48 protein-coding genes, 1 pseudogene, 1 riboswitch and 2 other annotated features (1 of these 52 only partly in view) are annotated in these 57,671 nt (G+C 37.1%); of the genes and pseudogenes, 6 read left to right on the top strand and 43 right to left on the bottom strand.

Annotated features, from left to right (window positions below; genetic code table 11):
* A protein-coding gene (locus APS80_RS05110; protein ID WP_059107200.1) for a DUF4930 family protein crosses the window boundary here: on the bottom strand, nt 1-438 show its 5' portion. 24 nt of this gene lie to the left of the window's left edge; only the first 438 of its 462 coding nucleotides appear in the window; its start codon is at nt 436-438; the stop codon falls past the left edge of the window.
* 146 nt (nt 439-584) lie between these two features.
* Between APS80_RS05110 and APS80_RS10840 the strand changes: the two genes are divergently transcribed.
* Nucleotides 585-773, top strand: coding sequence for a hypothetical protein (locus APS80_RS10840; RefSeq protein ID WP_059107199.1), 189 nt, complete (start codon nt 585-587; stop codon nt 771-773).
* Between the two features lie 202 nt (nt 774-975).
* Here APS80_RS10840 and APS80_RS05100 read toward each other — a convergent pair whose 3' ends face one another.
* The 5 genes and pseudogenes from APS80_RS05100 to APS80_RS05080 form a co-directional block, all read right to left on the bottom strand.
* Nucleotides 976-1,206 carry a hypothetical protein gene (locus tag APS80_RS05100; protein ID WP_170117174.1) on the bottom strand — a complete coding sequence of 77 codons (231 nt, stop codon included), beginning with the start codon at nt 1,204-1,206 and terminating at the stop codon, nt 976-978.
* A 171-nt stretch (nt 1,207-1,377) separates the two neighbouring features.
* A pseudogene (gene radC / locus APS80_RS05095) lies at nt 1,378-2,055 on the bottom strand (RadC family protein).
* A complete protein-coding gene (locus tag APS80_RS11165; RefSeq protein WP_083498170.1) occupies nt 2,052-2,762 on the bottom strand; it encodes a prepilin peptidase in 711 nt (236 codons plus the stop codon). The pseudogene radC and the gene APS80_RS11165 overlap by 4 nt, the downstream one beginning before the upstream one ends.
* Nucleotides 2,763-3,025: 263 nt before the next feature.
* Nucleotides 3,026-4,288, bottom strand: coding sequence for a bifunctional folylpolyglutamate synthase/dihydrofolate synthase (locus APS80_RS05085; RefSeq protein WP_059107196.1), 1,263 nt, complete (start codon nt 4,286-4,288; stop codon nt 3,026-3,028).
* A gap of 11 nt (nt 4,289-4,299) precedes the next feature.
* Nucleotides 4,300-6,930: a valine--tRNA ligase gene (locus tag APS80_RS05080; protein WP_059107195.1), complete on the bottom strand. Its 2,631-nt coding sequence runs from the start codon at nt 6,928-6,930 to the stop codon at nt 4,300-4,302.
* Nucleotides 6,931-6,975: 45 nt separating this feature from the next.
* Nucleotides 6,976-7,221, bottom strand: a binding site (T-box leader).
* Between the two features lie 61 nt (nt 7,222-7,282).
* On the opposite strand from APS80_RS05080, the gene APS80_RS05075 reads away from it, so the two are divergent.
* Entirely contained in the window at nt 7,283-7,873 is a 591-nt protein-coding gene (locus tag APS80_RS05075) for a DNA-3-methyladenine glycosylase I (protein ID WP_059107194.1), read from the top strand.
* Nucleotides 7,874-7,913: 40 nt separating this feature from the next.
* Here APS80_RS05075 and APS80_RS05070 read toward each other — a convergent pair whose 3' ends face one another.
* The 28 genes from APS80_RS05070 to APS80_RS04935 all read right to left on the bottom strand — a co-directional run bounded on the left by APS80_RS05070 (nt 7,914) and on the right by APS80_RS04935 (nt 40,423).
* Nucleotides 7,914-8,987 (bottom strand): AbrB family transcriptional regulator, encoded by a 1,074-nt coding sequence (locus APS80_RS05070; protein ID WP_059107193.1) that lies wholly within the window; start codon nt 8,985-8,987, stop codon nt 7,914-7,916.
* Between the two features lie 93 nt (nt 8,988-9,080).
* A complete protein-coding gene (gene hemL, locus APS80_RS05065) occupies nt 9,081-10,367 on the bottom strand; it encodes a glutamate-1-semialdehyde 2,1-aminomutase (RefSeq protein WP_059107192.1) in 1,287 nt (428 codons plus the stop codon).
* 18 nt (nt 10,368-10,385) lie between these two features.
* Entirely contained in the window at nt 10,386-11,363 is a 978-nt protein-coding gene (gene hemB, locus APS80_RS05060; protein ID WP_059107191.1) for a porphobilinogen synthase, read from the bottom strand.
* Nucleotides 11,353-12,045, bottom strand: coding sequence for a uroporphyrinogen-III synthase (locus tag APS80_RS05055; RefSeq protein ID WP_059107190.1), 693 nt, complete (start codon nt 12,043-12,045; stop codon nt 11,353-11,355). Before APS80_RS05055 ends, hemB begins: the two co-directional genes overlap by 11 nt.
* Nucleotides 12,046-12,060: 15 nt before the next feature.
* Entirely contained in the window at nt 12,061-12,990 is a 930-nt protein-coding gene (gene hemC, locus APS80_RS05050) for a hydroxymethylbilane synthase (protein ID WP_059107189.1), read from the bottom strand.
* 54 nt (nt 12,991-13,044) lie between these two features.
* On the bottom strand, nt 13,045-13,878 hold the full coding sequence (ccsA, locus tag APS80_RS05045; RefSeq protein ID WP_059107188.1) for a cytochrome c biogenesis protein: 834 nt from the start codon (nt 13,876-13,878) through the stop codon (nt 13,045-13,047).
* A gap of 21 nt (nt 13,879-13,899) precedes the next feature.
* Complete coding sequence (hemA, locus tag APS80_RS05040) at nt 13,900-15,255, bottom strand: glutamyl-tRNA reductase (RefSeq protein WP_059107187.1); 1,356 nt, start codon at nt 15,253-15,255, stop codon at nt 13,900-13,902.
* Between the two features lie 162 nt (nt 15,256-15,417).
* The gene (gene yihA / locus APS80_RS05035) at nt 15,418-16,005 is read right to left on the bottom strand and encodes a ribosome biogenesis GTP-binding protein YihA/YsxC (RefSeq protein ID WP_059107186.1); all 588 of its coding nucleotides are present in this window, start codon (nt 16,003-16,005) and stop codon (nt 15,418-15,420) included.
* A 182-nt stretch (nt 16,006-16,187) separates the two neighbouring features.
* The gene (gene clpX / locus APS80_RS05030; protein WP_059107185.1) at nt 16,188-17,453 is read right to left on the bottom strand and encodes an ATP-dependent Clp protease ATP-binding subunit ClpX; all 1,266 of its coding nucleotides are present in this window, start codon (nt 17,451-17,453) and stop codon (nt 16,188-16,190) included.
* A gap of 172 nt (nt 17,454-17,625) precedes the next feature.
* Nucleotides 17,626-18,939, bottom strand: coding sequence for a trigger factor (gene tig, locus APS80_RS05025; RefSeq protein ID WP_059107184.1), 1,314 nt, complete (start codon nt 18,937-18,939; stop codon nt 17,626-17,628).
* Nucleotides 18,940-19,065: 126 nt separating this feature from the next.
* Nucleotides 19,066-20,010 (bottom strand): hypothetical protein, encoded by a 945-nt coding sequence (locus APS80_RS05020; protein ID WP_059107183.1) that lies wholly within the window; start codon nt 20,008-20,010, stop codon nt 19,066-19,068.
* 10 nt (nt 20,011-20,020) lie between these two features.
* Nucleotides 20,021-20,632 (bottom strand): NUDIX domain-containing protein, encoded by a 612-nt coding sequence (locus APS80_RS05015; protein ID WP_059107182.1) that lies wholly within the window; start codon nt 20,630-20,632, stop codon nt 20,021-20,023.
* A gap of 190 nt (nt 20,633-20,822) precedes the next feature.
* Nucleotides 20,823-21,179: a 50S ribosomal protein L20 gene (gene rplT / locus APS80_RS05010; RefSeq protein WP_059107181.1), complete on the bottom strand. Its 357-nt coding sequence runs from the start codon at nt 21,177-21,179 to the stop codon at nt 20,823-20,825.
* An 83-nt stretch (nt 21,180-21,262) separates the two neighbouring features.
* Nucleotides 21,263-21,463, bottom strand: coding sequence for a 50S ribosomal protein L35 (gene rpmI, locus APS80_RS05005; RefSeq protein WP_059107180.1), 201 nt, complete (start codon nt 21,461-21,463; stop codon nt 21,263-21,265).
* Between the two features lie 26 nt (nt 21,464-21,489).
* Nucleotides 21,490-22,017, bottom strand: a complete 528-nt coding sequence (gene infC / locus APS80_RS05000) for a translation initiation factor IF-3 (protein WP_083498176.1) — start codon at nt 22,015-22,017, stop codon at nt 21,490-21,492.
* A gap of 22 nt (nt 22,018-22,039) precedes the next feature.
* Nucleotides 22,040-22,169 (bottom strand) — a sequence feature (ribosomal protein L20 leader region).
* Between the two features lie 61 nt (nt 22,170-22,230).
* Nucleotides 22,231-23,736: an amino acid permease gene (locus APS80_RS04995; protein WP_059107178.1), complete on the bottom strand. Its 1,506-nt coding sequence runs from the start codon at nt 23,734-23,736 to the stop codon at nt 22,231-22,233.
* Between the two features lie 192 nt (nt 23,737-23,928).
* Nucleotides 23,929-24,101: riboswitch (Lysine riboswitch) on the bottom strand.
* A gap of 66 nt (nt 24,102-24,167) precedes the next feature.
* Complete coding sequence (gene thrS, locus APS80_RS04990; RefSeq protein ID WP_059107177.1) at nt 24,168-26,108, bottom strand: threonine--tRNA ligase; 1,941 nt, start codon at nt 26,106-26,108, stop codon at nt 24,168-24,170.
* Between the two features lie 353 nt (nt 26,109-26,461).
* Nucleotides 26,462-27,385, bottom strand: a complete 924-nt coding sequence (dnaI, locus tag APS80_RS04985) for a primosomal protein DnaI (protein WP_059107176.1) — start codon at nt 27,383-27,385, stop codon at nt 26,462-26,464.
* 6 nt (nt 27,386-27,391) lie between these two features.
* Complete coding sequence (gene dnaB / locus APS80_RS04980; protein ID WP_059107175.1) at nt 27,392-28,801, bottom strand: replicative helicase loading/DNA remodeling protein DnaB; 1,410 nt, start codon at nt 28,799-28,801, stop codon at nt 27,392-27,394.
* A complete protein-coding gene (gene nrdR, locus APS80_RS04975; protein WP_059107174.1) occupies nt 28,802-29,272 on the bottom strand; it encodes a transcriptional regulator NrdR in 471 nt (156 codons plus the stop codon). It lies immediately after the preceding gene.
* Between the two features lie 522 nt (nt 29,273-29,794).
* On the bottom strand, nt 29,795-30,820 hold the full coding sequence (locus tag APS80_RS04970; RefSeq protein ID WP_059107173.1) for a glyceraldehyde-3-phosphate dehydrogenase: 1,026 nt from the start codon (nt 30,818-30,820) through the stop codon (nt 29,795-29,797).
* Nucleotides 30,821-30,986: 166 nt separating this feature from the next.
* The gene (gene coaE / locus APS80_RS04965) at nt 30,987-31,622 is read right to left on the bottom strand and encodes a dephospho-CoA kinase (protein WP_059107172.1); all 636 of its coding nucleotides are present in this window, start codon (nt 31,620-31,622) and stop codon (nt 30,987-30,989) included.
* Nucleotides 31,623-31,637: 15 nt separating this feature from the next.
* Nucleotides 31,638-32,510: a bifunctional DNA-formamidopyrimidine glycosylase/DNA-(apurinic or apyrimidinic site) lyase gene (mutM, locus tag APS80_RS04960; protein ID WP_059107171.1), complete on the bottom strand. Its 873-nt coding sequence runs from the start codon at nt 32,508-32,510 to the stop codon at nt 31,638-31,640.
* Nucleotides 32,511-32,525: 15 nt separating this feature from the next.
* The gene (gene polA, locus APS80_RS04955; RefSeq protein ID WP_059107170.1) at nt 32,526-35,156 is read right to left on the bottom strand and encodes a DNA polymerase I; all 2,631 of its coding nucleotides are present in this window, start codon (nt 35,154-35,156) and stop codon (nt 32,526-32,528) included.
* A gap of 158 nt (nt 35,157-35,314) precedes the next feature.
* Nucleotides 35,315-37,003 carry a two-component system histidine kinase PnpS gene (gene pnpS, locus APS80_RS04950; RefSeq protein ID WP_059107169.1) on the bottom strand — a complete coding sequence of 563 codons (1,689 nt, stop codon included), beginning with the start codon at nt 37,001-37,003 and terminating at the stop codon, nt 35,315-35,317.
* Nucleotides 37,003-37,713 (bottom strand): response regulator transcription factor, encoded by a 711-nt coding sequence (locus APS80_RS04945; protein ID WP_059107168.1) that lies wholly within the window; start codon nt 37,711-37,713, stop codon nt 37,003-37,005. The genes pnpS and APS80_RS04945 overlap by 1 nt, the downstream gene beginning before the upstream one ends.
* Nucleotides 37,714-37,982: 269 nt before the next feature.
* Nucleotides 37,983-39,254 carry an NADP-dependent isocitrate dehydrogenase gene (gene icd, locus APS80_RS04940; RefSeq protein ID WP_059107167.1) on the bottom strand — a complete coding sequence of 424 codons (1,272 nt, stop codon included), beginning with the start codon at nt 39,252-39,254 and terminating at the stop codon, nt 37,983-37,985.
* Nucleotides 39,255-39,304: 50 nt separating this feature from the next.
* Nucleotides 39,305-40,423, bottom strand: a complete 1,119-nt coding sequence (locus tag APS80_RS04935) for a citrate synthase (protein ID WP_059107166.1) — start codon at nt 40,421-40,423, stop codon at nt 39,305-39,307.
* A gap of 504 nt (nt 40,424-40,927) precedes the next feature.
* Here APS80_RS04935 and APS80_RS04930 point away from each other — a divergent pair.
* On the top strand, nt 40,928-42,292 hold the full coding sequence (locus APS80_RS04930; RefSeq protein WP_059107165.1) for an amino acid permease: 1,365 nt from the start codon (nt 40,928-40,930) through the stop codon (nt 42,290-42,292).
* A 72-nt stretch (nt 42,293-42,364) separates the two neighbouring features.
* Here the strand turns inward: APS80_RS04930 and pyk are convergent, their stop codons facing one another.
* The 7 genes from pyk to APS80_RS04895 form a co-directional block, all read right to left on the bottom strand.
* A complete protein-coding gene (gene pyk, locus APS80_RS04925; RefSeq protein ID WP_059107164.1) occupies nt 42,365-44,125 on the bottom strand; it encodes a pyruvate kinase in 1,761 nt (586 codons plus the stop codon).
* A gap of 20 nt (nt 44,126-44,145) precedes the next feature.
* Entirely contained in the window at nt 44,146-45,114 is a 969-nt protein-coding gene (gene pfkA, locus APS80_RS04920) for a 6-phosphofructokinase (RefSeq protein WP_059107163.1), read from the bottom strand.
* A gap of 388 nt (nt 45,115-45,502) precedes the next feature.
* Nucleotides 45,503-46,453: an acetyl-CoA carboxylase carboxyltransferase subunit alpha gene (locus APS80_RS04915; protein WP_059107162.1), complete on the bottom strand. Its 951-nt coding sequence runs from the start codon at nt 46,451-46,453 to the stop codon at nt 45,503-45,505.
* On the bottom strand, nt 46,446-47,312 hold the full coding sequence (gene accD, locus APS80_RS04910; protein WP_059107161.1) for an acetyl-CoA carboxylase, carboxyltransferase subunit beta: 867 nt from the start codon (nt 47,310-47,312) through the stop codon (nt 46,446-46,448). The genes APS80_RS04915 and accD overlap by 8 nt, the downstream gene beginning before the upstream one ends.
* A gap of 332 nt (nt 47,313-47,644) precedes the next feature.
* The gene (locus APS80_RS04905; protein ID WP_059107160.1) at nt 47,645-50,836 is read right to left on the bottom strand and encodes a DNA polymerase III subunit alpha; all 3,192 of its coding nucleotides are present in this window, start codon (nt 50,834-50,836) and stop codon (nt 47,645-47,647) included.
* A 24-nt stretch (nt 50,837-50,860) separates the two neighbouring features.
* Nucleotides 50,861-51,796: a DHH family phosphoesterase gene (locus APS80_RS04900; RefSeq protein ID WP_059107159.1), complete on the bottom strand. Its 936-nt coding sequence runs from the start codon at nt 51,794-51,796 to the stop codon at nt 50,861-50,863.
* Nucleotides 51,797-51,835: 39 nt separating this feature from the next.
* The gene (locus tag APS80_RS04895; RefSeq protein ID WP_059107158.1) at nt 51,836-53,128 is read right to left on the bottom strand and encodes a DRTGG domain-containing protein; all 1,293 of its coding nucleotides are present in this window, start codon (nt 53,126-53,128) and stop codon (nt 51,836-51,838) included.
* A 213-nt stretch (nt 53,129-53,341) separates the two neighbouring features.
* On the opposite strand from APS80_RS04895, the gene APS80_RS04890 reads away from it, so the two are divergent.
* Nucleotides 53,342-53,755: a universal stress protein gene (locus tag APS80_RS04890; protein ID WP_059107157.1), complete on the top strand. Its 414-nt coding sequence runs from the start codon at nt 53,342-53,344 to the stop codon at nt 53,753-53,755.
* Between the two features lie 116 nt (nt 53,756-53,871).
* On the opposite strand, the gene APS80_RS04885 is transcribed toward APS80_RS04890, so the two are convergent.
* Nucleotides 53,872-54,561 (bottom strand): metal-dependent hydrolase, encoded by a 690-nt coding sequence (locus APS80_RS04885; protein ID WP_059107156.1) that lies wholly within the window; start codon nt 54,559-54,561, stop codon nt 53,872-53,874.
* A gap of 175 nt (nt 54,562-54,736) precedes the next feature.
* Here APS80_RS04885 and APS80_RS04880 point away from each other — a divergent pair, with 175 nt between their 5' ends.
* Nucleotides 54,737-55,789, top strand: coding sequence for a M24 family metallopeptidase (locus APS80_RS04880; RefSeq protein ID WP_059107155.1), 1,053 nt, complete (start codon nt 54,737-54,739; stop codon nt 55,787-55,789).
* An 88-nt stretch (nt 55,790-55,877) separates the two neighbouring features.
* On the opposite strand, the gene ald is transcribed toward APS80_RS04880, so the two are convergent.
* The gene (ald, locus tag APS80_RS04875) at nt 55,878-56,993 is read right to left on the bottom strand and encodes an alanine dehydrogenase (protein WP_059107154.1); all 1,116 of its coding nucleotides are present in this window, start codon (nt 56,991-56,993) and stop codon (nt 55,878-55,880) included.
* 140 nt (nt 56,994-57,133) lie between these two features.
* Between ald and APS80_RS04870 the strand changes: the two genes are divergently transcribed.
* The gene (locus APS80_RS04870) at nt 57,134-57,637 is read left to right on the top strand and encodes a universal stress protein (protein ID WP_059107153.1); all 504 of its coding nucleotides are present in this window, start codon (nt 57,134-57,136) and stop codon (nt 57,635-57,637) included.
* Nucleotides 57,638-57,671 lie beyond the last annotated feature (34 nt).

Here is a 57,671-nt window from a genome sequence, read left to right as displayed (position 1 = left end):
TAACGGGATGTATTCATCTAATTCTTGTAGATCTTGCTGCATTTCAAGTTCGGTTGCATACACTCTAAGTGAATCTGAGCCAAATTTATAAATGATATATTCGTTCTCTCGTTGTCCTGCTAGATATTCATCATTATATCCCATTCGCTCTAAGCCAGTGACAGACATAAATTCAGATTTATCTAGCCATTCAAATACTTTTCTCACCTGGCTTAATGGGATATTATTGAGGATATCGTTATCTTTGACGATATAGCGTGTACCTCCATTTTCACCTTGAGCGGCTTCTTGTTCTTGAACAATAGGTCGTTCATGTTCATTAACAGGATTCCACGGTTGGTCCTTCAAAAATGGCGCATACCGCAATGCGAGATATACAATCAAGATCATCGCTACGATCGCTATAATATTTTTAATTAATCGTAATATAAATCGCATGATAGGCGCGCCTCCTCTTTTATCATAGTACATTTTACTCAAATCATTAAAATCACACATCAGACCACAGCATGACATGACTCATAACTATAGACCGATGTAAACAAACATGAACTTAAATATAATCTATATTAAGAGGTGAAAAAATGAATATACTAATTATAATCTTAATTGCACTTTTAGTTATCCTTCTTTTCAAAGTGGGTCTTTCTCTACTTAGAGTATTGATTTCTATAGCAGTTGCTGTCTTATGTATATATTTAGCTTATCAAGGTGTGATGTGGCTATTCGATCACTCCAATGAATATCTCAATACATCTAATTGGAATTTATAAAAGATCTTGTATATTTTCAAAGGATACATGATCTAACTATAAAACATAAAACTTCATAATGATTAAAACTGAATAAGCCTCTTGGGAGCATGATTTCGTTGGAATAAGCATGTGTTAGTGAATTTACTTATTAACTTTCACACGTTTCGATGTTACATATGCTCCCTTTTTATTTCCACGTCATTGATGGAACTCTGTGATGTTAATTTATTTTTTGGGAAAGTAATTGATATACATAGTAACAACCAGATAGTATCAAGCCCCATACAAGCCCAACAATTAAATTTGCGATAAAGAACATCAATTTTGATGCTTTTATATCAACCGCAATAATCATAATTACAGTGGTGAGCGTCATTCCAAGTAATGACAAACCGATCGCTATGCCAGTTCTTTTCCAATTGATAGATATACGTTTACGTACTAGTTGCATCAAGTATATCACTGGAAATATTAATCCAATCAACATGATTGCACTCAATCATTACACCTCATTTGTACTATTTTTCACTGACATTATACACGAAATAAATCACGAAGTGTTAACTAAGTTATAGATACATGTCAGTTCAAATACTTTCCCCACACAAAACCGTTATGCAATTTATTCAAATAGTCCCGCTTCAACTAAACTCAAATATTTCTGGTCACCAATAATAATGTGATCTAAGACATCAATTCCTAATACTTCACCACACTGTCTCAGTCGTGCTGTTGTAACCTTATCAGCTTCAGAAGGTGTAACATCGCCAGAAGGATGATTATGAACGACGATAATCGCGTGGCTCGAAGCTTTGATTGCTTCGTGAAAGACTTCTCGTGGATGCACAACAGAACTAGTTAGCGTACCGATAAAAATCACCTTTTGTTTAATGACAATATTTTTTGCATTTAAAAATAATACAACAAAATGTTCTTGTGTTAAGTCTTGTAATTTGCCCATCATAAATTGAGCCACATCATTTGGAGAAGTAATCTTTATTTTCTCATCAACGCTTCCAGAATGCATACGCTAACCTAATTCAAAAGCTGCTTTTAAAATGACAGCTTTATATAAACCGATACCTTTAAACTTTTTTAGTTCATCGATTGATAACTGCTTGATTTCTTTTAAATTTTCTACGCTGAGTAAGAGTTCATTTGCGATTTCTAAACTCGAAACACCCTTTCGCCCTGTATTAAGTAAAATCGCTAATAATTCAGCGTGGGAAAGGTAAGTTGCTCCGTAATTTAATAGGCGTTCTCGTGGCTTTTGTGACGTGGCAAGTTCGTTGATTCTCAAATAAAAAGACCTCCTTGATGTAAAGATGCATATTGTGAAATAACAAAACAAAAAGAGAGAAAGATAAAAGGAACAAGTGGCACATGGTGTGTTAAACGCTGTCGTTTATACAGCATAATACTAAGCATGACGATGCCTCCAATAATAAAAGTGAATAAAAAGACGTAAATGAAAACGATGATAGGTAAGAAGCATGCGAGCATACTAAAAACGAGTATATCGCCATATCCCATGGCCCGCCTACTACAAAAATAAAATAGGTGTAGGCCTATGATCATAAAAAACGCATGAGTAAGATGTATATCACTATAAAAATAACAACAACATGAAAAGATAATCATCATATGTAATGGGATGGATAGCGTAGCCATATCAAAGATACTCAATGTGAGTAACAAGAAGAATAACAAGAGGAATAATTCCGAAGTGATTGGTAGACTCATATTCAATAAAGGAATAGCACTAAGTGAGATGATTTCACCCAATGGATATAGCATGCTTAACTTTTGATGGCAACATCGGGAACGCCCTTTTTGAATGAGATAACTGATGATGGGGATCAGTTCTAAAGTGGATAAAGAACGATGGCAATAATCACAACGTGATCTCGAATATAAATATTTTATGGAGAGTTGTTCAACACCACACAACTGATATAGAAAACTGACGATAACAGGAAACAACAGTAGTTGGACAATCAAGCACATCACCTCGATCACATTATAACACAACTAATATATATTATAACGATTTTATCAAATATCAATAATTTGTATGTACTCCCCCTCCACATTTTTACTGCAAGTTATGATCATCTCATTTTTTACAACCGCCTTCCTTCTAAAATGCATTTTTCTTAATCAACTACACCCATTATCAAAGACATTTTCAACAAAAAATCGGGCTAACTCGTATGTAACATACTCAGTTAGTCCGATTTTCTGTGCTATATTATTTTAATCATTCATACTTAAAAATTTAATTTCGCTTTGACTTCACTAATGAAATACAAACTGCCTGTAATCAACAATCCATCACCATCGTAATTTTCAATAAAGGAAACGTAATCATCTATCATTTCTTTATTATCACTTGGGACATCTTGATAGATATCTTCTTTCGTTAATGATTTTGGAAACTCAAAGTCTGTAATGTAGAAGCGATCAGCAATTTCAGTTAAGTTCTCTGCCATTTTGCGGACTGATTTACCTTTGATGGCTGAAAACAGAATATCCATTTTATCTCTGTGATAATATTTTTTGATTGTGTCTGTAAGTGCAGAAACACTTTCTGTGTTATGTGCACCATCTAAAATCATCAAAGGTTGTTCTTTAACTTGTTCGATGCGACCTGTCCAATGTACTGACTCAATACCGTCAATCATTTTGTTAAAGTCAAGTTCTATGTAGTTTCGTTCATTTAACTCGATTAAAGCTGTAATAGCAAGCGCAGCATTTTCTTTTTGATGTTCACCAATCATTTCAAGGACGATGGTTTCTAATTCATAATCTTTGTAGCGATAAGTAAACTCGTCATCCTCTGAAACAATATTAATATCTCGATCAAATTCAATCGGCGTTGCGTGACGTTCTTCTGCATAACTGCGAATCACTTTTAATGCATCATCGTTTTTTACAGCATAAATGACAGGTATATGAGGCTTAACGATATCACCTTTATCTCTCGCAATATCGATGTAGGTATCACCTAAAATATCTGTATGGTCTAAACCGATGCTTGTGAGTATAGACATTATAGGATTAAATACATTCGTTGAATCATTTTTAATACCTAAACCAGCTTCGATAATTACAAAATCTACTGGGTGAAGTTTGCCAAAATAAACAAACATCATGGCAGTAATAATTTCGAATTCGGTAGCTACACCTAAATCTGTTTGTTCATCCATGTCTTCACTGACTGTTTTCACAATTTGTACGAGTTCAACGACTTCATCATCTGAAATAGGTACACCATTTAAACTAATACGTTCATTAAATGTCTCTATAAACGGTGAAGTGAACGTGCCGACCTCATAACCATTATCTACTAAAGCAGCTCTGAGGTAAGCAACGGTTGATCCTTTGCCATTCGTACCGCCAACGTGAATACCTCTGATGTTGTGTTGTGGATTGTTTAATCTCTCAAGCATCCATTCCATACGCTTGACTCCAGGTTTAACGCCAAATTTAGTTCTCTCATGTATCCAGTATAAACTATCTAGGTAATTCATGACTAAAACTCCTATGCTTTCAATTGATTAATTCTTTCTTTAACACCATCATATTTTTCTTGGTAATTCTGTTGTTTTTCACGTTCTTCGTTAATGATTTTTTCTGGGGCTTTGTTAACAAAGTTTTCGTTTGCTAATTTTTTGTTTACACGGTCTAATTCTTTTTGCCATTTGTCTAATTCTTTTTCAAGACGTGCAATTTCTTTGTCCATGTCGATTAATCCTTCAAGTGGTAACACGACATCTCCCGCTGCGGTTACTGAAGTCATTGCTTTTTCCGGTATATCAATTGATGTTTCAATCACTAATTCACTTGGATGACAGAAACGATCGATGTAATTTTGATTATCGATCAATGTCGCTTTGACTTGGTCATTTTTAGCTTGAATGAAAATAGGAATGGCTTTAGATAACGGTGTTTCAACTTCTTGACGTGATTGTCTGACTGATTTAATGATTTCTACAAGTTGTTCCATAGTTTCTTTACTATCTTCAAATATAAACTCTTTTCTTACGCGTGGCCACTCTGCCGTTACAATTGTTTCACCTTCATGCGGTAAGTTCTGCCAAATTTGCTCAGTTACAAATGGCATAAACGGATGTAACATGCGCATTGTTTGATCTAACACGTAAGTCAATACAGAACGTGTGACTTGTTTTTGATCTTCATCATCGCCGTTCATCGGTATTTTACTCATTTCGATATACCAATCACAGAATTCATCCCAGATGAAATTATAAAGCGCACGGCCTACTTCACCGAATTCATATTTATCACTGAGATCAGTGACTGTTTCGATTGTTTCGTTTAAGCGTGTCAAAATCCATTTATCTGCGAGAGATAATTGACCTGAAAGATCAACATCTTCCACTTTAAAGTCATCACCGATATTCATAATACTGAATCGTGCTGCGTTCCAAATTTTATTAATGAAGTTCCATACGGCTTCAACTTTTTCCGTAGAATAACGTAAATCATGACCTGGTGAAGAACCTGTCGCCAAGAAGTATCTCAAGCTGTCTGCACCATATTCATCAATGACATCCATAGGGTCGACCCCATTACCGAGTGATTTACTCATTTTACGACCATCTTCAGCACGTACAAGACCATGTAATAAGACATCTTCAAACGGACGTTGTTCAGTGAATTCTACGCCTTGGAATATCATACGTGCAACCCAGAAGAAGATGATATCATAACCTGTAATAAGTGCATTCGTTGGATAATAATGTTGGAAGTCTTTCGCTTCAACATCTGGCCAACCAAGTGTTGAGAATGGCCACAATGCGCTTGAGAACCATGTATCTAATACGTCTTCATCTTGCACCCAATTTTCAATGTCTTCTGGCGCTTCTTCTGCGACATAAAGTTCTCCAGTTTCTTTGTGATACCAAGCTGGAATTTGATGACCCCACCATAATTGACGTGAAATGGTCCAATCTCGGATTTCTTCCATCCAGCGATTGAATGTTTTTTCAAAACGCGGCGGTACGAAGTTTACGCGTTGATCTGTTTTTTGATTGTTTAACGCTTGTTCTGCAAGAGGTTTCATTTTAACGAACCACTGTGTAGAAAGATAAGGTTCAACGACAGCACCAGAACGTTCTGAGTGACCTACTGCATGTTCATGCTCTTCAATTTTAATAACGAGATCTTCATTTTTCAGATCTTCAACGAGTTGTTCACGACATTCGAAGCGATCCATACCTTCGTATTTGCCCGCTTTGTCGTTCATTTTACCAGATTCATCCATCACAACGATGCGTTCTAAATCATGACGATTACCAATTTCAAAGTCGTTTGGATCATGCGCAGGTGTTACTTTCATCGCACCACTACCAAATTCAATATCAACATAATCATCTGCTAAGATTGGTAGTTCTCTACCTACGATAGGTAAAATAACTTTTTTACCAATCACATCTTTATATCGGTCATCTTCTGGATTCACAACAATCGCTGTATCACCTAACATCGTTTCGGGACGAGTCGTCGCAATATCTATGTATCCATCTCCATCTGCATATGGATATTTGAAGTGATAAAATTTACCTTGCACATCTTCGTGAATTACTTCGATATCAGAAAGTGCAGTTTGTGCTACTGGATCCCAGTTAATGATGTACTCTCCGCGATAAATTAAGCCTTTGTTATACATATCCACAAACACTTTACGTACCGCTTTACTTAGACCATCATCTAACGTGAATCGTTCACGGCTATAGTCTAAGCCAAGACCTAATTTAGCCCATTGCTTACGGATAAATGACGCATATTCTTCTTTCCAATCCCAAACTTGTTCTAAAAATTTCTCTCTGCCTAAATCATGGCGTGAAATGCCTTGTTCATTTAACTTCGCTTCCACTTTAGCTTGTGTCGCGATACCTGCATGGTCCATACCAGGCAAGTATAATGTATCGTAACCTTGCATCCGCTTCATACGTGTGATGATATCTTGTAACGTTGTATCCCATGCATGTCCAAGATGCAGTTTACCTGTCACATTGGGAGGGGGGATAACAATTGTGTAGGGTTGTTTGTTCTCGTCTCTTGTTGCTTTAAAATAACCGTTGTCTACCCACTGTTGATAGCGCCCTGCTTCAACTTCTTGCGGGTTATATTTAGGTTTCATCTCCATCTTTTTGCCTCCTTAAAAATAAAAATATCCGTCCTGCTAAATTAATAATAGGACGGATATTCCGTGGTACCACCTAAATTCAAGAGCATGTCTATCCATCGTGATACGACATGAACTCAAGCACTCATAGTTATGATTAACGCTCAAAGCACGTTCTAACCTAATTTATCTTTATCAAGTTCAGTTAGAAATCTTGTGGGCTACCTTCGCTACAGATCATCTATACACTTTCAGCTCAATGTGTACTCTCTGAGAAATAATCAGTAGTTACTCTTCCCAAATCGCATTATTTAATTACGATATTATAGTATAATGAATCCTACAATAAGTCAATGAGGAGGCGCTAAATTTTATGAATCCTTGCGCGTTTAACACCAAAGATCCGTTATATATAAAATATCATGACGAAGTTTGGGGAAGACCTTGTTATGACAGTTTGAAGCTGTTTAAACTGATAGCTCTAGAATCGCAACATGCCGGTCTTTCTTGGCTTACTATCTTAAAGAAAAAATCAGCATACGAAGACGCTTTTTACCAGTTTGATCCTAATCGTATCGCGCAAATGACTCAAGACGATATCTCACAACTCATGTCATTTCCTAACATCATTCATAATCGTAAAAAGTTAGAAGCCATCGTTAACCAAGCTAAAGGTTATTTGGAAATCGAACGACAACATGGTAGCTTCAGTGGTTTTTTATGGAAAACAGTAGATTTAGAGCCGATCAACATGCATTATCAAACGCCTGAAGCACGCATCACTGTTGATGAACGTGCGACACAGTTATCAAAAGCTTTAAAATCGTTTGGCTTTAGCTTTTTAGGCCCAGTAACTGTGTTTTCATTTTTAGAGGCAGCAGGTCTTTATAACAGTCACTTAGAAAGTTGTCCTCACAATCCTGCACATACGGACAAAACTTTGGCGCCTGCAGCATGGTTTTAATGAACATATAGTGACAATTCGTCCTCACATAAAACCAATTTTACCGACGTTGTGCTGCCATCTTATTCAAAATAAACTGAATTAAAGGTGCAATGATAAATAAGATAAAAAAGATTCTAAATATATGATAGCTCGATATCATTGCGACGTCGCCACCCGTTTCCATTGCGACCAGTACAATTTGATTTACACCACCAGGGGCTGCGCTTAAGAACAAGTTATTAATATCATGGTTACTGAAATAACTAATGATATTAACCATGATGAAAGTCACAAGGATCAATAATACATTTTGTAATGTGATGGCTACAGCGATGCGCCCTTTCATTTGATCGAGTAAGTGAGCAATTTGAACCCCTATACTGATCATATATAACACTTGTGCAGCAGCGATGATATAATTATCCAACGCAAACGTCATGTTCGTCGTCAGATTCCAACCAATTAACACAATGATTGGTGCCAACAGTTCTTTCGTTGGAAAATGAATTTTCTTCATCAATACGTAGACAAGTGCAATACATACACCGATGATTAACACATGATGTAATGATAATACTTCAGTTAACGATGCCTGAACGAATGCACCCGCACTGTTTTGTTCCTTGGGACTTGAATACAAAAACGAGATCAATGGTATTAAAATGACGACAAAGATAATCCGAGACGTCTGCGTTAAACTCACGATCATGAGATTAGCACGTTTATCCTCCTCTGCCATTAACAACATTTGACTCAATGCACCTGGTATCACACTCAACATCGCAGTTTGAAAATTAACACGTGCAATCCCCTTAAATAGCGTTGCAATCAATAGCGACAACACGATTAATAACACGGTAATTAATACGATGAAAAGCCAATCATCCTTGATGTCACCAATGACACTTTTCGTAAAGGTCGTACCGATTTGAACTCCGAGTAAAATCATTCCTAGTAGTTTAATCCAAGATGGCCATTTGACTTCTAATTTTAAAACTCTAACACAGATAATCCCAGTTATAATTGGACCAAACATAAATGGAAGTAATACATGTAAAAAGTGCAGTGTAAGACTGATAGCAACCGCTATGAGAAACAGCAAACTATTATTCAACCATAAATGTTTTTTCATATAACCCAACTTCCAATAGTCGTTTCATAAATGTTTTGGATATAAAATGAACGTCTGAGCCATCTTAATGGTACTCAGACGTTTTTCTCTTTCTTATACGATTCGGCTTAATGCGCGATCAAAGGCTTCAACGGTTTGTTTAATATCTTCTTCAGTATGTGCAGTAGATAAGAACGTACCTTCAAATTGAGATGGCGGTAAGAAAATACCTTCTTTAGCAATTTCACCATACATTTTACCAAATAATTCTAAGTCACTTTGGTTGGCTTCATCAAAGTTTGTCACAGGCCCTTCGTTTAAGAAGTAACCGATCATTGAGCCCGCACGGTTAACGGTAATCGGCACATTGTGTTTTGCAAAGACATCTTTCAAGCCTTGTTCAAGAATGTCGCCTAGTTTATTAAAGTGCTCGTAAGATTCAGGTGTTAATTGACTGAGTGTTTCATAACCGCTTGTCATCGCAAGTGGATTACCTGATAAGGTACCAGCTTGATAAATCGTACCGACCGGCGCTATTTCATCCATGATTTCTTTTTTACCACCAAAAGCACCAACTGGAAGTCCACCACCGATGACTTTTCCTAAACAAGTTAAATCTGGAGTGACACCGAAATAACCTTGCGCACAGTTGTAACCGACTCTGAATCCAGTCATCACTTCGTCGAATATTAACAATGCGCCATAGTCGTTTGTCATATCACGTAAACCTTGTAAGAATCCTTCTTTCGGAGGTACGACACCCATATTACCGGCAACAGGTTCTACGATAACGCCTGCGATGTCATCGCCATATTGTTCGAAAGCAACTTTCAATGCATCTAAGTCGTTATAAGGTACTGTAATCGTGTTTTTCGCAGTACCTTCAGGCACGCCTGGAGAATCAGGTAAACCGAGTGTGGCAATACCTGAACCTGCTTTAATTAAGAGTGAATCACTATGTCCGTGATAACAACCTTCAAATTTCACAATTTTATTTCTACCTGTATAACCTCTTGCTAAACGGAGTGTGTCAAGGGTTGCTTCTGTACCAGAAGATACCATGCGTACTTTTTCTATTGATGGTACGCGTTCGATGACGAGTTCAGCTAATTTATTTTCTTCTAACGTTGAAGAGCCAAAGCTTGTACCACGATCAACCGCTTCATGTAATTTCTCAATGACACGCGGGTTTTTGTGGCCTAAAATGAGTGGTCCCCAACTCAATACATAATCGATATATTCATTCCCATCAATATCATAAATACGAGAACCTTCACCATGCTCCATAAATAAAGCTGGTGTGTCCACAGATTTAAAGGCTCTTACTGGACTATTTACCCCACCAGACATGAGGGGTTCTGCTTTTTTCATTGCTTCAATTGATTTGTCATAACGTGACATAAATGATTCCCTCCTCTATTATCCTTCATCAATATATCTACAAATATCTTTTGCGAAATAAGTAATAATAATATCAGCTCCTGCGCGTTTCATAGATTTAATTTGTTCCATAACGACTGCTTTTTCATCAATCCAACCATTTTGAGCAGCCGCTTTAATCATGCTGTACTCACCACTTACGTTGTATGCTACAACAGGGACGTTCGTGTGGTTGCGCACATCACGCACGATATCTAAGAAACTGAGTGCAGGTTTAACGATCATCATGTCTGCGCCTTCATGTAAATCACTTTCAAGTTCTCTCAAGGCTTCACGGCGATTCGCTGGATCCATTTGATATGTTTTTCGATCGCCAAATTGTGGTGCAGAATCTGCTGCATCTCTAAATGGACCAAAGAAGCTAGATGCGTATTTGATACCATAGCTCATGATAGGTACATTTTCATAATCTGCGTCATCTAACCCTTTACGAATGCTAGCGACAAAGCCGTCCATCATATTACTTGGTGCGATAATATCAGCACCTGCTTCTACTTGAGAAATCGCTGTTTTAACGAGTAATGGTAAAGATCTATCATTATCCACATCTTTCGTTTGTTCATTGATTAAGCCACAGTGGCCATGATCTGTATATTCACAAAGACACGTATCTGCTACAATCAATAAATCACTATATAATTGTTTTGCAATTCTAGTCGCTTCTTGAATGACACCATGTTCATCGTATGCTCCATGACCTTCAGGATCTTTTTCATTTGGTACACCAAAGAACATAATAGCTCGAATGCCTAAATCATAAGCTTCTTTAAGTTCCTCATGTAACAAGTTTAAACTGATTTGATAAATGCCTGGCATAGAACTAATTTCTTCTTTTACATCATCTTTTTCTACTACAAAAATAGGATAAATCAAATCATCTTTACGCACGTGTGTTTCACTAACTAAATTACGCATTGATTTAGAAGAACGTAATCTTCTATGTCTATCAAAATCCATTATTCTGCTTACCTTCTTTCGCTTTTTGTATCATTGCATCGATTGTTGGTTCATCTGACTGTATTGCAGACTGTCCATATTGTTGTATGGTCTGCAATGTTTGTTTTCCTATCACTATATAACGATGAAATTGAAGTGACTTACCATCTAAATAATCAAAGAAATATCTAACAGCTGAACTACTGGCAAACGTCACTGCAGCGACCTCGTTATTTTCTATGAGTTGAACAACCGCTTTAATATTTTCAAGATCGGGTTGTGGTTGATATAAATCAATCTTCTGAACGGTGATTCCGCATTCACGTAATTGTTCAACGAGATAAGGGCGTGCCGCTTTGCTCGAAGGGATGAGTACGTTTTCTTCCGCATGTATCGGACATTCAGCTAAGAACCCTTCTTGAGAATAGTCAGCCGGGTAAAAATCAACTTCAATACCTTCTTTTTCACAGTATGCTGCTGTCTTTTTACCTATAACAGCAACTTGCTTGAAATGCGACTGAGAAAGATACGGTTTAAAGTATTTAACTGCATTTTTAGATGAAAAAATAATCCAGTCATAGTGTACACTGAGTAACGTTTGATTGAAAGTAAGCGGCTCAATTTTAATAAATGGCTTATGCACGAGAGATGCGTCATTGCTTTCAATTTTGCTCGAATGTGTCATTACTATAACTGGATTCATAACTCTCACCCTTATTTATGATTCAGCATCATTTAATGCTTCAATGATTTTATGTGCGCCTTGATCTTGAAGTATTGTACTTACTTTTTCAGCAACTTCTACAGGATCTTTACCACGTTCTGTTTGTTGATAACGTTCTTTGCCATCCGTAGACATAATGAGACCTGTAAACTCGATGATACCATCATCTTCTTCAGTGGCATAACCACCAATAGGGACTTGACAGCTACCGTTCATTGCTTTTAAAAATGTGCGTTCAGCAGTCACACAACGAGCTACAGACTGATTATGTACTTTTTGTAAAAGTGCGATGAGTTCCTCGTCATCTGATCTGCATTCAATACCTAAAGCACCTTGACCAATGGCTGGAACGAGTGTTTCTTTGTCTAAATAAGCAGTAACGATATCGTCTGACCATCCCATACGTCTCAATCCTGCAGCAGCAAGTATAATCGCATCGTAATCTTCTGTTTCTAATTTGTGTAATCGTGTATCGATATTACCTCGAATCCACTTAATTTCTAAGTCAGGATATTTCGCTAAAATTTGCGCACCGCGACGTAGTGAACTTGTACCTATCACACTACCAGCAGGAAGTTGATCTAACGGTGTATGATTCTTCGCAATATATGCATCGAAAGGATTTTCTCTATCTGGCACGCAACCAAGTGTTAATCCTTCTGGTAACTCACTTGGCACATCTTTAAGTGAATGAATAGCTAAATCAATCGTATGATCAAATAATTCATTTTGGATTTCTTTGACGAACAGCCCTTTACCACCGACTTTTGATAGTTGCTTATCTAAAACACGATCACCTTTAGTGACGATCTCTTTAATTTCGATGTCTAGATCTGGCTGGATTTCTTTTAACTGATCGATGAATTGTTGGCTTTGTCTAAGTGCCAATTTACTTCTACGCGAACCGACAATCAGCTTACGCATCTCCGCATCACTTCCTCTCATATCTTTTAAAATGAAGCACTCATCAGTTCAATATCATCCTACAAGATGGTGAAAGCTTGAAACATGTGAGGCAAATAATAAATTAATCATACATAAGCAGAACAAGGCTATGTTCAGATAAATGAGTTTATGCTTTGTTAAAACTTTATATATTCTTAGTATAATATAACAGCCGTATAATAGAAGTATAATGAGGGACAATATGACTTTTGAATCAATAAAGATTGGATTTCCTAGTGTATTCAGACCCCACTGCACACCTAATACAATGCTGAGTATCAACATCACAAAGCCTATTAATGAACTATAGAATACTGTTTTTTCCAGCGTCGCCACGCTAGCTATACGAAAGTAAACTTGATTGAATTGCTTCCGCTTCAAATTATTATATTGAATTAGATATAGTATGGCATTCACAAAGGCGAAAGCAAACAACGCATAACTCACAATCGCTAAGCCAATATGTACAAATAACAGTTCGTTAATTAATCTTAACTGCTCGCCTTCAGCCTGACCTTGTATGGGTTGGTACGTCGTCAATGCGAGTAAAATAAAGCCGATGAGGTTAAATAAGAAAATAGATATATTCAACTGTTTAATCACAGAGATGACGATTGATATTGAGATAATTAACCATGTCAATACAAATAGCACATCGAAAATATTACCTAACAAGGCATGACGGTACATATTTATATAAATAGACAAAGAGATTGTTTGTAAAACCCAAACAATCCCCAGTGTTATAAACCCTACTTGTCTAATTCTATGATTCTTCGTTATAAAATCATAAAAATAGCAAAATATACTTATTAAATAAACGAGTAAGATAAGTTCATGAAATCTAAAAAATAGTGTTTCTTGCATAACATCACCATAGCTAGATGCTTATTCAAAACTTAAAATGCGACCGTGTCCTACTTCTGATTTAGCCTTTGATTGGCTTTTGGAAGCTTGTTGTTCTTTTTTCTCCTCTGTAGCTGCTTCGATGGCAAATATATTTTGAAAGAGCTCTAATTTTTCATTGCTTTTTCTATCATTACTCAACTCTTTAGCTTGTTTAATTGGATCTTTTAACATTTGATTGATGATGCTTTTCGTATGTTTAGAGATAACTTTGCGTTCACGCTCTGATAAATCAGGTAATTTGCGATCAATACTTTCCATTGTGTCAGCTTGAATGTTCATCGCTTTTTCTCTCAATGCACGAATGACAGGGACGACACCTAACATGTTGACCCACTCATTGTGAGCATCGATTTCACCTGGAATGTTTTGTTCAATTTGCGCTGCAGCTTGTTGACGTTCTCTCAAGTTTGCATCGACAAGTCCTTTAAGATCATCAACATCGTACGTAAAGCTATCAGCAATTGCATCGATATTCGGTTCTATATCTCTTGGTACCGCTATATCAATGAGTACTAACGAATCAGATTTACGATGTGGTGCGACTGATTTTAACATTTCATTCGTAATCATAAACTGTTCAGAGCTTGTTGAACTAATAACGATATCAGCTTGTGCTAATAAAGTTGGTAATGAATCTAAGGCATCATATGCAACATGATGTTTGTCAGCTAATCGTTGTGCATTTGCTAAAGTACGATTAACGACAGTAATATCTGTTACATCTGAACCTTGTAAATTTAATAGTGAAAGTTCACTCATATCCCCCGCACCAATAATCAGTACTTTTTTATGAGCTAATTTGCCAAACACTTTTTTAGCAAGTTCAACCGCAGCATAAGAAACGCTCACTGCATTATCTGCAATATCCGTTTCATTATGTGCTTTTTTCGCAAAAGTAATCGCTTGTTTGAACAGATGATTAAAAATTGTACCTGTTGTTTGTTCTTCTTGTGCCATGAAGAATGCATCTCTCATTTGACCAAGAATTTGTGTTTCACCGAGTACAATAGAATCTAATCCAGTAATGACGCGGAATAGATGTTCTACAGCGTCGTCCCCCACTTTAACTTCTGAAAAAGATTTAATGTCATCGACTTCAAAACCAAACTTACGCGCTAAAAATCTTTGAATGTAGTAACGACCTGTATGAATTTGGTCGACTACCGCGTATACTTCTGTGCGATTGCAAGTTGATAATATTACATTTTCTAAAATAGATTTTGTTTCGAATAAATCAACATTGGCTGAACGTTTAGCATCATTGTTAAAAGCAACTTGTTCTCTAAGTGCTACATCGGCTGTTCGCTGATTGATACTTACCGCGATTAAATGCATTTATAACGCCCTCCATAAATATTACAATAATGCAAGTATAACATATATATGGCCACATTTAAGCAACTTGCCCGATTAATTTAGAAGAATTATAATCTGCGGTCAAAAATTTGCCATAAATGCGGTAAAACAAATGATTTATCCTTTCCAATATTAAAATCATTATAAATAAGGTTCGATTAAGTCCCAAATTTGTTGTTGCTTGTTATTTTTTATCGAAGAATAACTAATAATTTGATCTTCCAGTTCCATTTCTAATTCGCGTTGAATACGCGCAAGATTTTTTTGAACCTTTCCTTTTGCGATTTTATCTTCTTTGGTCGCAACCACAAGCGTAGGAATTTCGTAATACTTGAGATAATCATACATCAATCGATCATCTTCTGTAGGATTATGTCTCAAATCAACTAACTGTATCACAAGCTTCAATGAATTTCTTGTCGTTAAATATTGTTCAATCATTTTGCCGAATGCTTCACGCTGGCTTTTGCTCACCTTTGCATAACCATAACCGGGTACATCGACAAATACGAGTTGTTGATCAATATCGTAAAAATTGAGCGTCTGTGTCTTTCCAGGTTGTTGAGAGGTGCGAGCCATATTTTTACGTCCGATCATACTATTGATAAAAGTAGATTTCCCTACATTGGAACGTCCACTCAGTGCAACTTCACTCAATCCCGTTTCAGGATATTGTTCTTGTTTCACCGCACTGATTAAAAGCTCTATATTATTTGGATTTATCTTCATTGTTCGACCCTCTCTTTCACATGATAGCTGTTCTATTATATTATAAAGTCCTTTGAAATGAAATCATTTGTCCAAAACACATACGTTTTTCACAAAATAAAAACATCCTTCTATACATGTACTTTCAAAGTTTTTGTTAGAAGGATGTTCAAAATAATAAACTATTTAATTATTGTCACTCATTAAGCAGAAGTCTGCGTTGAATTCACTAAATTACCTTCACTGTCATACAATTCAGGTTCTTTTTCTTCACTGATTGTATCACCCGTAATGATGACTTTTACGACACCATCAGATGAAGGAATATCATACATGATATCGATCAATGCTTCTTCTATGATAGAACGAAGACCACGGGCACCTGTTTTACGTTCGATGGCTTTATCACTAATCGCTGTAAGTGCTTCATCGGTAAATTCTAGTTCGACGTCGTCAAGTTCTAACATTTTAGTATATTGTTTAACCAGTGCATTTTTAGGTTGTGTTAAGATATTTTTCAACGCACTAACGTCTAACGTTTCTAGGTTTGCGACGATTGGCACACGACCGATAAATTCTGGAATTAAACCATAAGATTGAAGATCTTCTGGACGAATTTGTTCTAAAATTGCATCTTCATCATATTTATCTGCTTCGTTGCTTGAGAAGCCAATCACTTTTTCACCTAAACGGCCTTTGATGACTTCATCAATACCATCGAATGCCCCACCTAAGATAAATAGAATGTTTGTCGTATCAATTTGAATCAACTCTTGGTTTGGATGTTTTCTGCCACCTTGAGGCGGTACACTTGCAGTTGTGCCTTCTAAGATTTTAAGCAATGCTTGTTGTACCCCTTCACCAGAGACATCACGCGTGATAGATGTGTTTTCAGATTTACGTGCTACTTTATCGATTTCATCGACATAGATAATACCTTTTTCAGCTTTATCTATATCAAAATCAGCAGCCTGTATTAAACGGAGAAGGATATTTTCAACATCATCACCGACATAACCTGCTTCTGTTAAACTTGTTGCATCTGCAATTGCAAATGGTACATTAAGTGTTTTTGCAAGTGTTTGTGCAAGTAATGTTTTACCACTACCTGTAGGACCAATGAGAGCGATATTACTTTTTTGTAATTCGACATCATCTTCATTGTTAGGTCCAAGTTGTTGGATACGTTTGTAGTGATTGTATACCGCTACAGCTAATGATTTTTTAGCTTTTTCTTGCCCTATCACATAGTCATTCAAATGATCCATGATTTCTTTAGGAGTCGGTAATTCTTCTAATTCTTCAGGTTGAGATTGTGCGAGTTCTTCTTCTACAATCTCAGAACATAATTCAATACATTCATTACAAATATATACGCCACTTCCTGCTACAAGTTTTTTTACTTGATCTTGATCCTTGCCGCAGAAAGAACATTTTAGGTTTTCTTCATCTTCATTGAATTTGAACATTTTTACACCCCTATTCCGTAAAGACTATACTAGATAGTATTTTAATATGCAAATAGTAGCTTCCACAAATGTTATGCATAAAGTAGTGTAGCAGATACATTTCTTAAATGCATCTGCTACTTATTCATAGATTATTTATATTACTTTTATATGTGTTGAGTAATATTGATAATTATTCTTCTTCTTTGTTAGCTTCAGATGATTCTACTAATTTATCCTCATCAACTAAGAAATCGATCACTTTTTGGATTCTAACATCATTTTTAATGATATCAGTATTACCTAGTGTTTTTTTGATGTCTTCAACTGAGATGTTGAATTGTTGACTCATTTTATCGAGTTCACTGTCAATATCTTCATCAGATGCTTCGATGTTTTCAGCATTTGCGATTGCAGTTAATGTTAAGTTTGTTTTCACACGTTCGTGTGCATCGTCTTTCATTTGTTCTTTAAGTTGATCTTCATTTTGACCTGAAAGTTGGAAATAAGTTTCTAAGTTTAGGCCTTGTTGTTGAAGACGTTGAGCAAACTCTTGAAGCATGCGATTTGTTTCTGTTTCGATCATTGCATCTGGAATGTCTACAGTTGCATTGTCAGTAGCTTTTGTAATCGCTTCTTCTTTTTGAGTATTTTCTGCATCAGTCGCTTTATGTTCAGCTAAATGATTACGTAAGTTTTCTTTGTATTCATCTACTGAATCTGCATCTGAATCTAATTCGTTAGCGATTTCATCGTCTAATTCTGGCATATCTTTATATTTGATGTCGTTGACTTTTGTTTTGAATGTAGCTTCTTTACCAGCTAATTCTTCTGCATGATATTCTTCTGGGAAAGTAACGTTTACGTCTAATTCTTCTCCAGCTTTAGCTCCCACGAGTTGATCTTCGAAGCCTGGGATAAACATGCCTGAACCAATTTCTAAGTCGTAACCATCTGCTTGGCCACCTTCAAATTGTTCACCATCAACATAGCCGTCAAAGTCGATGTTTACAGTGTCGCCTTCTTCGACTTGTCCATCTTCTTTAACAACCATATCAGCTAAGTTGTTAAGTTGGTTATCAATTTGTTGTTGTACTTCTTCGTCAGTCACTTCAGTACTTTGTTTTTCAATTTCAAGACCTTTGTAGTCACCTAATTCTACTTCAGGTTCAACGACAACAGTTGCTTCGAATTTCATGTCGTTTCCTTTTTCGATTTGAGTGATATTGATTTCAGGTTGAGCGACTGGTTTAATGCCAGTTTCATCGATAGCATTACCGTATACTTCTGGTAGTAAAAGATCGACTGCATCTTGATATAATGCTTCTACGCCAAAACGTTGTTCGAAGATTTGACGTGGTACTTTACCTTTACGGAAACCAGGTACGTTCACTTGTTTAACTACTTTTTTAAATGCTTTATCAAGCGCTTTATCTACTTCTTCTGCAGGAACTGTAACTGATAGTACGCCTTCGTTGCCTTCCTGTTTTTCCCATGTTGCTGTCATGTATAAAAACCTCCATGATTAACCTATTTTATTTTTCAACCTCATCATTATAGCATAGGAGACCAAACTACACAAACCTAGCGTTCGTCTCGCAATCGATGACGTCTACTCATAGCTCTATTTCATTTATATACCCTTATTCAGATCACTTAATTGTGAATCAACTTGTTGAATGACAGGTATGATTTCATTTGACTCGTCTAAACTTTCCAAACCAATCATGGCTTTGAAATAGTTTTCGTATGCTTCTATCCAGACCGTTAGCGGAGCCATTTCTTCAAGATCTAGCGGATAAAGATGAATGGCGTGTATCGCAAACACATCAGTAATAGGATCTTGTAAAGCTCCGAGCGCATCACCTAATTCTTTCAATACCATTGGGGCAATTTTAGTCTGTAAGCTATAATGCTCTATATCTGGTAATTCACTTGGAACAATATCTACAGTGTAGCCTAATTTTTCTATTTTAATTGTGTCATTACATTGGGCTTTTTGTAAATACTCAAGCATGAGAGAAAGGACATTAGGTGCAAGATCAATCGATTGGATTAAATGAACCATTGTCGATTGATACTGGAATTGCCCACTATCAAGCAAATTCAATACTGCGTGAACTTGCTGTTCATTACTGAGTTGATCAAATTGTTCAAGGGATTGAACTGCTGCTTGATGTGTCTGTTCAAGCTTTCCTTGCGCATAGTCTTTAATAGGAAGTAATTCCATTCGTGTACGATGATTATTGACTTCATCAATGACTTGATCGATGACTTGCACCGTCTCATAGTATTGCCCTAATCCATTTAAACTTTTGGCATAATAAATGATTAATTCATCATAATTACGATGCCCTTGTTGTAGTAAAATAATGACTTCTTCTCTAAGTTCTAAATAATAACCCAGTTGATATAACATCGAACACTTCATGAGGGATAGTTGTTCATCCATCTCAAACTGTGCTTCGTACGTTTCTACCAATTGATACATCTCTTCATAATCTTCTTGTTGATACGCACGTTTAATATCTCTGATTAATTTATTTTTAGATTGTGGAAATGGAATTATATCAGACATTGACCCACTCCTATGCTAGTGCTTCCAAAATCAGTGCACTCCATGTTTCAAAATCATCATAATTGTTGATATCTTCGTAAGATTTCCATGCTATTTTCAATGTGTCAGTTTCTTTTGCTTCTACATCGTCGCTTGAGACTTTGATTTTAAAAACAACACCTAGATGTACTTGTCCTACTTCATTAGTATCATCATTAATGAAACCAATGTATTCAAGGTCTTGCGCATGGTCATCACTGAGTCCCACTTCTTCGTTTAGTTCACGTTGCGCATTTGTGCGGAAAGCTTCATTAATTGAAGTCGCATCCGGCACATCATTCATATGACCACCGACACCGATTGAAGATTGTCCATGTAATCTTTCTTCTCCACCGCCAGATAAGCGATCATAGACAAGGATTTCACCATTCTCATTTTCCAATAAACAATAGGAGATTAATTGTTTATAACTTGGATCTTCTTCCATATCACCACGACGTTTGACTTCGTATTGTGATAGTGTTTCATAAATAGCTTGTGCTTGAGACTGATCTCCAGCTAAAAAACCGTTAAAATGATTCTTTTCTTCATCAAAAACGGTTATTCTTGGTACTACGATAATCTGTTCATCAAATTTCGACATAATAATCTCCTTTTCTTGTGACTTCTTAATTATTTTATCAAAACTGCATATAGTTTTAAAATGATAGTGATAACAGTGAAGAGCGTGAAAAAATAACAAAATTCCCTTATGATGAAGTCGCTCTCGTTCTGAAATAAGAAATTGGGATAATAAAAAACGCTTGGGCTAAACCCAAGCGTTTGAATTTATATTATTTTAAAGCTTCTTTCGCTTTTGATACTAATTCACCGAATGCTTTATCGTCTGAAATAGCGATTTCTGAAAGCATTTTACGGTTGATATCGATACCAGCTTGTTTTAAGCCGTTCATTAAACGAGAGTAGCTGATGTCGTGTTGACGTGCAGCTGCATTGATACGTGTGATCCATAATTTACGGAAATCACGTTTTCTTTGACGACGGTCACGGAATGCGTATTGACCTGATTTCATAACTTGTTGTTTTGCTACTTTATATAAAGTGCGTTTTGCACCAAAATAACCTTTGGCTAATTTGATCGTTTTTTTACGACGCGCTTTTGTTACTGTTCCACCTTTAACTCGTGGCATAAAGAATTCCTCCTTGTATATGTGTTCCTTATATTATGTCTTTACGAAATAGACTATCGTTATATTTAATCGAATACCTTCACTTATTTTTTATAAGCTAATAATGATTTAACGCGTTTCATATCTGATTTGCTAACTAATTTAGCTTTACGTAATTTACGTTTTTGTTTTGTATTTTTATTTGCAAATAAGTGAGATGTGAAAGCTCTTGAACGTTTTAATTGACCTGAACCAGTTCTTTTAACACGTTTAGCAGCTCCACGGTGTGTTTTCATTTTAGGCATGATAATTTCCTCCTACGATTAATTGTTTATTTTTCGTTTTGTGGCGCAAGCATGATGAACATTTGGCGCCCGTCCATTTTAGGTTTTTGCTCAACGGTTGCAATATCTTTAGTTTCTTCAGCAAAGCGTTCTAATACGCGTTGACCGATTTCTTTATGAGTGATTGCACGTCCTCTGAAACGAATAGAAACTTTACATTTATCGCCTTTAGACAAGAATTTACGACCATTTTTCAATTTAGTATTGAAATCGTGGTCTTCAATTGTTGGACTTAAGCGAATTTCTTTAACGTTAATTGTTTTTTGTTTCTTTTTCATTTCTTTTTCTTTTTTCTGTTGTTCGAATTTGTATTTACCATAATCCATAATTCTTGCAACAGGTGGTTTTGCATTCGGAGCAACGACTACAACGTCAAGCTCAACGCGTTCTGCCATTTCTAGCGCTTCACGTTTAGATTTAACACCAATTTGTTCGCCATCTTGTCCGATTAAACGAATCTCTTTTGCTCGAATTTTCTCATTAACTTGAGTTTGATCTTTTGCTATGGTTGACACCTCCAAGATTTTTACGAAATTATCCCAAGCAAAAGAGCGGATAGCATACGCTACCCGCTCCCTTTCATACATGATTGTTCCATGTCGTAGTAACCTGCCAACTGCTCTATGGCGTCGCTACAGGTGAGAAGCGGGTGCTTCTACTTGGTTCGTTTCGTATTCAACAAGAACAATCATACCAACTTACATGCGATAAGTCAATACTTTTCAATATTATTTTTGATTCTCATGATGTTTCACATCATCCATTTTGAAGTCTTGTCTTAAATCAACTTCTTCTAACGGAATCATTTTAGTTTTATAACGTATTTTATGATAGAAGAAGAAAATTAAGAAGATCGGTATACCCATATAAGTGATAATAAAGCGATTGAGATTAAAATCACCGGATTGGATGAAGTCAACATCTTGTCCGATGATGACTAGCACACATAGGATACCCGCAAATATCGGTCCGAATGGGAACCATTTTGCTTTGTATTTCAATTTAGATTTATCGTAGTTTTGTTTACTAAATGCGCGTCTGAATCGGAAGTGGCTGATCGCAATACCAACCCATGCGATAAAGCCGGTCATACCACTTGCTGCGACGATGTATTCATAAGCGTCACCGCTAATATGTTGTAAGAAGAAGATCCCTACGACAATTGCTCCAGTTACGATGAGTGAGATGTAAGGCACCCCACTTTTGTTCGTTTTACCAAAGGCTGAGAACGCAAGTTTATCTTTACTCATTGAGTACAACATACGCGTTGATGCATACATCCCTGAGTTACCTGCTGATAACACTGAAGTTAAGATGACAGCATTCATGATAGAAGCAGCAAATGCAATACCTGCATGTTCAAAGACTAATGTGAATGGAGATGTCGCTACATCTTCTTCACCGCCCATAAGTGCCGGACTATCATAAGGTATTAACATACCGATGACGAAGATCGCTAACACGTAGAATAATAAAATTCTCCAGAACACTTGTTTAATCGCTTTCGGTACAGCACGTTCAGGATTTTCTGATTCACCAGCTGTAATACCAATTAACTCTGTCCCTTGGAAGGAGAATCCAGCGATTAAGAACACACCAAGGATAGAGAGTAAGCTGCCACCTAAGCCATCACCAAGTATTGGACCGTCTCCTTTAGTGAAGGTATCAAAGCCGACATATCCTCCACCCATAATACCGAGAATGGTTAATAAACCAATCACAATGAAGACAATCACAGTGACCACTTTAATCAGCGCAAACCAGAACTCACTTTCACCATATACACGAACAGATAAAGCGTTCAATGCAAAGATAATGACTAAGAAAATGAGACTCCAAATCCAAGCCGGAATCGCTTGCGTCGGTGACCAATACTGAATAATTTGTGCAGCGATTGTCACGTCAGCAGCTACTGTAATAACCCAGTTAAACCAATAATTCCAACCGAGTGCGAATCCAAGTGACGGATCGACGAAACGTGTTGCATACGTACTAAATGATCCTGACACTGGTAAATATGTTGCCATTTCACCGAGTGATGTCATTAAGAAGAACACCATGGCGCCGATGATTGCATAACCAAGTAATGCACCTAAGGCACCGGCATCATGTATCGCTCCACCAGAGGTCATAAAGAGACCCGTACCGATACAGCCCCCAATGGCGATCATCGATATGTGTCGATCTTTCAGACCACGTTGTACATCGTTGTTAGCATTATTTTGATTTCCCATAGAAGTTTCCTATCCTTTCCTACATAGAGGGGAACGACTAATATGTTTATCACTACAGTTGCTTGTCTTAACTTCACATAGCTCAAAAGATATGAGTGGTTTTATAAACAATATAAGCTTTGACAAACAGTGTTTAAGCAAAATCAAAAATGGTTGCATACCTTTTTGATATGCAACCATTTGGAATGATTTATATTCGGTAGCACATCACATATGTGACAGTTCAGTTTCTTTCGAATACTGCCCCAACAAACATTAGTAATGGCTAATGTTCATTTCGGCATCTTTACCTTTCACCACGTTAGCATCTGTCCCATTAGACAGCTAAGGTGTTACTCATTAAAGACGCGACCTCTAACTCTTATTTTCAATAATTTTTAAATGCTTAAATGTAAATATACATGAATCATCATGATGTTTCAAGCATCACTTTATGATCTTTGTTTTTTTAAGCGAATTTCATCGATTAAATTCCAGATAAACTCATCTTTTTCCACTGTTTCTTGATCTTTAGAACCGTATTTTCTAACGTTGACTTCTTGGTTTTCAACCTCTTTATCACCTACGACAAGTTGATAAGGGATTTTTTGCATTTGTGCTTCTCTGATTTTATAACCCATTTTTTCATTACGATCATCGATTTCTACACGGACACCGTGAGATTTTAATTCATCGAGAATCGTACGTGCGTAGTCATAATGAAGGTCGACGTTAACCGGAATAATCTCAACTTGTTTTGGCGCTAACCATGTTGGGAAAGCCCCTTTTGTTTCTTCTGTTAAGAATGCTACGAAACGTTCCATTGTAGATACAACACCACGATGGATAACCACTGGGCGATGATGTTCACCGTCTTGTCCGATATAAGTTAGATCGAATTTTTGTGGTAATAAGAAGTCAAGTTGTGCTGTTGATAACGTTTCTTCTTTACCCATTGCTGTTTGAACTTGTACGTCGAGTTTAGGACCGTAGAATGCCGCTTCACCGATTGCTTCTTCATAATCTAAACCAAGTTCGTCAACCGCTTCTTTTAACATTGCTTCTGCTTTATTCCACATGTCATCGTCATCATAATATTTATCTTTATCTTCAGGATCACGATAGCTTAAACGGAAACTGTAGTTTTCAAAACCAAAGTCTTCGTAAACATCTAAAATTAAGTTCACGACGCGTTTAAATTCTTCTTTAATTTGATCAGGTCTTACGAAAATGTGGGCGTCGTTTAATGTCATCCCTCTCACACGTTGAAGACCTGACACAGCACCACTTGCTTCATAACGGTGCATTGTACCTAATTCAGCGATACGTATTGGTAGTTCACGGTAAGAATGGGGTTTGTTCGCATACACCATCATATGGTGTGGACAGTTCATTGGTCTAAGTACCATGTTTTCATTTTCATCTAAACACATTGGAGGGAACATATCTTCTTGATAGTGATCCCAGTGTCCAGATGTTTTATATAAATCAACATTTGCCATAACAGGTGTATAAACATGGTCATAACCCATACTTACTTCTTTATCGACAATGTAACGTTCAATTTCACGACGAATTGTTGCACCATTTGGTAACCATAGTGGTAAACCAGCACCTACTAATGGATTTGTTGTAAACAATTCGAGTTCTTTACCGATTTTACGGTGATCACGTTCTTTACGTTCTTCTAGCATATTGAGGTGTGCTTTAAGATCTTTTTTGTCGAAGAATGCAGTACCATAAATCCGTTGTAACATTTTATTGTCGCTGTCACCGCGCCAGTAAGCACCTGCTGTAGATAATAATTTAAATTCTTTAATTTTAGATGTTGATGGTACGTGCACACCACGGCATAAGTCAGTAAACTCACCTTGAGTGTAGAGTGTGACATTTTCATCTTCTGGAATGGCATCAATCAATTCTAATTTATAAGGATCGTCTTTGAAAAATGCTTTTGCTTCTTCACGTGATACGACTTTTCGTTCGATTTTATGATTTTCATCTACAATTTTTTTCATTGTTTTTTCGATTTGGTCGAAATCATCTGAAGAAATATTTTGTTCTACATCGAAATCGTAGTAAAATCCGCCATCAATGACAGGACCTACACCAAATTTTACATCTCCGTAAAGGCGTTTTAACGCTTGTGCCATGAGATGCGCAGTAGAATGACGCAATACTTCAAGTGCTTCATCGCTACCTGGTGTGACGATTTCAATTGAACCATCTTCTTCAAGTGGACGTGTTAAATCTACCATTTTGCCATTAAATTTACCTGCAACTGCTTTTTTACGTAATCCAGGACTGATTGATTGTGCGATATCTTCAGTTGTTGTGCCTTGATCAAAGGCCTTTGTATTACCATCTGGAAACTGAATATTAATTTGATCCATCACTGATTTCCTCCTATTTAGCATAACTTATCAAAGTCATCGTACCCCTCATTAGCGCAAATAAAAAAAGACCTCACTCCTATTACAGGGGCGAGGTCTTCGCGGTACCACCCTAATTTTAAGCATACGCATGCACGGGAGCATGTCTATATGCTTTACTCTTCCTAAGATAACGGTCTTGAGCCGAGTATTCATTACAAATACTATATCATGAGGGAGTAACTCAAGTGCGTAATAGCTAAACTTGCAGCAGACGTTAGCTCTCTGGATATTACGACATGCTTGAATTATGTCCTCACATACGTTCACTTTGATTAAGATTTAATTATATTATACACCTTGTCGCTTAAAATTCAATCTTCTCGATGATTTTTTCCTTCAAGATAATATGGTTTGGCTAAAACTTTAATGCGTTCTAATATACGTGCTGCCTTGGTAAGCTCTGCACCTTCCCTTGTTACTGATAGATGATGTTCTAGTTCAGTTAAATCCATGTTTGAACTGAAGAAAGTTGGGAGTTCATGAATCATGCGATAGTGTAACAACGGTCCGAGCACCTCGTCTCTGACCCATGGTGTCGTTTCTTCAGCCCCAATATCATCAAGCATGAGAATGTTGGCTTCACGTACGCCTTGTAATTTGCTTTCAAATGTGCCATCTTTAAAGCTACTTTTTAACGTGCGAATCAATTCTGGCAGATACACAAGTGTTGAATGGATGTTATCGTATTTGAGTTCATTTGCAATCGCACCAAGGATAAATGATTTACCCGTGCCAAACGGACCGTATAAATAAAATCCTTTTGTCGGTGGATTTTCGGAGTTCATTGCCTGGCAAAACTGTTCTGCAGCACCTATGATATCCACGCGATTCCGATCGCTCATATAAATGTCTTCGAGTCGCGCATTAAGTGTATCTTTTTGCATAAAATGAGACGTAATCATACTTGCTTGTTGTTTTTCTTCATCGTGCTTGATTTTACATGGACACGGAAGGTAACGGATTTTAATATGGTTTTGATCAATATAAAGCTCAGGTACATGGCCTTTTACGAAATTCGGACAATCTTTAAATGCGTGACCATCATAATGTTTTTGCTGATCTTTATATTCCTGTAGTACATTTAAATCTTCATCAATCATCGCATTGGTGAGTTCCGCACGATGATCTTCGAGAAATTGTTTCACATCTGGATCATTGACAACATCTCTTTTAATCTTCTCAATGCGTTTTTGTAAGTCACGGGAAGGCCCCATGATATCGTTGAATTGTTGCATTTAAACTCAGTCCTCCTTCCGTCGTTGTCGTAGTCTTTTAGCTAACGCAGCTTTTTCTTTTTCAAATTGTGCTGTTTCTTCTTCCGACATTTGTGTACCTTGTTGCCCTTTATTATTGTCAGATTGATGGCGCTCTTGCAACCATTTTGGTGTCATCTCACGCGAAACAATTTTCTTCGGTCTTTGTGTATAAGACGTTTTGTTCGCTTTTCGTTTTTGACTATTTTCTTTTTGCTTCATGATATGTTCATACGCTTCTGAAGCTGTTTTAAATTCTAATTTTTTCCAGTTTGAAGCAATTTCTCTAATGTAATCTTTAGGTAAGCGATAATCATTTTTAAGCATGACATATTGTAACAGTACGTTTGTCACACCAAATGATAGTTTCTGTTGTTCTACCAATTCTTCCACGAGCGCTTTTTGACTCACGGTTGGTTCTGAATCAGACCATGACACGAGCATATCAATCGGACTCGTTTCATCTAGCAGTTTCATATACTGTTGCATAGACATGTTTTCGTCATCTTGCCCATTTGTTTCTTCCGCTTTCGCATCAATGCCCTGTACTGGCTGTTGATCATGCTTAGCTTGTAAGCGAGGAAGGTGCTGTTCATGTTCCATCAAGTAGTAAGATCGTGCATGCTTTCTTAGATCTTCAAAGGATAATTCTTGCGCACTCGTAATTGATTTCAAGATAATCCGCTTCATGTCCTCTGGTGTTAAACCATATAGCGTCGCAAGTTGAATGATTAAATTTTTAGCTTCTTTAGTTACGATATTCGAACTAATAAAGTGCGATTGCAATAAATCATATAACTGTTCAAAATCGAATTGTACGTGGCTGAGATTGACCCCATCATATGTTTCATCTCGTCTTACAAGTTGTGAATCAGGTACATCTTTATCCCGTGGTATAGTAAATACATCCGTATATTTACGAGTCGTTTCTTGATATTGTGATAAATCAACGGCCTCTGTATCTTCAAAATGTGCCTTCAATTGTAAGTATCGCTGTTTGCTTACTTCACTATATAAATAAACTGATAACATCGGATCATTGAAGTATTGATTCGCTGTTGGAGGTTGAACCAATTGATACACAAATGAAGATTGGTTTTCATCGTGTTTTACGAATGTCTTAACAAGTCCAATCCCTTCTAATAAATCCATAGCTTGGCGAAACTCTGATAAGTTTGTTTTCAGCTCATTCATGATGACATAATGTGTCATGACCGTTTCTTGCGGTGTATCTTTAAACTGGTCTAAGTAAATGTATAAACCTGTAGCCTGTGCACCTATCAAGGGTGTGAACAGACGATTTAAAATATCTAAATGTTGTTGCGTAAAAATAAAGTTGCGCAACACTTTGAAATGGTCATGTGGTCTTAAACCGTAGTCATATGACTGTAAACCCATTTATGAATCACTCCGATTTTCTTGTGACAGCATGCCTTGCATTGAACTCAGCAGTTGATCAATATCTTTAAATTCTTTGTATACTGAGGCAAATCGGACATAAGAAACTTGATCGACTTCCATCAGTAGATTCATGACGAGTTCTCCGATTTCTCTGGAAGAAACCTCTGCTTGACCCCCATCTCTTAATCCCCATTCGACACTGTTCGTAATTTCTTCTAATTGTTCATAGCGTACAGGCCGTTTTTCACATGAACGCACTAAACCATTTAATATTTTTTCACGTAAAAATTGCTCTCTCGTACCATCTTTTTTCACCACAATAAGCGGGCGTTTTTCAATATGTTCGAATGTGGTAAATCTTGTCCCACATGATTCACATTCTCTTCTTCGTCTAATCGCATTCACTTCGTCTGCATGTCTTGAATCAACAACACGAGAATTTGTAGCATTACATTTCGGACATTTCATATCTATCACTTATACACAAACGACAACTTCTGTAGGAATTAAGCTTTAACGGTTCCCGACTTCTGATAACAAGCATTCTACTTTACCTACATTCAATAAGACAACGTTCCAATCTACTGCATTGTCTTGTACTTTGTGACTTGTGTATTTTGCTCCTTTCCTCCATATTTCATACTCTATATTTACCTAATAACTGTGTTGATTTAGTCGCTATGAGATTGCTTTCATAGACATGATAAAATGGGCATTTCAACCTAATATGAGGCATGATTAATGTTCTGTAACATTTGAACATCAAATGGACTGTCATTCTGAATTATGGTCTATTATACTATAAAACCTTACATCTCTTAAAGCATAGTCAATTAGAATAAGACGCTTGCTTTAGTCCATTTAAATATTACCTTATTATATTGAACGCCTCTCGTGACTTTCTTCGATAAAACAAAAGACTGGGAAATAGCTTCCCAGCCTAATTACTTTATATCATGATTTAATTGTACATTTTATGATGTTCAATGTTTATTGTGCTGTTGTGGTTTGTTTCGCTGCTAATTGCTCACCGATTTGTTGTGCAATTTCTACCACTCGGTTTGAATAACCCCATTCGTTATCATACCAAGCGATGACTTTCACTTTACGGCTGCCCATTTGCATTGTACTTAATGTATCCACAATGGCTGAATGAGGGTCAGTATTGAAGTCTACTGAAACAAGCGGTTCATCGACGGTATCAATCACGCCTTGTAAGTCATGATCTCTAAATGCTTGGTTCACTTCTTCTACTGTAACATCTTGTTTTAAATCGACAACGAGATCGACGAGAGATACATTTTTCGTAGGTACACGTAAAGCTAAACCATGAAGTTTACCTTCTAATTCTGGCATCACTTCTTTCAATGCTTTTGCTGCCCCTGTAGAAGTAGGAATAATGCTTTCATTACATGAACGTGCACGACGTAAATCTTTATGCGGATTATCAATGTTTTTTTGGTCATTTGTAATCGCATGAACTGTTGTCATTAGACCATTTTCAATGCCAAATGTATCATTTAACACTTTCGCTACAGGACCAATACAGTTCGTTGTACATGATGCATTACTAAAGATATCGTATGTATCTAAATCTAACTGATCATTGTTGACACCTTTGACAACCATTTGTACATGTCCACCTTTAGATGGTCCAGTGAGTAATACTTTTTTTGCACCAGCTTCAATATGCGCTTGTGCTTTATCTCCGTGATTAAATACCCCTGTTGCATCAATCACAAGGTCTATATCGAGCGTTTCCCATGGTAAATTCTCTGGATTACGGTCAGAAACCAATTTAATTTCATGTCCATCTACTTTGATTCCAGTTTCAGTTGCTTCTACTTTTTTATCGTATCTACCATGCGTCGTATCGTAATTAACTAAATGAGCAATGGTTTCAGGTGGATAACTCGCATTAATTGCGACGATGTTTAGGTCTTCTTTTTTCAATGCGATTCTCAACACCATTCGTCCAATACGTCCCATTCCGTTAATTGCAATATTTGTTGCCATTTAAAGCACCCCTCATCATTTGTGTTATACTTTTATAATTTGAGTATAACATAAACGACGAAATATGAAAGCGATTACGAAAAATTATTTTAAAAAAGTCTTTGAAAGTTATTGCCATAAGTAACATTAACTCCCAAAGACTAATATCTATTTTTATTCATTTATTTTACGAATTTGTATCGTCATCACTCTCTGGATCGTAAGCTTCAATAAAGCCTTGATCAATCAATAGTTTCTCTAGATTTTGTTTTAATTGTAGTTTTGAATCCAGATTGTCAATCACATGGTCTGCCATACGGCTTTTCTTATCGATTGAGATTTGGCTGTAGACACGTGCTTTCGCATCTTCTACAGACATATCATTTCGTTCCATCAATCGATCTATTTGAATACTTTCAGACGTATACACGAGCCATACTTCGTCTACTGTATCTTGAAGTTCGTTTTCAAATAGAAGCGGAATATCCATGATGACATTGTGTCCTTGTTCCAGATATTCATTTTTCTCTTCATCCATGATCTGGCGGACAATCGGATGAACAATGTTATTGAGTTCAATGCGTTTTTCTGGTTGATTAAAGACAATATCTCCAACATATTGTCTATCCATTTCACCATCGGGTTGAATCGCTTCATCTCCAAATGCTTCACGCACTTGTTCTAATCCTTTCGTTCCTTTAGCTACTGCTTTTCGAGAAGCAATATCCGCATCGACGATTTTAAATCCATAAGCGGTTAATAATTCTGAAACCGTTGATTTACCTGATGCGATACCGCCAGTTAATCCAATGACTTTTGGCATAATTTCCCTCTTTCTTTAACGTTGGCATGCCGGACAATAATGACTATTACGTCCTGCAACAATTTTAGTTTCAATCGATGAACCACAATTGTGACATACCTTTTGCTTATAAACATTTAAATGTAACTGCATCGTACCAGCTGCACCATCTGCATGTCTATAATCAGAAATGCTGGTACCTCCGTATTTTATACCCTTTTCCAACACATTTCGAACATGTTGAAATAAGCGGTCCCTTTCCTCTTGCGTAAGATCTTTAACAAGTCGTGATGGGTCAATTCCACTTTCAAACAATGCTTCGCAAGCGTAAATATTACCACATCCAGCAACGACACGATGATCGAGTATAAACTGTTTCACAGGTTTGTTTTGGTAAAATTTCTGATTGAAGCTTTCGAGATAATGCGGATAAGCCGCATCATCAAACGGATCTGGTGCGATCTCTAACAATGATGGATATGCATCGTAATCTGATATATTTCGTATTTCTCCAAAGCGTCTAATATCAGAGTAAACGAGCTTCATACCATTACTTAATTCGAAAATCACGTGCCAATGTTTGCGATAATTCGGCACGCTGATGTCTTCGAGTTGTGACACGATAAAGAAGCCACCTGCCATACCGAGATGGCTCACAAGTATCCGTTCTTCATCAGCTTTACGAATATTGAAGGTAATGTATTTACTCAATCTTGCTACCCGTTCAATGATATAACCCTCTGAGTATTGTTTAAAACCATCGAGTGTTATGCCTTTAATAATAGTTTCACGACCTGCAGCTTTTCCTTCTGCAACTTTATCAGAGAACACGACCCGTTCGATCGTCTCTCCTTCAATAAATGGTTGTATGCCTCGTTTAACATGTTCAACTTCAGGAAGTTCAGGCATACTTACACCTTCTTTCTATTTGGCATCGTACCATGTATCACCGTAACTAGATTCTACTTCTAACGGTACATCGAGATCTAGTGCATGGTCCATAACGTCCGTGATGAATTCACTAAAGGCGTCAACTTCATCTTTAGGTACTTCAAATATCAATTCGTCATGCACTTGAAGTAATAATTCTGCATGGAAATCTGTGTTTTGCACTTCACGGTCATAATTGACCATCGCGAGTTTAATAATATCAGCCGCACTACCTTGTATTGGCGTATTCATCGCAATACGTTCCGCGAAACTACGTAGGTTGAAATTACGACTCGTGATATCTGGAATATATCTACGACGATGTAACAGTGTCTCTACATAGCCTTGTGCTTTCGCTTCTTTAACGATGTTATCCATATATTCTTTCACTTTTGGAAAGCTATTTAAATAGTCATCAATAAAGCGTTTTGCTTCTTTACGTGTAATGCCAAGGTTTTGGCTCAAACCATAATCACTAATGCCATACACAATACCGAAGTTGACCGCTTTCGCTTGGCGTCGCATGAGACTATCTACGTCGTCACTTTCTACGCCAAACACTTTTACGGCAGTCGCTGTGTGAATATCTTGATCTGCGTTGAAGGCACGTTTCATACTTTCATCCTGTGTAATATGCGCTAGTACACGAAGTTCAATTTGAGAGTAATCCGCAGAAAGAATCACGCTATCATCATGTGTCGGTTTGAACGCGCGACGAATTTTACGTCCTTCTTCTAAACGCATCGGGATATTTTGAAGGTTTGGATCGACTGATGACAAACGGCCAGTTTGTGCTAACGTTTGGTTAAAACGTGTATGGATACGTTCGTCTTCTCCAATATCCTTTTGTAGGCCTTCGACATAAGTTGATTGTAGTTTAGATAATGTGCGATATTCTAAAATATCATCAATAATCGGATGTTCACCTTGCAATTTTTCTAGTACATCTACCGCTGTGGAATAACCTGTTTTCGTTTTTTTAATAACTGGTAATTTCAGTTTTTCAAATAATGCCACACCCAGTTGTTTAGGTGAATTGATATTAAATGTTTCACCCGCCGCTTCATGAATTTGTGCGATGAGGCGGTCTAATTTTTGTTGGATTTCAGTTTCCATATCTTGTAAATCCGTGACATCTGTATAAATGCCGCGCACTTCCATCTTACTTAAAATACGTGCCAGCGGTAATTCAAGATCAGTGAGTAAAGCACGTTGATTATGAGATTCTAAGATTTCTAACATACGAGGTTGAGATTGATCTACACTTTCTAATATCGTCGCCACATGATAGTTCAATGTGTCATCTTCAGGTATTTGACGTTTCTTCCCTTTACCATAAATTTGTACATCTGAACGGACATAGTTTTGTTGATATTCCGTCATGACAGAATGCACATCTTCAATAGTATGCGAAGGATCAATCAAGTAGCTCGCAAGCATGGCGTCAAACGTAATCCCATTGATTTCAATATCAAGACGTGCAGCAAGTGCATAAGTTTTCTTCGCATCATAAACGACTTTTTCCGTAGTTTCATCTGCTAACCAGTTCACTAGTGCTGAATGTGATGGAACTTGTTTGGCATCGATAACGACGTAATGTGCCCCATCGTAGATTCCAAATTTTAATATATCAGCTTTTAAGTAATTACTATCTTCATTTTCAAAATGAATGGCCGCTTCAGATAATGTTGAAAAATCAACGTCTTCGATATCTGTTGAGACTTCAATTTCTTTTTCTTCTACTTCACTGTCATCATTTTCTACATCTAAATCTGCGAGCAATTGCTTGAATTCTAGTTTTTGGAATAACGCAATTTTATCGGAATCATCAGTTTCCTCTGGTAATTTCGCATCTGTGACCGATACTTCGATTGGGCTATCACAATTAATCGTCGCAAGCTGTTTACTCATAAATGCATCGTCTTTTGCTTGCTCTAATTTTTCTTTTAATTTTTTACCAGATACATCATCAATATGTTCATAAACGCCTTCTACTGTATCATACTGTTTCAACAGTTTAATCGCAGTTTTTTCACCCACTCCGGCAACGCCAGGAATGTTATCTGAACTATCACCCATCAAACCTTTCATATCGATGATTTGTTTTGGTTCAAGCCCTTGATATTTTTCCGCAATAAATTCAGGGGTATAGTGATCTACATCGGTAACCCCTTTTTTAGTGTAATAAATCGTTACTTTGTCTGTTGCGAGTTGAGTTAAATCTCGGTCCCCTGTCACAATGATGGTTTCCATATCCGCTTCATTCGCTTGTTTACTCAATGTACCAATAATATCATCTGCTTCATAATTGTCTAATTCATAATGTTTGATATGATAAGCATCTAATAATTGTCTAACATACGGTAACTGTTCACTTAATTCTGGTGGTGTTTTTTGACGGCCACCTTTATAATCACTGTAAGTTTCATGTCTGAAAGTTGTTTTTCCCGCATCAAATGCGACTAAGAAATGATCCGGTTGCTCTTCTTTCATGATTTTTTCTAATAGCATTGCAAAACCATAAATCGCATTTGTATGGATACCTGCTTTATTTTGAAGTAATGGTAATGCATAAAAAGCACGGAAACTTAAACTATTACCATCTATTAATACTAATTTACTCAATGTCTCAACCTCCAGTGCTATTTGTATCCTATTTTATCACATCTTCGAATCGAGCCGAACTCATTCGCTGTAGCGTGTATTCCAGCCTTGTTCTCGAGTGAGTTTAAAATAAAAACCCTACACACTTTATTTATGGTAAGTGTGCAGGGTCTGTATGATTAGTCGAAGAAAGTCACTCTAAATGTTGAACCTTCTCCGAGTTCACTATCCACATTGATACGGCCATGATGGGCTTCAACCACATGTTTCGTAATTGATAGACCCAGACCTGTACCACCAGAATCTCTACTTCTTGCTTTATCTACACGATAAAACCGTTCAAAGATATGTTTTTGATCTTCAGGACTGATACCAATACCGAAGTCTTGTACTTCAAGGATATGTTTTTTCTGATCATTGAAGACACGGACAATAACTTCTTTACCTTTAGGTGAATAGTTAATCGCATTGGCAAGTAAGTTCACGACGACTTGGGTTACTTTACCTTGATCGCCGTCGATGATGATATGAGGTTCTATTTCGTTGATGAGTTCTATGTCTTTTTGTTCTGCTTTCGTTGATAAATGCTGAATTTGTGATTCTGCAATACTAGATAAATCTACAGGTTCTGTTTCCAATTCGGTTTGCTGTTCAATATGTGATAAATCGAGTAGATCCAACACGAGTGTTTCGATACGATTGGATTCTTTTAAAATGATGTTTAAGAACATATCGAGTGATTTGGTATCTTCTTTTGCACCGTCTAACAGTGTTTCCGCAAAACCTTTAATAGAAGTAATTGGTGTTTTTAATTCGTGAGAGACATTAGCAACAAATTCTCTTCTGAGATTTTCAAGTTTTTTCAAGTTTGTAATGTCATGCAGCACGAGCACCATACCGTAAAGATTTTTCTTAGATTTAGATAAAATCGGCACACAAGATGTATCAAAGTATTTATCATGGACTTCATTGAATCGAAGTTCAATTTGTTCATAAATTGGTTTTTCTGTTTGAAAGGCTTGTGTAACAATCGTTTGAAGTTCCATATCCAAAATATCAGTGTAACTGCGTTCAATGACTTCTTTTTCCGGAGTAAAAACATCGTAATAAGACTGGTTTGCGACGACAATTTTGCCGTATCGATCAATCATAAGTACTGAACTTGGAATGTTTCTGAGTGTTGTTTTCAAACGATTAGATTGTAATTTTTGCTTATGGTTTAAACGTTGTAATTTACGAGCTAATTCATTGGTTGTCACAAATAAATCTTTGGTTTCTTTAACGTTACTTTCTGGAACACGGACATGGTAATACCCATCCGCTAGTAGATTCGTTGCATAGGTTACTTCATTGATGGGTCTGATGTAGGTCCGATTAATACTGCGGACGACGAAGAAAATAATAATCAACACGAACAAGCAAATAAGTGAAATGTATTTCCATATTTGAACTTGTAAATCAATAATCCCATTATTGATACCACTTAATATGATATCTTTGCCATCATATTCATGTTTGTATGTAAATCGACGGTCCCCTTGGTATTTATCATAAGCAAGATTGGAAGGATTCGCTTCATTATAAATGCTGTGATTCACATCCACACCATTGTTCACGCTATAAATGGTATTGTCATCTTCTTTAATAATGACGGTTAAATGTTCAGATTTAGCATTGGACTGAATCAATTGTTCTTTATCGTCGTGATATAAATTGATAAAATGTTCGGCTTCGTGATCTAAGTCTGTTTCTTGATTTGAGGTCATCGTCTCAAAGACCACGTGCGATATAATTAAACCTAACCCTATGAAACTCCCAATGGTAATTGTACATAAAAGTATTAAGAGTCGTTGATGAAATTTGAGCATTAAGCCTTAGGACGCTCCAATTTATAGCCTAAACCACGGACTGTTTTGATTAATTTCGGTTGTTTAGGATTTTCTTCTAATTTATCTCTTAAGTGACTGATATGCACATCTACGATACGAGAGTCACCAGCAAATTCATAATTCCATACAGAATTTAACATATGTTCACGTGTAATGACACGACCTTGTCGCTCAATGAGATAGAGCAACAATTCAAATTCTTTTGGAGTTAATTCTAAGAGTTCTCCATCGCGATATACTTCAAAATATTCTGGTCTGATGCGAATAGATCCAATAATAATATCGTTGTCATCCGTTTCTTCTTGTTCTGGTTCACTCACCATAGATGAACGTCTGAGTATAGCTTTAACACGTGCAACCACTTCTCTTGGAGAAAATGGTTTTGTCATATAATCGTCTGCCCCTAGTTCTAAGCCTAATACACGATCGAATTCATCATCTTTAGCGGTTAACATTAAAATTGGTACTAAATTTCTATCAGAGCGAATGCTTTTACATACTTCGATACCATCTTTTTCAGGTAACATAACGTCTAACACAATTAAATCGGGATGAACGGTATTAACTTTGTTTAAAGCAGCGACCCCATCATATGCTACATCAACAACATAGCCTGCTTGTTCTAAATTATATTTAAGTAACGTTACGATTGATTGTTCATCATCAACAACTAGAACTCTTTGTGACATAATGTACCTCCATCTTTATGTTTACAATGTTAATTATAACGTAATTTCAAATAAAAATAACATAACTTAAATTAGATTTACATAATTTTTACAGTATCGCAATGTTTTTAAAATACCTACCACATCCTACTTTAATAAAACCTCAATAGATAAATGAAAAGAAGAGCTTCGCCAAACGTGTTAAAACCTTTCACATGTTTTATCTTTCATTTGCCATAAGCTCTCCTTAAATTAATGGTATTAAATTTTAATGTACGCGTTCATTTGTATTAAGCTAAATTTTTAATGAGTTCATCCGCAAACTCAGAAGTAGAAACTTCTGTGGCCCCTTCTAACATACGAGCAAAATCATATGTTACGACTTTAGATGTGATTGTTTTTTCTACCGCTTCTGTAATGAGGTCCGCAGCTTCTTGCCAGCCAATATGTTCCAACATTAATACTGCGCTTAACAATTCAGATGAAGGATTCACTTTATTTAAACCAGCGTATTTCGGTGCTGTACCATGTGTTGCTTCAAAGATCGCATGACCTGTTTCATAATTGATGTTTGCACCTGGTGCAATACCGATACCGCCGACTTGTGCTGCTAATGCATCAGAAATATAATCCCCGTTTAAGTTCATCGTAGCGACAACATCATGATCTTCTGGACGTGTTAAAATCTGTTGTAAAAAGATGTCAGCAATCGAATCCTTGATAATGATTTTACCTTCATTTACAGCTGCTTCTTGTGCTTTATTCGCTTCGTCTTTACCTTCTTTTTCAACCAGTTCATCATATTGTTGCCATGTAAAGACGTGATCCCCAAATTCGTTTTGAGCTACGTCGTAACCCCACTGTTTGAAAGCACCTTCTGTAAATTTCATAATATTACCTTTATGGACGAGGGTCACAGATTTACGATTATTATCTATCGCATAATGTATGGCTGCACGCACTATACGTTCTGTTCCCTCTTTTGAAACAGGTTTAATGCCAATACCAGCTGTTTCAGGGAAGCGAATGTTTTTCGCACCCATTTCTTGCTCTAAGAATTCAATCACTTTTTTAACTTCATCAGTACCTTCTTTATATTCGATACCTGCATAAATATCTTCAGTATTTTCACGGAAGATAACCATATCCGTTTTTTCTGGATGTTTAACGGGTGACGGTACACCTTTAAACCAGCGAACAGGTCTTAAACATGTGAATAAATCTAACTCTTGACGTAGTGCCACATTTAATGAGCGAATGCCGCCACCAATCGGTGTTGTTAACGGGCCTTTAATTGCGATCAAATATTCTTTAATCGCTTCTAACGTTTCATTAGGCAGCCACTCATTTGTTGTATCATAAGCTTTCTGTCCTGCTAAAATTTCTTTCCACACAATTTGTTTTTCACCATTGTATGCTTTTTCTACAGCTGCATCGATGACACGGCGTGCTGCTTTCCAAATATCTGGTCCAATACCATCTCCGATTATAAATGGAATAATGGGATCGTTTGGTACGTTTAATAATCCTTCATTTGCTCGTTGAATCTTGCTACCTGCCATATTGTATAACCTCCAACTCGATTATTGATTGTGATCTATTGTTTATTGATTTAGCGTTCTTCTATAGGCACATACTTGCGGTCTTTCTCACCGATATATTTCGCACGTGGTCGCATGATGCGGTTGTCTCTATATTGTTCAAAAATATGTGCAATCCAACCGGCTGTACGACTTACAGCAAAAATTGGTGTGAAGAGATCATGTGGAATATTCAAGCTGTGATATACCGTCGCACTGTAGAAGTCCACATTCGCTATGAGTCCTTTTTTCTCTTTCATTTGCTCAGCGATTTTAACTGAGATATCAAACAGTTGTTTTTGTCCAGTTTCTTCTGTGATTTTACGGCTCATTTCTTTTAAGTATTTCGCTCTAGGATCTCCGTCTTTATACACCCGGTGCCCAAATCCCATAATCTTTTCTTTATTTTCAATCTTATTATCAATATATGCTTCCACTTCATCGATGGATTTAACTTCTGATAACATATTCATCACGCGTTCATTCGCGCCACCGTGTAACGGTCCTTTTAATGAACCTACCGCTGCAACGATACCAGAATACATATCTGATAAAGAGGAAACCGCACAACGCGCAGTGAACGCAGAGGCGTTTAATTCATGGTCAGCATGTAATACGAGCGCTTTATTAAATGCTTCTACTTCAATATCATCAGGTAATTCTCCTTTTAACATGTATAAGAAGTTACCCGCATAATTTAAATCTTTACTTGGTTTCACAGGTTCTTTACCTTCTCTTACTCTTGCAAATGCTGTGACTAATGAAGCAATTTTCGCTTGAATACGAATTGCGCGTTCTAACTTTTCTTTGTCTTCTTCATCCTCAGCATTTGGATCGAAATGTGCAATGTACGAAACGGATGTTCTTAAGGCCGTCATCGGATGCACATTATCTGTCGCATATTCTTCAAAATGACTGTATACACGAGGATTTAACGTCATATAATTAAATAGTTTTTCTTTTAATTCGTGAAGTTCTTCTTTGTTAGGTAAGCGATAGTGCCATAATAAGTAGATAATCTCTTCAAATTCAGCATTTTCCGCTAGATCATCTATAGCATAACCCGCATATGTTAATTGACTATCGATGATAGAACTCACTTTTGTTTCAGCTGCAATGACACCTTCTAACCCTTTTTTAAGTTCTGCCATATCAATTTCCCCTTTACTCTTTCGTAATGAAACAGATACATTACTACGTTCCACTTATATGTTTGTATCGCTATTTATATGTAATAACGCAGTTGTTTCATCTCTGTCTTATTCTTAATCATACCATGAGGTGAAATCAGATAATAGTTCGACCCCTTTTGATGATTGTCAGCATGACTGTAGCAAACAATGAATTAAAGATAAATCTGCATTCAAGCAATCCTATTTTTATTCATTTATTACTCAGCACAACTGATTTAAAAACGTATACAAAATGAAATGTCCATCCCTTATACTTTCCCCTTTGATCATATTTTGTATAATCTTATCTTACTTTGAAATCGGATTCACTTCAATTATCTGAAATTTTTAATTATTTATTAAATGTGATAACGATTCATAATGCTAGCACAAGTATAAATTTTACACGATACGAATATTCGTTCTTGTCATATCCTTTTTTCAATAGCATAATGTTGTATATAGAAAAAGGAGTCTTGATATATGGCAAAACAACAATTACAAAGAGAGCTCAGTAGCAGACACGTCCAATTAATTGCAATTGGAGGAGCGATTGGAACAGGACTCTTTTTAGGGGCTGGGCAAACCATTGCTTTAACAGGTCCCTCTATACTATTAACCTATATTATTATCGGGTTTATGCTTTTTATGTTCATGCGTGGACTCGGTGAAATCATGGTTGAAAATACGGGTTTTAAATCATTTGCCGACGTCACAAACGCATACATAGGTCCGTTCGCTGGATTCGTGACTGGCTGGACATACTGGTTCTGTTGGGTTATTACCGGCATGGCCGAAGTGACAGCTGTAGCCAAATACGTCAGTTTCTGGTTCCCAGATATACCGAACTGGATCAGCGCGTTATTTTGTGTCTTAGTGTTGATGTCATTGAACTTATTGAGTGCAAAAATGTTCGGTGAATTAGAATTTTGGTTCTCTATCATTAAAATCGTCACAATCATCGCACTGATTGTAGTCGGAATTGTCATGATACTGATGGCGTATGAAACTACTTTCGGTAAAGCGTCAGTGAGCAATCTTTATGATCACGGTGTTTTCCCTAAAGGTCTCAGTGGTTTCTTAATGTCCTTCCAAATGGCTACATTTTCATTTGTAGGAGTTGAACTCATCGGTGTCACAGCTGGAGAAACACAGGATCCAAGAAAAACGATCCCTAAAGCAATCAACAGTGTGCCTTTACGTGTACTTATCTTTTATGTCGGTTCACTGTTCGTGATTATGTCTATCATTCCTTGGGAAAAATTAGATCCCGAAGAAAGTCCATTTGTAAGACTTTTCTCACTGATCGGTATCCCATTTGCAGCTGGTGTCATTAATTTCGTTGTACTTACAGCAGCGGCATCTTCATGCAATAGTGGTATTTTCTCAAATAGCCGAATGTTATTCGGATTAGCGAATGAAGATCAAGCGCCACCTATTTTTAAATCTAAAAATAAACATGGTGTGCCGAACATTGCGATTATCGTTTCTTCTATGATGTTACTTATCGCTGCATTACTCAATTACATCATACCGAATGCAACACTCGTATTCTCATATATCACAACGATTTCTACCGTCCTGTTCTTATTTGTATGGGCTTTAATCACAATTGCATATATCCGTTATGCGAGTCAGCACCCAGATGAGCATCAACGAGCAATTTATAAACTACCTGGTGGTAAAGGAATGGCATATGTTGTGTTAGGTTTCTTCCTAACTGTATTTATATTACTGTTTATCAACGAGACAACACGAATAGCAATCTTCCTTACACCGATATGGTTTATCATATTAGCGCTTATGTATTGGAGATATAGAAAAGTTAAACAACAAATGGATAACTAAAAGAAGAGGCTAGGACTTCAAAAGTCCTAGCCTTTTTATATGTGTAGCGTTGTATTAATTTTTAAGAATGAATCAAAGTACGTTTGCGTAACCTTCGAAGACTTTACCTTGGTTGGCATCAACAGTCACAAGGATACCTTCATCAAAAGTAGAAGTAGCATTGTCGACACCTACAATGGTTGGAATACCTTTTTCTAATCCGATGATTGCACTTGGTGAAGTCAAGCCGTTTTCTTCAGTAACTAAGCCCACTGCTTTTTCAATGTAAGGGACAAGTGTTTCATCGACTGAATTTGTAACGATGATAGAATCTGATAAGTCTTTACCTTCTAAGTCACTTGCATCATTAGCAATGACTGTATGACCCACAACTGAAGTACGTCCTACACCTTGACCAGCTGCGATTTCATCACCAACTAAGTGAAGTTTCATCATGTTTGTTGTACCTTGTTCACCTGTTGGAACGCCTGCAGTTATGATGATGAGGTCACCATTTTTAACTCGTTCTGTTTCAACTGCAGTCGCAACTGCGTTATTTAATAATTCATCTGTTGTTTTACGTCCTTCTTTAATGACTGGATGAATGCCCCATACTAAAGCACATTGACGTGCAGTTTCTACGCTAGGTGTCACTGCGATGATGTCAGATTTTGGACGGTATTTAGAAATCGTACGTGCGGTTGAGCCACTTTCTGTTGCAGCTACGATTGCTTCTACATTTAAGTTTAGTGCTGTGTGTGCCACAGATACGCCGATCGCATTAACGAGTGAAGTTTCTACAAGTTTTGTGCGATCTGATAGTAATTTTTTATAATCTTGCGCTGCTTCAGCTGATACCGCAATGTTACGCATTGTTTTGACCGCTTCAATTGGATATTGACCTGCTGCTGTTTCACCAGATAACATTACTGCATCGGTACCGTCATAAATCGCATTGGCCACGTCACTTGCTTCTGCTCTTGTGGCACGTGGATTGCGTTGCATTGAATCTAACATTTGTGTAGCCGTAATGACTGGTTTACCTAATTTATTACATTGTCTGATTAAATCTTTTTGAACCATTGGTACGGATTCAGGCGGGATTTCGACACCCATATCACCACGAGCAACCATTAATCCATCAGATACTTCTAAAATTTCTTTGATGTTATCGATACCTTCTTGGTTTTCAATTTTAGGAATAATGCTGATGTTTGTATTGTTTTCTTCTTCTAACAATTTGCGAATATCTAATACGTCACTTGGGCGACGTACGAAACTTGCGGCGATGAAGTCGATACCTTCTCGGATACCAAAACGAATATCATCCGCATCTTTATCTGTAATACCTGGTAAGCTCACTTTAACGCCAGGTAAGTTTACGCCTTTTTTGTTTTTCAATTCGCCAGTATTTAACACGTCACAGAGGACTTCGCCTTTATCGTGATCAATGTCTTTAACTTGTAGTTCGATTAAACCGTCATCTAGTAAAATATAGGAACCTTTATCAACGTCGTTAATGAGATGGTCATAAGTCACTGAGAATTTATCTTTCGTACCTTCAACCTCTGTCATGCTCACTGTCACTTCAGAGCCTTTTTCTAATTCAATCGCACCATTTTGCATATTGTGTGTGCGGATTTCAGGTCCTTTTGTATCGAGTAAGATAGCCACTGTTTGGCCCAATTTTTTTGAAATTTTGCGGATACGATCGATACGTGTTTTATGCTCATCGTGGTCACCGTGTGAAAAGTTTAAACGAGCGACATTCATACCAGCTTTCATTAGTTTTTCTAACATTTCTTCTGATTCAGAAGCTGGTCCAATCGTACAAACAATTTTTGTTTTTCTCATTCTAAAAAGCCTCCCAATATTTATATAGATAATTCTTTAGTTAGTTCATACATCTTGTGATTAAATTTGTGATCGTTCGCAGTGAAAATATCATCAAATGGTGTGCTGACGAGTTGGTTATCTTTGATGCCAACACCTTGAGCTGTTTCACCATTCAACAATAAGTCAACAGCGAAACCGCCTAAGCGTGACGCAAGCACTCGGTCATTACCTGTCGGGCTGCCACCACGTTGTATGTGACCGAGTACAGATACACGTGCATCTACATTGATGTATTTTAATAGTTCGTCTGCACATGCTTGTCCTGACATACAGCCTTCTGCAACGATGATAATAGAGTGTTTTTTACCGCGTTTAATGCCGCTTTCAATACGCTCTGCAATTTCGCGAATATCGACACTCATTTCTGGAACGATGATCGTTTCAGCGCCGACAGACATACCTGCCCACAGTGCTAAATCACCGCAATCACGACCCATGACTTCTATAATAAAAGTACGGGCATGACTTGAAGCTGTGTCACGGATTTTATCGACTGACTCAATAATGGTATTGAGCGCTGTATCAAACCCAATCGTGAAATCCGTGCCATTGATATCATTATCGATCGTGCCGGGCACACCAATCGTTTGAATTTCTTTACATTCCTCACTGATGCGTTGTGCACCACGGTAGCTCCCATCACCACCGATAACAACTAAACCTTCAATCCCTCGTTTTTTCAAATTCTCTATTCCTTTTTGACGAACAGATGCCTCTTTAAATTCTGGGCATCGTGCAGAATAAAGAAAAGTTCCTCCGCGTTGAATTGTATCCCCTACTGAACCGAGTTCAAGCTTTTCAATTTCATCATTGACTAAACCTTGATAACCCTGAAAGATACCATATACTTCGACGTTGTTATAAATCGCTTTACGTACAACTGCACGAACAGCTGCATTCATTCCGGGTGCGTCTCCACCACTTGTTAAAACCGCAATTTTTTTCATGACGTCATACCTTTCTGCCTTGTTTTTCTTACTCTAAAAATACCACACTTTGTTGCCCTTTGCTATTAAAATTGGGCTTGAAATCAATGAAAACGTTTCACTGATAAAAAGCGTCGTGTCACGCTATGGCTTGTTATAAAAATCACATTTGAAACCTATGATTAAGCGTTTTCAACAGCAGTAAAGTGCACCGATTACACCTTCGAACACTGAAATAACTAAAGTATTTTTTTACTTATTCCCTTTATTTTTACACTTAATCGACTCAAGCCTCATAAATGCCTTCAAAATAAAAAATCTTTACTCATCACAGTGCTTTTTCACATAAAAAACGTGTTGTATTCATGCATTTTCAACATCAATACAACACGTACGCTATTTCATGATTTTATTTTGGTTCGTTATATTCCCCGATATGACGGAATTTTTCATAACGGTCTTCTACCAATGCTTCTCCACTCATGTCTGTTAACTCACTTAATTGTGTTTCAAATTGTGATTTAATTCGTTCAGCTTGTGTTTCAATATCGTGATGCGCACCGCCAAGAGGTTCATTTATGACATGATCCACGATACCCATTTGATAGAGATCGTCTGCTGTAATTTTCATTGTTTCTGCAGCGATTTTAGCTAGATTACTATCTTTCCAAAGCAAGGCTGCAGCACCTTCTGGAGAAATAACGGAATAAGTACTATTTTCTAGCATGATGATGCGGTTTGCAATACCTAAACCTAATGCACCACCGCTACCGCCTTCACCGATGACGATAGAAATGACAGGTACAGATAAGTCTGCCATTTCAACTAAGTTCGTCGCGATTGATTCACTTTGACCACGTTCTTCAGCAGCTTTACCTGGATATGCACCTTTGGTATCTATAAATGTGAAGATGGGACGATTGAATTTCTCAGCTTGTTTCATCAATCTAAGTGCCTTACGATATCCTTCAGGATGCGCCATACCAAAGTTACGATAAATATTATCTTTCGTATCTTTACCACGTTGTTGACCGACAACTGTGACAGGTTGACCATTTAGATAACCGATGCCTCCGATCATCGCAGGATCGTCACGGTAATTGCGATCTCCGTGTAATTCAATAAATGAATCAAAGATATACGGAATATAATCTAACGTTGTAGGACGTTCTTGGAGTCGTGCAAGTTGGACGCGATCCCATGGTTTTAAATTCGTATAAACTTTTTCTGTTTCTCGATCTAAAGATGCTTCTAACATGTCGATTTCATCTTGTAAATCAACATCATTCTTTTGTTGAGATTCTTTCAGTGCATCGATTTTATGACGGATTTCAAATAATGGCTTTTCAAACTCAAGCATTGTCTTTCACCTCTTGGTGCATTTTTAAAATATTAGCTAAGGTATTTTTCATCTCTTTACGATGAACCACTTTATCTAACTGACCGTGTTCAAGTAAAAACTCTGCTGTTTGGAAATCATCAGGTAATTTTTCATTAATTGTTTGTTCAATGACACGGCGACCCGCAAAGCCAATTAACGCTTTCGGTTCACTGATATTGATATCACCCACAGAAGCGAAACTTGCTGAAACGCCTCCAGTTGTAGGATTAGTTAAATAAGATATATATAACAAACCAGCTTCCGCATGTTTTTTAAGTGACACGCTGGTTTTAGCCATTTGCATTAATGAAATAATCCCTTCTTGCATTCTTGCGCCACCACTGGCTGAGAATAAAATAAATGGTAAGCGTTGTTCCGTACAATGTTCAATGATGCGACAAATTTTCTCACCGACAACAGAACCCATACTACCCATTCTAAAGCGTGCATCCATCACAGCTACACCAAATGGTACACCTTCAAGTTCAGCAGTGCCTGTCACAACTGCTTCATTCAATTCTGTTTTAGACTGGTCTTTATGAATTTTTTCTTCGTAACCAGGAAAATCTAATGGATTTGCAGAGGTCATCCCTTTGTCAAACTCCTTAAACGTACCTTCATCAGAAATGGCTTCGATACGTTTATACGCTGACAATGCAATGTGGTGATCACAGTTGAAGCACACATTTAAATTTTCAGCGAGTTCTTTCGTATACATTATTTTTTTACATTTAGGACATTTCGTCATGATACCCGCAGGCACTTCATTTTGTTTTGAATCAGAAACAGTTACATATTTTTTCTTTTTACTACTTCTGTTAAAAAAATCTTTAAACATAAGTCAACCTCCACATATCCGTTGAGTTAAAGTTCATTTATTCATTAGCATAACAATCATGCATCGCACAATCATATGATTCACACATTTATAAGCAACATTTGCGTATGATTGATTCATTATACAAAATTTAACGTATATGTTTTTATTACATCAATCTATCAAATCGCGTGATATACCCTTACAAAGTCAAATTAATGTAATAAAAAGATATAAGCATTATAGAAAAACATCTTTTATCTATCAAGTCATGTCATCATACAAAAAATTGTAAACTGACAGTATGATATAACCATCAGTTTACTATACCATAATTTCATATACTGTAAAAGTTAAATAATTCTTATATCTCTTGGTGAAAATAACTTAATAAATTTCAACATTATTTGTGAATCGTGTCGTAAGTTGCCAATATGCGTCATTTGTCCCTGTGTTTCATCATAATAATTAACCGGTAACACATGCGTGGTTTCATCTGTAAATAATTCCGTTTGAGCCTCACTTGAACTATTTTTTCTAATAATGATTTGTCGAGCATGCTCAAATTTTTCATTTTCAAAGGTTTCTACATCTTGAAGCTGTTGAACGATTAATTGTTTTTTATTATTACGCATTTCGAACTTACCTTTCGCGATCACCTGTTGCTCAGCTTTCAATAACAATTCATAACGTTTGAATTGATCTGGGAAAACGACGCAATCTAACACGTGCTGACCATCATTCAGTACGATGAACGCCATGTTTTGGCCATTCTTTGTACGTATCCGTCTCACGTCATCGATTTGTGCGAAAATCGGTTGATTTTGCTTCGCATTAGACAATTTAAAGATACCTAAATATTGAAGTTTATCAAATGCTTTTTCAACGGGATGTTTCGTAATATAAAAACCTAGATGTTCTTTTTCATATTCACTCAGCTGTTTGTCAGACAATTCTTCTTGTTCTTCATAGGTCGCCTTAGGTGTAAGCACATCAAAAATCGTAAGGTCTTGTTCGACATCTGAAACGTCATCTAACACCTGATCTATCGTACGCAGTAGTGTTGCCCTATTCTGTTTAAAGCAATCAAACGCACCGACTAAGATGAGCGATTCGAGTAACTTGCGATTTTTAATTCGTTTCGGTATGCGCCGTGCGAAATCAAAGAAATCTTTATACGGACCTTGATTCCGACGTTCTTCAACTATTAATTTCACACTTTGATAGCCAATGCCTTTCACCGCTCCGAGTGATAAGTATATCCCTGATTTCGTCGCCCGATAAAACCAGTGACTTTCATTGATATGTGGCGGTAATATACGTAAACGTTGTTGTTTTGCTTCATCAATCATCATCGCTGTTTTTTTATCGTTACCAATAACATTGCTTAAAATGTTTGCATAAAAATAATGTGGATAGTGCACTTTTAAATAAGCCATGATGTACGCTATTTTTGAATAGCTGACAGCGTGTGCACGCGCAAAACCGTAGTCTGCGAATTTTAAAATCAAGTCAAAGATTTGTTTACTCACTTGTTCAGGATAATTCCGTTCAACTGCACCTTCGATAAAGTGTTTTCGTTCACTTTCTAACACTTCACGATTTTTCTTACTCATCGCTCTGCGTAAAATATCCGCTTCACCATAACTAAATCCAGCGAACTGACTCGCAATCTGCATGATTTGTTCTTGATAAATAATGACGCCATACGTAGATTTTAAAATCGGTTCTAGATCTGGATGGAGGTATTCGACTTTAGAAGGGTCATGTCTCCGAGCGATATAGGTCGGTATTTCTTCCATTGGACCAGGTCGGTAAAGTGATGTAACGGCTACAATATCTTCAAAATGTTCAGGTTGGAGCCGCTTGAGCACATTACGAATGCCGTCCGATTCAAGTTGGAACACACCTGTCGTATCTCCGCGTGACAATAATTTAAACACTTTCGGATCGTCTAATGGAATTTGTTCAATATCGATATCAATATTTAGATCTTTCTTCAACTGCTTTGTAATTTGATGAATAATAGATAAATTACGTAAGCCTAAAAAGTCTATTTTAAGTAATCCTAAACGTTCTGCCTCAGTCATCGTCCACTGTGTTAACAAACCGTTATCTCCAGAAGTTAACGGAATGTATTGCTCGAGTGGTTGATCATTGATGATAATTCCGGCTGCGTGGGTTGATGTATGGCGTGGTAGACCTTCTAATTTCTTACATAGTTCGAACCATTTTTCATGTCGATGATTACGGTGAACAAAAGCTTGAAAGTCATCTTGTTCATAAGCCTGATCTAACGTGATGCCTAAACGATGTGGAATGAGTGCGCTCATCTCGTTTAAAGTCGTATCGTCAAAGCCCATGATTCGTCCTACATCACGTGCTACAGCTCGTGCTAGTAAATGTCCAAACGTAACGATACCTGACACGTGTTGATTGCCATATTTTCGTTGAACATACTGAATGACTTTTTCTCGTTTCGTATCCTCAAAGTCAATATCAATATCAGGCATGGTGACACGTTCCGGATTAAGGAAACGTTCAAATAACAGATTGTAGCGTATCGGATCAATCGTCGTAATACCTAATAAATAACTGACGAGTGATCCTGCTGATGAACCACGCCCTGGTCCTACCATCACGTCATGTGTTTTCGCATAATGGATTAGATCACTGACGATGAGGAAGTAATCTTCAAACCCCATATCCGTAATGATGCTGAATTCATGTTTCAAGCGCGCTTCATATGTTTCGCTGTTCAAATCGAAATCGACGAGATTTTGTTGTAACAACTGCCATAAATAATCTTTCGCTGTGCTACCATCCGGCGTTTTAAAATTAGGAAGTAAATCTTGGTGATACTCAATCGTAGCTTGGCATAATTCAGCCACTTCAGAAGTGTGTTGCCAAATGGCTTCTGGCATTTCCAACTGATTAAGGTCTTCTTGTGATTTAAAATGTTCATCCAGGTTCGGTGCTTCATTCACCAAATCTAGCTTGTCGTTGTTATGAATTGCTTGTAATGCAGCAATCATATCGTAATCATTAGCATCAAGATAGCGCGCCGTCTCTGCCCATACTTGCGGAAGCTGAAATGTAACTTCGCTCTCGTGATTCACATAAATGTGAGGATGCTCTACAAATTGTTTAATCAATGCTTCATCGTCTGCTTCTACGTTTTTAAAAATAATAATTAAATCATCTTGATACGATGATAACCAACTGACAGGTGTTTCTTCCTTTCCAGCTAGATTTAAATTGGAAGAAAGTTGATATAAATGCTGTAGACCGGTGTTATTTTGAGCTAATAAAACGGTCTCTACTTGTCGTAAATCATCTGTTAATGTCACAGTCATGCCAAGCATAGGATGAATATTCGCATCAACACAAGCATCATAGAACTGAGGTACACCAAACAACACATTCTGATTCGTAAGTGCAAGCGCCGTATAACCTTCTGTCGCAGCTTTAGCAATCACATCTTTGATGCGCAAACTAGAGTGTAATAAGTCATACGCGCTATGAATATTCAAATGCACTACCATGCTCAAATCCTCCTATGCTCGTAATTATAATTTCTGTTTCAATGCTTGCGCGAGCTGTTTAAATGTGTCCCAATCAACTACAGAAGCGCCTGAAGCATTCGGATGGCCACCGCCACCAAAATCACTCGCTACATCGTTAATGACAATATCTTTAGAACGGATGCGACAGCGTATTTCTGTACCTTCATCAACCGCAAACACCCATACTTTCAATCCTTTAATATCTGCCACTGTATTGACGAATAATGCCGCTTCGTTTGAAGCAAGACCATATTCTTCAAGGATATCTTTTATAATAACAACCTGACAGAATCCGTTTTCGTCGAGTTCAAAGTTTTGTAAGATGTAACCTTGGAACGGAAGCAGTTTAGGATCTTTTTCAGCTAATTGGTTTAGTTCAGCATTGTGATTAAAGTCATACGCTAACAATGTTGCCGCTGCTGACATCGTATGTGGCGTTGTATTATTAAATAAGAAACGTCCTGTGTCACCGACGATACCTAAATATAATAAACGTGCGACTGAACCATCAATGATGGAAAAGTCATTAAAATGCGCAATCATGTCGTAAATAATTTCTGAAGCTGAAGATGCTTCCGTGCTTACATAATTCAAGTCACCATATTGATCTACGGCAGGATGGTGATCGATTTTAATCAATTTGTCACCATTTACATAGCGCTGATCACTCACCCTCGGACCATTTGCGGTATCACAAACGATTACAAGTGCATCATTATAAGTCGCATCATCAATGTCATCTACACTCCCGATAAAATCAAGTGAAGGTTCTGTTTCACCGACTGCGTAAATTGATTTTTGCGGGAATTTGAGTGATAAATAAGCTTTCAATCCTAATTGAGATCCATATGCATCTGGATCCGGTCTCACATGACGGTGAATAATGATTGTTTCATAAGATTCAATCACGTCCATGATTTCATTAAATTGTGCTTCCATAGTTCGTTCATCCTTTCTTGCGTTAACAATCCCTTATTATTAATCTATTAACTGACACATAATCATTGCTTTAGCCACTTTTTGATTTTTACTCGTCATTGTCACTTCTAGTTTAGCAAAATTTCTACCGACGTTTAACATATCACATTGTACATCGATATCTGACTCAATTTGCACAGCTTTCAGGTAGATGATATATAAACTTTCAATGAGGATCTCGAGTTTTTTGGTTTTCCGTAAATGAATGCGCACCGCTTCTTCAATAATTGCAACGAACACCGCTTTACTCAACAAACCATATTGATCCATCAACATCGGTGTAAATTGTACTTCTAATCCTTCTTGTGTCACTGTGATGTGTTTTGCGATTTGATCATTAATCGTTTCGCCTACTTGTGGTTGCTTCCCTTGTAAATGCATTGCGGTCAATACATCTTTTCTTGTAATGACCCCGATTAATTTCTTGGAAGAAGTTGTAACCGGTAATAGTTCAATGCCTTCCCAAATCATCATGTGCGCGCAACTTGCGACGGTCGTTGAATTTTGTACTTTAATGGGTGGTTTCGTCATGAAGTCTGAGATTTTATCGTCATTCGCCATTTTGATGATTTCCTTACTCGTGATGATCCCTACGAGATGCCAATCCTCATCGATTACAGGGAATCTTGAATGTCCGGTTTGACTTGCGTGCGATTTATAATCTTCAAGCGTCATATTTTCATAAACGACAGTTTGTTCATCGACAGGTTTCTTGATGTCTTCAACGATGAGAATTTCTTTACGTATTTGTTGATTATACATCGCGCGGTTAATATGATTTGCGACTAAATAAGAATCGTAATTAGAAGAAATAATCGGTAACTCGTGTGCATCTGCATATTTGATGATTTCTTTGGATGTCCCAAAGCCACCACTGATTAATACGGCGCTCCCGCGTTTGAGTGCTTCCATCTGTACATCTTCTCGGTTACCAACGATTAATAACGTATGGTCGCTTAAATATTTAACAACGTCTTTTAACTCCATAGCGCCAATCGCAAATTTAGTCAGTGTCTTATTTAAACCTTTCTTACCACCGAGCACTTCGCCATCTATCATTTTAACGATTTCGCCATAGGTCAATTGTTCGATCTTCTCACGAGATTTTTTCTCAATACGTACCGTGCCTACACGATCGATCGCAGTGACTAATCCCATTTGTCCCGCATCTTTGATCGCACGATAAGCAGTCCCTTCAGAGACAGCCAAATCTTTCGCAATTTTACGTACTGAGATTTTGCTTCCTATTTTTAAGGATTCTATATAACTTAATATCTGCTCATGTTTCGTCATTCTCTTTACCTCACCCATTAGACACGTTTTAGTCAATTATAACGCCTATAAACCAAAAAACGAAATAACATTCATTATTACACTTGATTCTGTTCTTTTTACTGCGACCATTGAATTATTTTAAAATAACAACTATTTTATTAGTAAAAATTTTAAATTCTATTGCAATATTAGACGGTTATTTACTAAAATGAAGTAAAGGAGGTCTGGCTTATGTATAAATCAATATTATTAGGGGTAGATACGCAACTCAAAAATGACAAAGCCTTAGCAGAAATTTCAAAACTTGCGGGAGAAGACACTGTAGTAAGAATCTTGAATACAATTGGTCAGCAAGACGTCCAAACATCCGTTAAATCAGGCGTAAATTTGGAAACGCTTAAACAGAAACGTCACAACGGACTTGAAAAAACACGTCAAACCTTAGACGAATATGGCATTAAATATGAAGAAGAAATCGTACGTGGTAATGCGAAAGAAGAATTAGTAAAACGGGCAAACAGTGGCGAATTTGAAATTGTCGTTCTCAGCAACCGCAAAGCCGATAACAGACAAAAATTTGTACTCGGTAGCGTGAGTCACAAAGTAGCTAAACGCGCGCGTATTCCAGTTCTTATTGTTAAATAATATAACATTGGTATTTGAACATACTTAAAATGCACTCTATATGTCAGACAGCCGTCTCACTAAACAGAGTGCATTTTTTATGATTATTTTAGTTTTCCTCTTTTTTCACAAACAGCTTAAAGCTTTACTTCATCACCAGGTTCTAGAATTTGTACCTCACCCACGTTGACTGCTTCTTTAAACGCGTTAGGATCTTGTTCGATTAACGGGAATGTATTGTAATGAATGGGTACGGTAACACGAGGTTTAATAAAGTTATTGATCGCATAGCTCGCATCATCGATTCCCATTGTGAAGTTGTCACCGATCGGAATGAAGCAAACATCAACCGGATGTCTGTCCGCAATGAGTTTCATATCGCTAAATAGGCCTGTATCACCAGTATGATAAATAGTAGTCCCTTCTACCTCTAAAATAAGACCCATCGGCATACCTAGATAAACTGGAATACCATTTTCATGCGTTAAGCTAGAGCTGTGGAACGCTTGTACATATTTCACCGAACCGAAATCAAACTCAGCTTTACCTCCAATATTCATCGGTCTCACTTGTTCTAATCCTTTGTACGTTGTTAAATAATCAGCAAGCTCAGCTGACCCAATGACTAATGCTTCATTTCGTTGCGCTAATTCCACAGTATCTCCAAAATGATCTCCATGACCATGTGTCAAAATAATGTAATCTACAGCAAGCTCGTCTGCATTTAGATCCGATTTATCGTTCCCTGAAATAAATGGATCCACAATGACTTTCTTTCCATTTGCTTCAAAATAAATCGTTGATTGACCATGAAATGATAATTTCATATAACGTCCTCCCCTTATCATAGCGTTCGTTTCCTTATACCACGTTCAAAGTCGATTATAACACCACGCTGATGGATAAAATAATAAAATTGACAAAATAGCAACACATTTTTGAATTTACATGCAAAGTACCCTAAACTAGTATGCATAACATTGTATTGCAGGAGGAGTAGACATGAAGACAGAACAAATTATTAACGAAATCAAACAACAACAAGCCGACGCAGCGTGGATTACAACCCCGCTCAACATCTTTTATCTTACAGGCTATTTAAGTGAGCCTCATGAGCGTTTGCTTGCGTTACTCATTAAAGGGGATGGTCAACAAGTACTATATTGTCCACAACTTGAAGTTGAGGAAGTCAAACAATCGCCATTTGAAGGTGATATCGTTGGTTATTTAGACACTGAAAATGGTTTAGCAAAAGCACCACAATCATTTTCAAAATTACTCGTCGAAGCGGAACACTTAACATTGAAACGTCAACGTGAATTAACTGAAACGTTTGGTGTAACAGAATTTGATGATATCGATCTCACAATCAAAGAATTACGTAATGTGAAATCAGCAGATGAAATCGAAAAAATCCAACACGCATGTGCCCTTGCAGACCGCTGTATTCAAATCGGTGTTGATCACCTTAAAGAAGGCGTTACAGAAAGAGAAGTGGTTAATCACATTGAGTACGAAATCAAAGCGTATGGTGTAGATGAAATGAGCTTTGATACGATGGTATTATTTGGGGATCATGCCGCTTCACCACACGGTACACCTGGAGATAGACAACTCAAACAAGATGAATACGTGTTGTTCGACTTAGGTGTCGTTTACGAAAATTACTGCAGTGACATGACACGTACAGTGCGTTTCGGTACACCGAGCGACGAAGCACAAAAAATTTATCGCACTGTGCTTGAAGCGGAACAACAAGCCATCCAAGCAATTAAACCTGGCGTAACAATCAAAGACATCGACCGCATTGCCAGAGATATAATCGGAGATGCTGGCTATGGCGAATACTTCACTCACCGCTTAGGTCATGGTCTAGGGTTAGAAGAACACGAATACCAAGATGTTTCCAGTACGAATGACAATCAATTTGTAGCTGGAATGGTAGTCACAGTTGAACCAGGTATCTATGTACCTAATGTGGCTGGTGTACGTATTGAAGACGATATTTTAGTCACAGAAGATGGCTATCAAGTACTTACACAATATGAAAAATAAGCTATTCTATTAAGAAGATACAAAAAAGTGGTTTCTGACCGATATATCGATCAAAACCACTTTCTTTTCGTTCACGTTCATCTCGTCATTATTTTAAGACGTCGTCAACACTTGTATAATCTATATCTAAAGCTTCACCTACTGCTTCATTTGTTAATTTACCATCTAAGGTATTTAAACCTTTAGCTAGTGGTTCGCTTTCTTTTAATGCTTTTTCGTAACCTTTATTTGCGAGTTGGATCGCATAAGGTAATGTCGCATTATTTAATGCGATAGTAGAAGTACGTGGTACAGCACCTGGCATATTTGCTACTGCATAATGAAGTACGCCGTGTCTTGTATAAGTAGGGTCATCATGTGTTGTGATTTTATCTGTTGTTTCGAAGATACCACCTTGGTCGATGGCAATATCGACAACGACTGCCCCTTCTTTCATTTCTTTAACCATGTCTTTTGTAACAAGGCTTGGTGCTTTAGCGCCTGGAATTAATACGGCACCGATGACTAAGTCACTTTGTTTTACACAGTCTTCGATATTTAGTGGATTAGACATGATTGTATGAACACGTCCACCAAATAAATCTTCAAGTTCTTGTAAACGTTTAGGGTTAACATCAAGAATTGTAACGTCTGCACCTAAACCTAAAGCAATTTTCGCTGCATTTGTACCTGCTTGGCCACCACCGATAATGGTTACTTTACCTTTATCTACGCCTGGCACGCCACTGAGCAAGATACCTAAGCCGCCTTTATATTTTTGTAAGAACTCTGCACCAATTTGCGCAGCCATACGTCCAGCTACTTCACTCATAGGTGTGAGTAATGGTAATGAATTGTCTGAGAGTTGAACTGTTTCATAAGCAATTGCTACGACTTTCTTATCCATTAACGCTTTTGTTAATTTATCTTCGTTCGCTAAGTGTAAATATGTAAATAAGATAAGTCCTTCTTTGAAATAGTCAAACTCTTCTTCTAATGGTTCTTTAACTTTGATGACCATATCTACATCCCAGACATCTTTGGTGCTATCTACAATTTCAGCACCTGCGTCAGTGTAATCCTCATCTTCAAAATATGAACCTAGACCTGCTGATTTTTCAACATAGACAGTGTGTCCTTCATCAACTAGTGCATGTACACCACTAGGAGATAAACCCACTCTATTTTCATTATTTTTGATTTCTTTTGGAATACCTATAATCATTCCATCCACCTCCATGCTTATAGTAACGCGTATACGGTGAAAGCGCAATCACAAAGTTGTAACATTTAACTATTAAAGATTTATATAAATATTCTGTAAATGATGGTATAATAGAAGTGAAAAGATAAGGGGGAATTGTGATGACTACTTACAAAAACATACTTATCGCAATCGATGGTTCAAACGAAGCAGAATGGGCGTTTTTTAAAGCCGTAGAAGTGGCTAAACGTAACGAAGCCAAACTGACAATCGTCAATGTCATTGATACAAGAACGTATGCATCTTACGAAGTGTATGATGCACAATTTACAGAACGCTCAAAAGATTTCTCTGAGAACTTATTACAAGGTTACAAAGAAACAGCGATCGAAGCAGGTGTACAAGATGTGTCTACACTTCTTGAATTCGGCTCACCAAAAGCAATCATTCCTAAAAAAATTGCTGTCGATGTAGGCGTTGACTTAATCATGTGTGGTACATCTGGATTGAATGCAGTAGAACGCTTTATCGTTGGTTCAGTATCTGAAGCAATCGTGCGTCATTCCGCTTGCGACGTGCTCGTGGTACGTACAGAAGAAATGCCGAATGACTTTGAACCGAAAGTAGCTACAGAAGATCTTAAATCTAAATATTTAGCAAACTAATAAATGATATATTTCACGCACAGGCAGTTACTGT

Origin of the sequence: Staphylococcus auricularis, from assembly GCF_001500315.1 — a bacterium.
GTDB lineage: Bacteria > Bacillota > Bacilli > Staphylococcales > Staphylococcaceae > Staphylococcus > Staphylococcus auricularis.
Note: the sequence above shows the minus strand (reverse complement) of the source record. Positions and strands in the feature narration are given on the sequence as shown.

Coding starts and splice junctions, on each gene's coding strand:
- APS80_RS10840 (WP_059107199.1), top strand. CDS start 585: ATGAATATACTAATTATAATCTTAATTGCACTTTTAGTTATCCTTCTT.
- APS80_RS05100 (WP_170117174.1), bottom strand. CDS start 1,206: ATGCAACTAGTACGTAAACGTATATCTATCAATTGGAAAAGAACTGGC.
- APS80_RS11165 (WP_083498170.1), bottom strand. CDS start 2,762: ATGTGCTTGATTGTCCAACTACTGTTGTTTCCTGTTATCGTCAGTTTT.
- APS80_RS05085 (WP_059107196.1), bottom strand. CDS start 4,288: ATGAATTACCTAGATAGTTTATACTGGATACATGAGAGAACTAAATTT.
- APS80_RS05080 (WP_059107195.1), bottom strand. CDS start 6,930: ATGGAGATGAAACCTAAATATAACCCGCAAGAAGTTGAAGCAGGGCGC.
- APS80_RS05075 (WP_059107194.1), top strand. CDS start 7,283: ATGAATCCTTGCGCGTTTAACACCAAAGATCCGTTATATATAAAATAT.
- APS80_RS05070 (WP_059107193.1), bottom strand. CDS start 8,987: ATGAAAAAACATTTATGGTTGAATAATAGTTTGCTGTTTCTCATAGCG.
- hemL (WP_059107192.1), bottom strand. CDS start 10,367: ATGTCACGTTATGACAAATCAATTGAAGCAATGAAAAAAGCAGAACCC.
- hemB (WP_059107191.1), bottom strand. CDS start 11,363: ATGGATTTTGATAGACATAGAAGATTACGTTCTTCTAAATCAATGCGT.
- APS80_RS05055 (WP_059107190.1), bottom strand. CDS start 12,045: ATGAATCCAGTTATAGTAATGACACATTCGAGCAAAATTGAAAGCAAT.
- hemC (WP_059107189.1), bottom strand. CDS start 12,990: ATGCGTAAGCTGATTGTCGGTTCGCGTAGAAGTAAATTGGCACTTAGA.
- ccsA (WP_059107188.1), bottom strand. CDS start 13,878: ATGCAAGAAACACTATTTTTTAGATTTCATGAACTTATCTTACTCGTT.
- hemA (WP_059107187.1), bottom strand. CDS start 15,255: ATGCATTTAATCGCGGTAAGTATCAATCAGCGAACAGCCGATGTAGCA.
- yihA (WP_059107186.1), bottom strand. CDS start 16,005: ATGAAGATAAATCCAAATAATATAGAGCTTTTAATCAGTGCGGTGAAA.
- clpX (WP_059107185.1), bottom strand. CDS start 17,453: ATGTTCAAATTCAATGAAGATGAAGAAAACCTAAAATGTTCTTTCTGC.
- tig (WP_059107184.1), bottom strand. CDS start 18,939: ATGACAGCAACATGGGAAAAACAGGAAGGCAACGAAGGCGTACTATCA.
- APS80_RS05020 (WP_059107183.1), bottom strand. CDS start 20,010: ATGTCTGATATAATTCCATTTCCACAATCTAAAAATAAATTAATCAGA.
- APS80_RS05015 (WP_059107182.1), bottom strand. CDS start 20,632: ATGTCGAAATTTGATGAACAGATTATCGTAGTACCAAGAATAACCGTT.
- rplT (WP_059107181.1), bottom strand. CDS start 21,179: ATGCCACGAGTTAAAGGTGGAACAGTAACAAAAGCGCGTCGTAAAAAA.
- rpmI (WP_059107180.1), bottom strand. CDS start 21,463: ATGCCTAAAATGAAAACACACCGTGGAGCTGCTAAACGTGTTAAAAGA.
- APS80_RS04995 (WP_059107178.1), bottom strand. CDS start 23,736: ATGGGAAATCAAAATAATGCTAACAACGATGTACAACGTGGTCTGAAA.
- thrS (WP_059107177.1), bottom strand. CDS start 26,108: ATGGATCAAATTAATATTCAGTTTCCAGATGGTAATACAAAGGCCTTT.
- dnaI (WP_059107176.1), bottom strand. CDS start 27,385: ATGCAACAATTCAACGATATCATGGGGCCTTCCCGTGACTTACAAAAA.
- dnaB (WP_059107175.1), bottom strand. CDS start 28,801: ATGGGTTTACAGTCATATGACTACGGTTTAAGACCACATGACCATTTC.
- nrdR (WP_059107174.1), bottom strand. CDS start 29,272: ATGAAATGTCCGAAATGTAATGCTACAAATTCTCGTGTTGTTGATTCA.
- APS80_RS04970 (WP_059107173.1), bottom strand. CDS start 30,820: ATGGCAACAAATATTGCAATTAACGGAATGGGACGTATTGGACGAATG.
- coaE (WP_059107172.1), bottom strand. CDS start 31,622: ATGCCAAAAGTCATTGGATTAACTGGCGGTATCGCATCAGGTAAATCA.
- mutM (WP_059107171.1), bottom strand. CDS start 32,510: ATGCCTGAACTTCCTGAAGTTGAACATGTTAAACGAGGCATACAACCA.
- pnpS (WP_059107169.1), bottom strand. CDS start 37,003: ATGCTCAAATTTCATCAACGACTCTTAATACTTTTATGTACAATTACC.
- APS80_RS04945 (WP_059107168.1), bottom strand. CDS start 37,713: ATGTCACAAAGAGTTCTAGTTGTTGATGATGAACAATCAATCGTAACG.
- icd (WP_059107167.1), bottom strand. CDS start 39,254: ATGGCAGGTAGCAAGATTCAACGAGCAAATGAAGGATTATTAAACGTA.
- APS80_RS04935 (WP_059107166.1), bottom strand. CDS start 40,423: ATGGCAGAACTTAAAAAAGGGTTAGAAGGTGTCATTGCAGCTGAAACA.
- APS80_RS04930 (WP_059107165.1), top strand. CDS start 40,928: ATGGCAAAACAACAATTACAAAGAGAGCTCAGTAGCAGACACGTCCAA.
- pyk (WP_059107164.1), bottom strand. CDS start 44,125: ATGAGAAAAACAAAAATTGTTTGTACGATTGGACCAGCTTCTGAATCA.
- pfkA (WP_059107163.1), bottom strand. CDS start 45,114: ATGAAAAAAATTGCGGTTTTAACAAGTGGTGGAGACGCACCCGGAATG.
- APS80_RS04915 (WP_059107162.1), bottom strand. CDS start 46,453: ATGCTTGAGTTTGAAAAGCCATTATTTGAAATCCGTCATAAAATCGAT.
- accD (WP_059107161.1), bottom strand. CDS start 47,312: ATGTTTAAAGATTTTTTTAACAGAAGTAGTAAAAAGAAAAAATATGTA.
- APS80_RS04905 (WP_059107160.1), bottom strand. CDS start 50,836: ATGGTAGTGCATTTGAATATTCATAGCGCGTATGACTTATTACACTCT.
- APS80_RS04900 (WP_059107159.1), bottom strand. CDS start 51,796: ATGGAAGCACAATTTAATGAAATCATGGACGTGATTGAATCTTATGAA.
- APS80_RS04895 (WP_059107158.1), bottom strand. CDS start 53,128: ATGACGAAACATGAGCAGATATTAAGTTATATAGAATCCTTAAAAATA.
- APS80_RS04890 (WP_059107157.1), top strand. CDS start 53,342: ATGTATAAATCAATATTATTAGGGGTAGATACGCAACTCAAAAATGAC.
- APS80_RS04885 (WP_059107156.1), bottom strand. CDS start 54,561: ATGAAATTATCATTTCATGGTCAATCAACGATTTATTTTGAAGCAAAT.
- APS80_RS04880 (WP_059107155.1), top strand. CDS start 54,737: ATGAAGACAGAACAAATTATTAACGAAATCAAACAACAACAAGCCGAC.
- ald (WP_059107154.1), bottom strand. CDS start 56,993: ATGATTATAGGTATTCCAAAAGAAATCAAAAATAATGAAAATAGAGTG.
- APS80_RS04870 (WP_059107153.1), top strand. CDS start 57,134: ATGACTACTTACAAAAACATACTTATCGCAATCGATGGTTCAAACGAA.